Below are 57671 nucleotides of genomic sequence, written 5' to 3'. Positions count from 1 at the left end.
GCGCACATGTTGCCGACGATCTTCGCGTACGCATCGAGGAGCGGCCGCCCTTCTCCACAAAAATAGCTCGTGCGCTCATCGATCGAACCTGCGGCGGCGAGGCGCGCCCTTGCTGCCGTCAGGTCAATGCCGGTCAGATCCACATCATCCGCCCACGATTCATCTGCATCCGGAGGCGGCCACACACCGTTCGCCGCCGAGCCCGGCGCGTTCAACTTCGCGCGCCGTGCGTGGCCTGCCACTCGACTGAATGGCTCCGACGCGAGCAGACGGAAGAATTCGTTGACCTTCGGCGCATCGCCGATGCGGGTGCCCTGACGCGTGGCCTGCGCCTTCGCATCGAGGAACACCGCGTATCGTTCGACCGTATCGACGATGGTCGACGACGTGGCAAAGTAGCCGTTTCGTACAAGAGGATTCGCATCGAAGCGCGCCCTCAGGCCTTCTGGCGTCGCGGCGTCCGGATGATCGAGCAAGGTGGTAAACCCCGGATGCTGCAGCATCAGATAGCTCAGATCCGAGCCCATGATCTCACCCTCGAATCCCTGTGATGCGTCGGTATGCGAAATACCTGGCGTGAACACGCCGACGGGGGTCGGTATGGTCACCGACTCATTCAATCCCGCGTTCTGGTTGTTGAGCACGCGCACGTACTGCAGATGCGTCGACTTCGTACTCAGCTCCGGCGGCTGCCGGAACTTCATTACGATCGTGCAACCTTCCGACGCGTCGAAAACGAGGCCTTGCATCTGGCGTGCGATTTCAGCGCTGTCGATTTTCGGCTCGTCGGTGGCGAGCGCCTCGTTGAGCTTGTTGAGCGCCTTTCGCACCGCCATCCCGAGCGCCGCGCCGGCCAGCGGCTTGCCGCCGTTCGCCGTGAGCGTGATCTGCCAGAACTTGCCGGCCCGGATCGGATTGATCTGATGGTCCGCATAGAGGAATTTTGCTTCCGCGCTCAGCGTCATGCTCCCCGTTTCGTTCGTGACGCTCACCGGGCCGAGCGACTTGTTCCGGTGACCGAGCAGCGCCCCCATTGCGTTGACAGTCGCGCCCCCCGACGCGGTACCGCGCAGCACCGCATGCCACCGCTGCCACTTCCCGCGCTCCTCGAGCGGGCCGTTCTTCTGCACGTCGTAGTTCTTCATCGGCAGATAAACGTTGTCCAGCAGTTCGCGCGCCTGCGCATAGCTGCGATCCGTCTGGATCACCGCGCCCCGGCTGTTCTCGTCGGCGTTGTGCGACAGACGTTCCTTGGCGATGCCGATATGCGTCCCCACTGCGCCGAGCGCGAGGCTCATGCTCGCATAGCTCGCGGACACGAATTTGTCCGGACGGGAAAGCGCATCCGCCTCGGGATAGCGGCCGTGCCAGATCGTCTCGTTGATCCATGAAAAGGCTTCGCTGCGCAGCGCTTCGAGTTGCTCACTCGCGGCGTGCGGCATGAAGCGGTCGCTGCGGGCGAGCACCGTCGCGGCGTACTCGATAAAGCTCAGATAATGCTGCTTCAACGCATCCGCCGCCTCACCGGCGCGTTCGAGGTGTTCAACAGTCGGACGTCGGATCGCATCGTGGAATTGCGCCGGGATCGATGCTTCATCTCCGTAGATGGCCTCGTCCTGCGCCGACAGGGCCGGTAGCGGGTCTGCACCGCTCTCGCGTTGCAGGCGCTCGCGCGTCATCTCGTAGAGCACAAGTGCGGCCGGCGGTACGCCGTCGCACAGTACGTCGAGCTGCCGGTGCACGGCAAGCGTCGCCTTCAGGTCCTTGTGGTGCGACAGGTCGAGAATCTGATGCGGCGCACTGGCTGTTTCAACGAAGAACTGCATCAGCTCGCCGCGCGCGAGCAAATCCAGCGCAACCTTGGCTCCGATATTCTGACTGCCGTCCGTCGACCGGCCCAGGCGCGCGTCGGCGCCGAGCGTGGCGTCGCGAAACGCCACCCGACGGGCCGCGTACGCGACGGAATCCGGCACATCCTTGCGCGTTGCCGGTGGTAGCGGCTGGCGATCGGCGAGCCGCTGTCGCACGACATCGCCAACCGCCGGATACGCGGCTTCGATGATCTCGCCGAATCGCGGCGTGCCGCCATGGCTGCTCAGCGTCTCGTCGAGCGCCATTGCAAGAAGCGCCAACTTCACGCCGTTGAAGCCCTTCTCGAGTTTCTTGTCGGCCAGGAAATACGGCCGCCCGGGTTCGCACACGTAATTGCGGCCGAGAAGTTGCGACGCCGCCGCCGCGATGCGCTGCTGGCCATGCACGAGCTTGCGCGTATTCGGGCCGGCCGACGTGACGATCGAATGGTTGGCGTCCCGGTTCGCAACCAACGTCAGCAAACTCTTCAGGCTGGAATGTTCGAAGTAGGTGTCGCCGCCCGAGTATGACGCCTGGCCATTGACGCGCGCGGCCCAGCCCGATATCTCGCTGCCCACGCCGCCGTGGACGGTCGCGCCGGCCGACGTAAAGAACAGAACGTCGCGATCGTCATCGGAAAGCACGGTACGGCCGCCCGACGCGTTGCCGCTGACGTTGCCGATACCCGTTGAATAGCCCAGGCTCGCGCCCGAGCTCGTCACCACGTTTGGGCCCGATACGCCCTGGCTGACACCGTGCGCCACGCGTTCGAGCCGCGCGGCTTCCCGATCGGCGTAATCCGCCATCAGATCCGGCGCTGCCGCGCTGAAGTGCGCGCGCTTCAATTCCGTCATCAACGCGGAAACGAGATCATACTCGCGTGCCGACGCCGCACCCGCGCCGCCGGCGTTGCGCTTCACGTAGTTGCGGTCGAGGTAACGCGTCAACGCCCTCGACGTGCGCGCCGCCCTGGCAAAACCGTCGCGGACCGCAAGATGCCGCTGGTCCGGCGGCACATTCGTGGCGTTGGCGGCAGTGCCGATTTCCGCGAGTTCCTGTGCAAGACGGGCTCGCAATGTCGTGACGCGCGGATGCGCGTTCGCGACGTCGGCCGGGATGTCGGGCAGCGCCACCAGCAACGCATCCACGGTCTGCCGCAGATGGGCTGCATCGAGCGCGCCGGAATCGGGATGAATGACCACGCCGGCCGGGCGAGCGACGGCCGGCGGCGTTTCCGTCGCCAACACGTCGAGTTCGATGGCCTGACGGGCTTCGTGTTCCACCATCCCGCCTTCATGCAGCTGCGCGGCATCCCGCGTCCTAGCGGCCGTATCACGTGCAACTGCCTCGCGATAGATCGCACGCGCACCGCGTCCTCGCGTGTTCGGATTCCTGAGCGCCATGTCCAGCCCTTCATCGCTCAGACCGCTTGCCGCGGCCGTCTGTCTGGTCGCCGTGACCTTGTCGACGAGATCGCGCAGCTTGCCCGGCATCGACGTGCTCGCTTTCGCGCGTTGTTCGGCTTCCCGCAATCGCGGCGGCGTTTCACGTGGTGCCTCGGCCTCGGCACCCTTGAGCCGCATCATTATGCTTGTTAACTTCATCATGGGACTCCAGCGACGACGCGATGAGCCGGCTCGACACGTCGCCGACCGGTGTCATGAATGACTTCTCGATGACCGCTGTACGACTTCTCCATGACAATCGTAGATTTGCGCTGCCGCGCTAAGGCCAGGCAAAGCGAAGCAACGGCCCGGATTGCGAAGCAGGCGCCGGTGGGCCGGACGGCAGCGTTGATCCCGGGAAGCCCGTCGCCTGCCATGGCGGCGCTAATGTACCGGGAGAATTCAACGGGTCGTCGATGGCGTGTCGCATCGCGCGATGACCAGCGCTGGCGCATCAGCCGATGGGGCAACGCGCGAGGCATGCGCCGGATGCGCCGCCTTCTTGCCTCGTCCCTCTTGCCGCGGGGCTACTTTTTGGCCAGGCTTTTCACATATTCAGCCGTCACGACCTGCGATTTTCCGGAACCGGCATCGTAGGTCATGAAAGGTAGATCGACACCGTTGTTGACTGCCGCGTCTTGTCGTTGCAATTCAAGTGCGGCCCCCGGTTCGTACAGGCTGACGAATATGGCCTGAACATCTCGTGGGCGAGGCTCGAGCAGATTTTCGTTGTGTGGAAGAACCATCCACGCGGAATATTTCGACTTTCCGGTACCGCTGCGGCCGGACTCTATATACGCCATCTGCCGCCCCGCGGGGCATCGCCTCCAACTTCGGCAATGCATGAGCGATTGACGCGTGTTGCTCCGGCTGGAGCCTGCTTGCCAACGTGCCGTTGCCGTCTGCATGCGTATGCGCGCGTCGGACGACACACTGTCGGCATCGCGGACCTCGCTGACGAACCTTCTTGACGACGAGCATTGGCATAAAGAGAGTCATCGGTCAATGAGAACGTCAATGGCGTTGCCACGATCTTCATGCGCAGATCGCTCGCCGTCCCCCGGCCGGATCTCGTGTGGGACCGCATCCGCACCTGAGTCAATCGTCAATTGACCTGTAGCGTGGATTTGCTTCAATCCATGATCGACGTCGTGCCGTCGCCGCGGGGATAAGCTGCGGCGGCGTGTCGATCTCCACCGACGGCGTCGTTCACTGCCGAAGAATTGTTCACGACAGGCTACGTTCCCGGTGCAACGGCGGCACACCGGACACGAAGCGACGCTTATAAAACCGAAATCGACCTGATCCTTGCCCTTGAGTGTCGGTTGATCACATTGGGTTCCCTTCCCATACCCTCGGCCGCCGCCTGCTCCACGGCCGCGATTGCTCCAGTTGCCCCGCAAGCCGCAGCAACCTGTCTTCACGTGCGAAACCCGCCGCGAACTGCAGCCCGATCGGCAACCCCGTCGCGGGATCGCTCGCAAGCGGCACCGACATCGCCGTCCCGCCCGCGACATTGAACGGCGGCGTGAACGGCGAATGCCGGAATACCCGATCCGTCCACTCGAGTCCGCTCATCGATTCCGAACCCTGCGCATAGGTGCCGATGGCCGGTGCACGATGCGGCAACGTCGGCGTCAACAGCACGTCGAACCGCTCCAACCACGCGCCGACAGCGCGTGACGGTAGCGCGGCCGCGTAATCCGTCGCCCACGCGTGCCGGCCGTACCGGACGCACGCGAGCGTCGCCGGTTCGAGCGTCGTTGCGGCCCAGATCGTCGCGCTCGCCTGCACTAGCGCCTCCCACGACACCCCGATATCCGGCGTCGCGAGGCTAACGTGATAACCGAGCCCTTCGAGGTGACGCGCGGTGTCGTTGACGGCTTCCGCGATCGCCGGATCGGTGCGGTCGCCGTTCCACGGGTCGATCATCAAGCCGATCATCACCCGCCCGGGAACGCGGCCAACCTCGAAAAGGAAGCTGTTCGCCGGGGCGGATGTGATGTACGGTTCGCCAGCTGCGTCGCGGTTCTGCACGGCATCCAGCAACGCAGCGCTGTCCCGCACGCTGCGGCTGACGCCCAGCTAAAAGCAGAATCCGGAGAACACTTCGTCCAGCGCCGGTCCGTTCGAACTGAGCCCGCGCGTCGGCTTGAGTTCAAATAGTCCGTTGTACGCGGCCGGTACCCGGATCGACCCCGCCGCATCGCTCGCATGCGCGACGGGGACGACACCTGCCGCGACGGCCGCCGCTCGAGCCGCCCGCGCTCAGTTCGGGCTGCCACGGGTTGCGCGTCGCGCCATGTAGCATCGATTCGGTGGTCGTGCTGAACGCCATCTCCGGCGTCGTGGTCCGGCCGGTCGTGACCAGGCCTGCTTCGCGAAAGCGCGTCATCGGCGCCGAATCGCCGGCCGCCACGCATCCTTGTGCAAGGCGGCTGCCCAGTTCGGCGCGCTTGCCCGCCACCGAGATGGCGATGCCCTTGATCAGGAAATCCACGCCGGCCAACGGCCCGCCGCTGTCCAGCGACACGCGTCCGCTTGCGTCGAGCGGCCAATGCTCGACGATTGCGTTGGGTTCCGGATTGACGGCACCGGCCGCCGCGCGGGCCAGTTCTGCGGGAGTCACGTCCCGGGTAGCGACGAGCTTGGGCCAAGCCGACGCCGTCAAGGGTGGCGTATTCGCCGAGATTCGTGGGGTTCACCGGTGGGTTCGGTACCGGTGAAGATAGGGGATCGGCGCGCCGCCGATTAGCCCGTCTGCGTGGCAAGCATTACCCCATCGATGGAACAATGGCCGTGTTAGCCTTTCGCTCAATGCCGGAATTTTCCACTACCAAATGGGACAGCTTTGTGGGCTGGGGTCACCATCATCACGACCGGTCCGGACAAGAATGCATCCATGGCAAGGGATCTGAACGACACGCTCATCTGCGTCCGCGTCGCCCAGGCGGGCAGCTTCACCGTCGCGGCCGCCGCGCTGCAGATTCCGAAGACGACCGTCAGCCGGCGCATGCAGGAACTGGAAGCGCATCTGGGCGCGCTGTTGCTGCACCGGGCCACGCGCAAGCTGCGGCTCACGGAGGCAGGTACGGCCTACTTCGAGCAATGTCGCGCGATTGCCGACCAGCTCGAGGTGGCCGAAAGCACGGTGCACCAGTTGCCCGACGGCCCGCGCGGCTGGCTGCGCGTGACCGTGCCGTATTCGTTCGGCGTCACCTGGATCGCCCCGCTGATCACGGGCTTCTGTTCGCGCTACCCCGATGTTCGGCTCGAGATCGTCGCGACGCATGTCTCGCTCGACCTGTTCGCCGAAGACGTCGATATCGCGCTGCGCTTCAGCATCCTCCCGGATTCGAGTCTGGTCGCGCGGCGCCTCGGCAGCGTCGCGACGTCGATCTATGCGAGCCCCGCGTATCTGGATACCCACGGCGCGCCGTCGGGGCCGGACGACCTGCGTCGCCATCCGGCTCTGGCGCTGCATCAGGCCACGAGCACCGGCTGCTACATCTGGACGCTGCGCAAGCCTGGCCGCAAGCCGGAACACTACCCGCTCGACTCGGTGATCGTCGCAAGCGATCCCGCGTTGATCCTCGATGCGGCGCGCGCCGGACAAGGCCTGATGCTGGCGATGGACATGAGCATGGAGCCGGACGTCCAGACGGGCCAGCTGCGCCGCGTATTGCCCGACTGGATGGGACCGCGGCAGGACCTGAATGCGCTGTTCCCGAAAGAGCGCCCGCCGTCGCTCAAAGTGCAGGCGTTCGTGCGTTATCTCCAGGCACAGTTGCGCTTCACCGACCGTCGTGCGTGAGATCCCTACGTGACGCGCGCCATTCGCTCCAGGTTTGCGGCTGCCCGCCCGGGTTTTGTACCGCGTATTGATGGAACAAATAAAGGAACGACAATCGGTCTTGTCGAAAGACGGCGTTCTGTCCACCGATCTTTTTCAATTCATAGCGCCCAAGCCCGCCTTGCCGATCGATGATGCCGTCCGCCGATACACGTCGAGCGTTGCGCAACATGTCATAGACCGCCATGAACGTGGTCGTGCGCCCTCTCCCCCCCTTGCAATGCACGTGCATTGCCGCACCTGGCGGCAACTGGCGGACGATATCGACGAACCGGTCGACGGCATCGTTGTCCGGCCGCAGGTGGTCGGTGACCGTCAGGCGGGCATATCTTGCCCCGGTGCGTTCGACGAGCGCCTGCTCGCTGACGATCTCCGGACGATGTAGCGTAACCGACCTCATGGGCCGGGTGCCCGTCTTGAAATCTTCCGCGCTATCGATCTTCAAATGCTCGCTTCGACGAAGATCGTCAATCCAGGCGGCTTCGCGCTGCAACGCTTCGTCGTGTGCAAGACCCACGTTGGCCCAGTCTTTTGGGCCGCGTAGCGTCAGCGTGTAACTGTCCGCCACCACGTGCGGCTCCTGACGGAGATCGACGATATAGAGCTGCTCGAGATTCTGAACGTTCGCCGCGCGCGCGATACGCCCGATTTGCCCGGTCGTCGCGATCGTATCGCTCCCCGACAGCCGCAATTCGCCGAGTCCTTCGAGGTTCAAGTGATCGGGAAGGGCGTTCAGATCGTTCGTTGTCCGGAAGTATCTGAAATATTCCGCACTACCGTCCTGATGGTTAGGCGGTGGCGTGTAGTCGTAGGTCAGGATCGGCTCCATCTCTCGGTAAGGCTGTGCGAAGCTAGGCTTCCTCGGCGGGGATGTGACAAGTGGAGGCCTGGCGGGATCTCCGTCATCGGGCGAGTTCAGTCGCGTTGAAAAAAATGACGACAGATCCGAATGCGGACCGGAATTCTCGACAAACGACGGCCTTCGTTTCACCTCGTGAATATCGACGGCATCGGATTTCAATCCTTCCTCAACCGAGGTTCCGGAGCCGTGCAAATTCCCGATTTTAGTCATGATATTCCACGAATGAATGATCGATTTACTTAAAATAACAGGTTTGCAGAAACCCACATTAAATTTGGATTCCAGATTGATGCCGATTTTCTCGGCGAACAATGAAATCTGCCCTTGAAGACGAGCCGCCTCTTCCTGGTTCTCGGAATTTTTTAATTAAATAAGTTCGTTCAGGCTGGAGTTATTAATTAAATCCCCTCAATACACTGCTTTTGTTCATAATTCTTTCGCTGCAATCGACCAATGTCTTTGTCTTGCTTTTTGACAACCCAGACGCTATTTTATCGACAGCATAGAATTTCAATTCTAGCGCCTCATTATTTTAGTTGAGATGATCTGCTTCCGACTTTGCCGTGACAGGCTCTTCGCGGAGTCCTGAAATTTCCAGATCTTTCATTTTTATCACATCTTCATTTTCCTCCCTAAAAACTTCCTTGCTACTACGATCGTTCTTTATTGACTCATTGTGTCGCTCGATTGCCTCTGATTTGCGATTGACTTCCAAACGAAAGGATTCCGAATAATTGCTTACTTGCGAAGCCTGATCACCCGGCAGCATCCACGATTTCCTTATACCCCCCCGTTACTATCTTCGCGCCCCGATAATTGAGGCTTTGGCCAGCCAGGCCCGGCACGATTCCCGCCCCCAGTCGCAGTCATGATCCGGGGGGTGTTGTCACCGGGCCTGGTGGGTGGCTGGTGATCGCTGATAGGGGTTTGGCCGGGATTTCCCGACGCCGTCCGTAACGTGGATGCCGAGACTTGCCACCGTTGTTGCAGGCCAATCCGTTCACTCTGCTCATACTTCGATGCAAGACACTCAAAAACATGGTGCCGTCGATGTCTTCGTCGGCGTCGATGTCGATGTCGGTAAAGGCCAGCATCACGCCGTTGCGCTCGATCGGAACGGCAAGCGTCTGTACAACAAGGCGCTACCCAACGACGAGGTCAAGCTGCGAGCCCTCATCGCCGAACTCAAGACTCACGGTCGACTCCTGTTCGTCGTCGATCAGCCGTCCACCATCGGTGCACTTCCTGTAGCCGTCGCCCGCGCTGAAGGCATACTCGTCGCCTATCTGCCGGGACTGGCTATGCGCCGCATCGCCGACCTACATGCAGGCGAAGCCAAGACCGATGCCCGCGACGCCGCGATCATTGCCGAAGCCGCTCGCTCGCTTCGCCTGGCCGACGAGCAACTCGCGGAGCTCACCATGCTCTGCGGCTTCGATGACGACCTCGCCGCTCAGGTCACACAAACCAGCAACCGCATTCGCGGCCTGCCTACTCAGATCCATCCGGCGCTCGAGCGCGTTCTCGGACCGCGCCTTGACCATCCTGCCGTGCTCGATCTACTTGAGCGCTACCCGTCGCCCGCCGCGCTTGCCACCACCAGCGAGAAGACGCTCGCCAACCGCTTGGTCAAGCTCGCACCGCGCATGGGCAAGAGCCTGGCGACGGAGATCGTTCAGGCACTTAGCGAACAAGCCGTGATCGTCCCCGGCACGCAGGCCGCCACCATCGTCATGCCTCGCTTGGCCCAGCAGCTCGCTGCTTTGCGTAAGCAACGCGCCGAGGTTGCCGCCGAAGTTGAGCGGCTTGTGCTTGCTCACCCTCTTTGGCCGGTCCTGACCAGCATGCCGGGAGTCGGCGTCAGGACCGCCGCCAGACTCCTGACCGAAGTCGCCCACAAGGCCTTCGCCTCGGCTGCCCACCTGGCGGCCTACGCTGGCCTCGCGCCGGTCACCCGGCGCTCAGGCTCGTCGATCCGTGGCGAGCACCCATCTAGACGGGGCAACAAAGTGCTCAAGCGCACCTTGTTCCTCTCTGCCTTCGCTGCCTTACGAGACCCGGTCTCACGAGCCTATTACTCGCGCAAGATCCAGCAAGGCAAGCGCCACAACCAAGCCCTCATCGCACTGGCACGGCGACGCTGCGACGTCCTGTTCGCCATGCTGCGTGACGGCACCATTTACCAACCCAAGTCAGCCCCTAACGCTTGACGAAGGACATAGGCCCCCCATATCCGACTCAAAATCCTCGATCTTGATCCCGGATGCCTCAAGTTGCGATTTAAAATCCTTGTTCTCGTCACTCAATGACTTGATTGCGCTCTTCATGGCCTTCCCTCGCGCCCGGGATTTCGCCTTCTGGACCTTTGTTCGCTTGTCGCGCAATTCCATTGCGCTTCACAATTTGACCAACGGTTCGCCAAGATTTTCATTCAACTTCGCAAAGTCATGAACTTTTTCGTGTGGTAGCCTCCCATTCGGTTTCCGACGAATCATGAGCTTCGGCGAAAGCAAACGGGCTGGAACGAAATGTCGATCGATCAGATCCCTTGTTAAACTCCTCATCCGAACAATACTTCCGCAGCGTGATCGCGCGAAAGCGCACCGGTAGGCGTATTTTCATGGGGCGGGTTATGGGTAGTTTTCTCGAGCAGCGCATCCGCCGACGAACTGATTTCTGACGGCGTCGTGGCCTGAGTTGTCCGCAGGATATTGACCATGGATTCCTCGCACAAAAAATGTGGAATCTCAAAATATGACGCATTACCAAAACGCCGGGACGCCAGGAGCGAACCGAGTAGGCATTTTACGAACGATCGATTGTCGGAGCGTGTGGCGCTGAAATAGCGACTCGTGCAGACCTGACAGGTCATCTCTGGTACGCCCCCCGATCAACCCGTCCGTTGACTACGCGAGGCGATCCGACATGGTCGTATATGCCTTCGAGCCATGCGCCGAGGTCGATGCCGGTGCCGATTGCCGGAGACCCTGATGCCACATGCAGATCCGGCGTCGTGACATCGATGAAGGGCGGGTCCGCCAACGCTCCGGCCGCCTCGCTTCCGCTTGCCTGCTGAAACGCCGCGCGCATCGTCGATGTCGTGTCGTTCCAGATCCAGCGCGCTGTCGACGCACCGCCCTTCGTGAGGTACAGATTGTTCTGGAATGCCGCAGGGACGCTGTCACCCGACACCGGGCTGTTCACCAGCACACCCCGGTCATTGGCGTACAGCAGGTTGTCGGCGAACAGGTTGTTGCGCGCATTGATCCGGACTAGGCACGCGCAGGCCTGCGCGACCCTTTCATGTGCAGGATGTCGTCCTAGACTACATCGCTGAATGCATGCCTGCGGGTTCAACGCAAAATAAGGTTTCTTTGGAAATATCGGATGATCTGGTGGCGCTCGGTGACCGCCTCGGGATCGAGCAAAGCGCGCTGGACAGGTTTCGACAAGATTATTTCTGGTCCAATCCACCCAACCAGCGAAAAGCGACCCTTGACGGCAGGGAAGCCCAACTGGATGCCGCCGCAAAACAAAAGCTCGATTCGCGGCATTACGGTACCGTGCGCGCGGCAATCGACGACGTCATCAAGCAGGTACGCCATACCGCGCATCGCACGGAAAACCCGGAAGGTGCGGTGCCGACGAAAAGGCCGCGTCTCTGAGTGCTCCCTGGGTTTGCGCGCAACCAGTGCTTCACGCGAGGGCGCCTAGGCACACGCCGGCGCTTGCCTCGCGTGGCATCAGCGCAACCTCGGTGTCGCGCCGCTCACCCTTCAGGTCCGTGCCTCGATCGAACGCCTGAACCGCTCGTTTCCCGATGCAGGTATCGACCGCATCTATCCCGCCGAAATCGTTGCATCAGCGATAGCCCACCTGTTCTGTCGTGCGTGGCGCTCGTACAGAGCCCGCGCCGGATTCTTCCGCCTTGCGATCTCCAGCAAGACTGAGCGATACGGAGCCTGACGCTGTCTCGCGCATGTTACGGTCCAGCTCACGGGTACCCGTCCCCGTAACCCGCAGGAGGTCGCCCCTCACCCCCGCGGCGCATCGTGTCGTGGCCAGTTCGGATCGAGCCGATCCGCCTCGCGCGGCGTCAGCTTCAGCGCCGCGACCTCACGCTCGCCGCGCGCGCCTTTCTGGGTCGCGACCTGAATGCCGAACCGTAGCCCGGCGGCGACTTGCCGGTCACACGCCTGTATCGTCAGAAGCTCCGTTGGCATCCACGAATCGACACGCTTGAGCAGCGCATCACGACGATCCCGCAACCTGTCGATTTCGGGCGCATGCGCTTTGCCGCGACGACTTGCGCTCAATGACGCGATCCTGTCATCGAGCAGGCCGGCTTCGCTCGCCGCGTGTTCACGAAGGCGCCGCCTCAGGACGAAGCGCAAGTTCGGCACGCGGTTCTCCGCGATATGGGACAGGTACTTTTCTATTATTTTACTACCCGCTGCGAGCGCCCGTTCGTAGTGCTCCGTCGCCGTGGGCATCGGGTCCCCTGGCGCCGCCCCGAAAGCCAGCATCCACGCGGGATCGGCGCGCAATGCCCGCTTGTATTGATCGAAGTTCGCGAACTCAATGTCTGCGGTGGACGAACGAACCTGCAGCTTGCCGCGTTCGCGTACAAACGTCGCCTTTGCTTGGTGGAACGAATCGTGCAGCGGTAACTGGAGCCCGATGATATTGGGGGTGAGCATCGACACGGTCGCCAGGTCGGTCGGATCGGATGCGCCCTCCTGCAGACTTTGCAACTGCTCGCCGATGCTGCTGTTCACGCCCACGCGAACGCCGACCCGATGGCCGCTGCCGACCCGATGCCCTTCGATTCGGGTCTGGCCGCTTTCATCGACCGAATCCAGCTCCGCGCGGCGCACCCATCGATAGGCGCCCCCAACCACCCCGTTCGCCCGCGCCGAATACTGGCCGGCGCCGATCTTGACTCCAGCCCGCAAATCAACCGTGGCATCGACCTGCCGCAATGTACCGTGCTGGTCATTCCACGAAACCGTGAAAGCGTCGTTATCGAAAAAGAGACTGCCGAGCTCGTTCCACAGCGTCCGCTCGCTTTTACCGCGGCCGGCGTTTTCAAACAGATATCGGTTGACCACCTTGAGTTGCGTCCTGCCGGCACGGTCGTCGTACGCGTCGCCGTCGGCATTCAAGCGTCGGGCAATGCTCAAATCGACCGTGCGTTGGCGCGCATCGTCCCATTCGTGCCCGATATCGACGTTTGCCGCCACGCGCGCGATCTGGATGTTGTGTCCCACCTGAAGACCGCCACCTGCCTCGTAATGGTGTCGGCGTTGCGTACCGAAGCTGATCTTGTACGCGGCCGTACTCCGGCTGAACTCGAGTATCGACTGATGTCCGCGCGACGCCTTTAGGTTGAGCCGTGGCACCAGCCACGGGAACGACGCGGCGACCGCGCTGATGCCGCGCGTACTTGCGCCGACTACGCCGCCGTCGGTGATGACCGCCTTGCCGCTGCCTTCAAGTGCGTCAATCATGCGATCGCCCGCCTCGCGAAAATCCTCCGTCCGCGTGCCGCGCGGCGTGATCGGCTTCCCCAGCGCAATCCGGTCGATCGCGTCGACCTGGCGGCTCACATCGGCCGGCACGTCATCGCCGATGCGCGTGCGCCAGAGCGCGATCTTTTCTGCATCCAGCACGTCCGATCCGCCGATCAGGTATTGGCGCACACGATTGAGCATGCGGGCGCGCTCGCGAGGACTGCTGTCGGCCACCGCGAGCTGGTCGCGCAACGCCGTGAGCCGCCGACGCACGCGGGCTTCACGAAGGGTCGGGCGGGCATCGTTCGGCGCACCGCGGTGAGCGCCATGTGGCCCGCCCAATCGGGCGAGACGCTCGATCGTCGCATCGTCGAGGGTGTGCACGACACGCTCAGCGATGAGGCCGATCGTGTCGTCGTTGAACTTCATCCCGTTCTCGACGGACTGGCGATCATCCCCGGACGCGGCATCCCTGGTGCGAGACAGTTCCGCAAGGACGGCGCGTTCGGCCGCGCCGACGATCACGTGAATCGCATGGCTGTCCTTCCTCAACTTTCTGCTGCCCGATGTGCGGTCGCCGCGGGCAACGCTGCGCTCGTCCAGTGCGACGAAGACGTCGCGCAGCGAGTCGTTGAGCACCCTTTTGTCCTTTTCCCAGGCGCCGAGGCTTGCGCCTTGCACGCCGTCGCGCATCGCGGCGACAGCGCTTTTCCGATACCCGAACGGCCGGATCGCGGCGGCCAGCTTCGAGCGCCGCGACGCAACGGGTATGGCATCGTCCTGTTCGTCGGCAACCGGATCGACGTGATCCGAGGTGGCGTACGGAATCGTATGGTTCAGGAAGCGCGCCATCCGGCTCTTCATCGCGGCGAACGGCGTCCCGGGGCCGTCCACGAAGTAACCCTGGCGCCCGGCGAGCAATGCGCCTTTGTCCGCCGCGCTCAATCCGTCGGCGCGCCCGTTCCGCCACAGCTGCGACGCTGCACGCACGACCCATGCGGCATGCGCCCCAGGCGTAGCCGCCGTATCGTCCGCCAATGACTGCGCCATACGGTCGACCGCGGCCGGATCTGCCTCGCACCGCGTCGCGTCCACCAGATGATCGGCGGCTTGCAGCCATACTCTCGGCGCGTACCGCGCCGCGTGGTCACCGGCCGGCCAGGTCCGGCCGGCCAGTGCCCGCGCGCACGCGTAACCCTGCGTCGTCGCGGCGAGCTTCTGGGCTGTTCGCCATGCAAGCGCCGTAAGACGATTGTCGATGAACCCCGACTCCCGCGTCTGCTGCGATTGAATCGTCAGGCCCTGCCGCATGCGGAGCAACGCACGTCTGGCAAGCCCCGGATGGGCGGACGTCGCCTCGGCAAGCGCGACGACCAACAATTCGCTTTGCGGGGCCGACACGCCCGATGAGGCAGCCTGCCTGACATCCGCGACCAGGCGGTCGATGCCTGCGCCGTCGCTGCCCGAGAAGCAACGGTGCGCCGTCCCGGCAACCGCGTCGACATCGTCGGGATGGACCTCGGCTGGCGCCGCAGCGGCAGCGTTTGCCCGAAAACCGCCAAGAGCCCTCTGCATCGACCGCACCGGTTTGCGCATTGCGCTTTTCGGAGACGCGTCGGCAAGCGACACATCATTCGTCGCCTCGGAAAATGCTGGTGGCAGGACGGCGACCTTCCTGGACGGTGCTTTCGTATGGTGCGGGAGGACCGGCGGGCCTTTCGTGCCGAAGGTGAGGATCGACAGCGCGGTCAGGTCCAGCGGAAGATTCATTCGCTTCGGTCGAGCAAAAGAATTGGCGACCGATCGTGCGCTCGACGTCATGCCGGATCTCAGCGCTGCGAGGACACCGGTATCCCGACCCGCGTCGGTATTCTCTGCTGTCGACGGCGCAACGGCTGGCGTATCGGCCGTTTCCGCCGCCGAGTACATGGGCGGCGGCGTGGATAACGCGTCGGGTAAACGAGTTGACATCGCTCCGCATCGATCTGATGATGGAATCCAGTCACTATCGCGGCTGGACGTGAAACTTCCATGACCTTCACGCTGACTGCCGGGCAAATCACGATGATATGGATTCCTTCTTTATTGACGTGTCAGCTCGATATCGCAACGATGCGTTGCGATGACGACGCAGACGGATGGCACCCGATCGGGTCGATCTCGCGTGGCCCGCTTCATCCGTGGTTACCGGATCGATGCGTCCGGGCATTCGGCTGATGCGAAGCTCTGTCCTGCAATCGGAACTCGTCAGCATCCGCCGATCCGGCGCTTGCCCCGCTTGATTCGTCGACCCAACCAGTTCTTCTCCTGCATCGCCGTGTACCACCATTGCGTTGCAGAAAATCCTGACGGGTCTTGTCGGCTCGAACGTGTCGACTGCGGCTGACGAACGCAAAGTGCATGGTCCGATTGCCGGGGCTTCGTCACCCCTGATCCCGACACGCGCCCCATGAGATCGATCGCATGGCATGGAGGCGTTGCATGCGGCAGCCATCGGCGTGATCGCGGAAGCAGGTCGCACGCGTCCGCCCGTGTGGTGAACCGTTGTATTTCCGGGTCAGGCGCCCTGGCAATACTCAATAAAATTCAGTCGAATATTACATTTAGTAATATTCAGACGAAACCCTTGCGCCCCGAGGCCGGGACGGGCGCGATGCCAATTTTTTGTGCTCAAAGCGATCAAATGCCCACAGTTTGCGAAGCCACAGAACAACGTAATTTTTCAAAATTTCTCTCAAATATCTCGAATTTTCTCGATCTCCGCCGCCATAAATCCGTCTCTTCCTAACCTTGAAGACACACGCCGCCCCTTTTTAACAAATTGTTACGGACCTAGCGAACGCCTCCCCCTACCTTTCGTTGGCCGGGACACTCGCCATTGCGTCCTCCTGAGGGTCCCGGTTAAAGATAGCGCTACCTTTGCGAGGTGCCCCTTGAAGCTGGCAATATTTACCCATGATTCGGCGTTGTTTCACACGATCCAAAGTTGCCTGGCGGACGATGGCGTCACCTGCGCACGTTATAGCAAAGACGTCGATCTGGCGCGTGCACTGCATCGCGAAGAGTTCAGCGCGATCGTGTTCGACGCAACGGCGGGCATGGATGCGTCCCATCCGGTCCTGGCCCGGCGTGCGTGTTACGGAGACCGGCGCGCGCCCTTGATCGCAATCGGCGAGTTCCTCGCACAGGACCGGGCGATTGCAGCACTGAGCGCAGGCGCCGACGACATCGTGCTGAAGCCGGTCGAGCCGCGCGAGCTGCGCCTCAGGCTCCTGCTCGCGGTGCACCGTTTTGCGGGCCAGCCGTCGGTGAGCAACGCTTCGCAGCCGGCAGCCGACGAAATCGGAATGGGCATTTACCGGCTAAGCCGCCGAAATGGCAGCGTGGAAATAAACGGCAAGGTGATCCGGCTGACCACGCGCGAATTTGCGATCGCCTGGGTCCTGTTCTCGCAACAGGGGAACTATGTGACGCGACGCGCAATTGCCGCGACGGTCTGGGGCAGTTCCGAAGAGATTGTCGGGCGCACCCTCGAACAGCACATCTACAAACTGCGTAAAAAGCTGCTGCTCGACGGCGCGTTCGGCATAGTATTGCGAACGATGTATGCGCACGGCTACCGGATCGAGCGGGCCGTTGAACGTGTGATGGAGCAAATCGTCGAACCGGTCGAATCGCGCCTGCTTCGGACGAAACTGCACACGAGCGACAACGAGGCGACGTTCACGAATTAGTGCTGGCAGTGATTCAGAGGTGGCGCGGCATTACGACCCGCGCCACGAGCGACACCGCTTCCGCCTGCACTCCCGGCATGACGAAACCCGTGGCGCCGCTGACGAAGCGTTCAAGACAATAGCTAGCGCTCGTCAGGATCGGTTTACCTGTTTCCTCGGCCAGTTCGCTCGACACCTTCATCTCCTCGGTACTGAATCCGTTGTCACGCTAATCGATCGACTTAAGGTTCGTTTTCTCACGCAAGGCTGCGGCGAGCGGTTCGACGAGGCTCCTCTTGCGAGCCGCACCCAGACCATTGTCTTTCAAGTCCACCGATTCCAGCGTCCGGTTGGTACGCAACAGATCGAAAGTCGCGTTTGCAGTCAGCGCGCTCCGCCCCAACGCTTTCTTCGCCAGTTCGGTCGAGTCAAGGGTGGTGTTATCGCGGAGCGCATTCAACATCGTCACGGCGTTCGTGGCGAAAGCTGAAATTTTCACCGAGATCGATCGATTTCAATTTCAAGGAACTGCCTTCCCCCAGCATCTTCGCCAGTGCATCCGCCCCTTCAGGGTGCCACCTCAGCCAGTTGCCCCTGAATTCCAGTGACGTGATATTTTCTATTTTCACGTAATGCCCCATAATCTTCGTGGAATTTTCGCCGTCGCGCTCCCCGAAATTATCGTTCATGTTTATTGATTCAAGATTCTTTGCCTTCTTTACAAAATCAATAGCTGCAGCCGTCACGTCTGCATCCGATCCCAGGTTGTTTGCGGCCACATTTATCATCTGGAGCGCATCGACCGACGCGAGCGCATTCAATATCGGTATGGTTCTTTCAGGATTCTTGCCAAGAGAATTCTGATGGAGTTTCACCGATCTCAGGCCACGCCTCTTTTGCAGCAGAGCCACCAGATCCGCGGTCTCGGTCGGTGTCATTCTCGACGAACCTCGTACTTTGACGACGGCATCCGCATTTTTCATTCCCCCGTATGCGCGGACGTCAAGGTCCCTCTAGTGCGGATAGATCTGCCCAAGATTCTGTAACCCCCTTCAATCATGAACCCGGACAGCGGTCGTAAAACCAATCGTCAATGCGCGAGTCGTCGTGGAGACCTCACGCAACACGCGACGGTCCTTCATCAGAGTCAGCCCGGCCACCAGTCCGAACAACTCGGTCGGCAAGGATTCCAGCCTGCTCCGTCGTGCCGCAGGCAGGTCCGAAGTCGGGCTCGTTGCTTCAACCCATTCAGGCCGGACGTGCTCGACATTCGCGGCAGATGGTTGCTCTCTCGACAGCTTCAGCCCCGTGACGACTCCCGTGTAAACAATATTCCGGCTCGAAGCCGAGCCGGTCGCGCATGACGCGTGCTCGAAGCGCAAGCTTGATCGTCAGAAATGCAGGATTCGCGGCGTCAGCAGGAACACGCGTTCCATGTGCTTGTGCGACCGGTTTGTATCGCGGAACAATGCGCCGACCAGCGGAATCTTCGACAGCCACGGCACGCGCGCGACGCCGTTCGAATCGTTGTCGGTGCTGTAGCCGGCGATCAGCAAGCTTTCCCCGTCACCGACGAACGCCTGCGTATTGATCTCGCTGCTTGTGATCACCGGCAACGTATCCACCTTGTCGCCCGTGATCTGGCCGTCCTCGATGTGCACGTCGAGCTTGATTCGCGTCACGCCGTCATCCTTAACGACCATCGGCAACACCCGTAACGACACACCGGTCGACACCGCGTACAGGTCACCCGCCGTATAACCCTGGACGCGCACGAAAAAGCGGGTCTTGTTGTCCATCACCGCCTCGACGTTGTCGAGCGTGGCGACCTTCGGACTCGCGTCGATGCGCGCTTCCGACGTCGATTCCAGCGCGGTGATCCGCGCGAGCAGATAGCGTCCCGCATTGCCGAGCACCGCCGTGATCGCGCCGCCGACCGGTGTGGTGGCAACGGCAGTGGTGCCGTCGGACAGCGTCGTGACGCCGAAATTCGGGTTGATATTGCCGTTGTAGCCGTTCTGTTGCAGTGTTCCGCTGCCCGTCTGAATGTCGACATGACTGTTGTGTGCTCGCCAGTCGACGCCGATCTGTCTCAACAGGTCGTCGTTGATTTCGATGATGTGCGCCTCGATTTCGATCAGGTTGGGCCGTGCATCGAGTTTCTCGATCAGCGGCGCATACAGCCCGATCCGCTGCGGCGTGTCGCGGATCAGCACCGAGTTGGTCGTCGGGTCGGCTTCCACCACGGGCAGGCTGTCGTCACCGCGTCCCGCATCGGCCATCGCACCGTCCGAACGGCTGGATTGCGTATCGATGACCGCCCCGTTCTTTCCGCCGCCTGACGCAGGCCCGTTTCCGAGCAATCCGCTCACCAAGCTGCGTGAAGCATCGCTGCGCTCCATGCCCGGCGGCAGCGGCGGTCGCAGCGGCGACCCGCCGTCGGTGCCGCCGCTCACATCGGATAACCCCGACAGGCGTTGCAGACCGCCGATCGCAGCTTTCGAACCGGCGCCGGCCGTGCCGGATTGCTTCGGATGATAAAGATTCGACACGACCGTCGCCACGCCAGGCACGACGATGGGTTTGCCGTCGATCTGAACCTTGTGATCTGCGGCCCACGCGCTGCGGAGCTTGAACGCCTGCACGACCGTTCCGTTCGCCCGCTGCAAGGTCTCGTCGAGATGCTTCGCCACGCTGCTGACCATCTGCACATACTGCGGCGGCCCGCTGACGATCAGCGTTCGCGCGCCGTTGTCGTAGGTAATCGGAAATCGTTTGTCGTCGAGACCCATGCTTCGCAAGGTCGAGTTGAGGTCGCCGATCGACGCGTTGTCGAGGCGGACGATCTGCCGCGTCACGTCATTCGCGTTGCTGATCGACATCACGCTGCCGTCGTAGAACCACACGAATCCGAACGTCGCGGCCAGCGTGTCCAAGATGCGTTGCGGCGGCATGTCGAAGCGCCCGGTGACCGTTCCCTGAACGTTGTCGGCAATCGACGCCGTCACGCCCTGGCTGGCAAGCAGGTCACGCAGCACGTCCTTCAGGTCCTTGCCTTCGGCCGTCACGTGCGCGACGCCGTTGCGCCAGCGCACCGCATCCGCATGCGCGGCGCCCGAGGCCGTCAGCCCGATCACCCCCGCGGCCCACGCCGCGCGAAACATCATCGTTGGTCTCATCGCAGTCACACACTCGTCACGAAAGGAAGAATCGGTTTGTTATCGCCCGAGCGTGTGAGACGGCGCTTCGTCAAACTGCATTCGGTAACCGTTGATGAGCGTCGAACGGCTCTGCACGCCCCAGCGCGTAGCCGTGGCGAGCACCCCGCCGTTGGATGCCACGCCGTCCACGAGTTCGGAACGGATGCGCTCCATGCGCTGGCGGCGGATCAGCTCGCTCGGCGACATGTTCAGGAACTTCCTGAACGCACTCTGCAACGCGCGCTCCGTCACGCCGACCGCCACCGCGATGTCACGTACGGAAAGATCGGCATGTTCGAGATTCTCGAGCAGGAAGCTGTACGCGCGACGGTACCGGGCAGGCAGCCGCGCACCGATGTCGTCGAGCTGCGACGTTTCGCGGATCTTGCGTTCGAGGAACGGAACGCGCACCGACAACGCCTCACGCAGGCACTCCATCGATGTCAACGCATAACGGCTGTAGAGTTGCTGCGCGTCCTGCATGCGGCCCTGCGCCTGGCGGGTCTTCGCTGCGCAATACAGGTACTCGATCTGCCGATGCCCGGCGAGGCCCGCCTGGCCGGTGCAGTACAGAGGCTCGAGGATCAGGTCTGCCGCTTGCGTGGCATTGCACGCGAGCATCGCAAGCGCGATCTCGAGCCGCAGCGTTCTCTGGTAGTCGTGGAGGTTCTGATCACGCGCCCAGTTCACGTGTTTCAATAACCGCTCGCCTGTATTTCGATCCGATCCGGTCGCTTCGCGCAGTTGAAGCAGATAGTCGATACGGGCCCGTAACACCGGCATCTTCACACACGCGACGTCCGCAACGCTCTCTTCGGCCTGGAGATAATCGTGCAGCGACATGCGCGCCAGGCGGCCATGTTTCGAGCCGGATTGCCAGTAGACGTGATCCTGCAACGCGGAGGACGAGCGCAGCGAACACTGCATCGCGATGTCGAGCTTCAGCGTCACGATGAGCTCCCGCCAGTACGGCATGGTCGGCTCTTGCGTGTGTTCGACAAGCGCGCGCAATTCGTCCAGCTCGGCCAGCGCCTCGGTTACGCGGCCCAGTTCGTAGAGCACGCTGACGATGCCGACGCGCACTTCGACGAGGCGGTTCGTCGTGATGCATTCCTCGTCCGCGGCACGACCAAAGCATGCGAGCGCGGTACTGAACCGATAATGGACAAATGCCTGCCATGCGGTGTTGCGGCACGATTCCGCCCGCATCGCCTGACGTGGCGCGCTGCTCATGCGCTGGGCCGTTCGATAGACTTCCTCGGCCTCCACGTCGCCGCCGGTCAGCAATTGCATGTCGGCATGCAGTTGAAGGCCGCTGGATCCGGCAGCCGGTGCGTCGACGTCATCCGCCCATCGACTCGCGAGCTGCCGCGCAACGCCGATATCACCGGCGAAAATCAGGGTTCCGAATCGCTCACGATCCGAATTGAAACCGGGTGTTCCAAGATATGCGGCAAGCGGAAAATAAAGTGTCGAGAACATGTCTGATCCCCAGTGCACGCAGGCGTTTCAGCGCTGCAATGGAGACCAGCGTAACCCAATTAAGTATCAAGAAACTCAACTAATCTTATTTCCTAATATTTATTGAGAAATGTTGAGTGTGCAATTCCCGTCGAGAGAATGGTTCGATCATTTCGCGTGATTCTGGAAGACATGACGCCACTGCGCTTCGAGCGAACGCAGCGCCAGTTGGCCTTGCACCTGATCGACGAACAGCCCGATGAACATCGCGAGCATAGCGATCGCGACGGCCGCCTTCACCGGCTGGCTCAACGTCGAGATATCGAGCTTAGACGCGGATTTCGATATGAAACCGAACGCGATATCGATCAGCACGAGGATGAACAGCATTGGCGCGGCGAGCTTCGCGATCGACTGCATCAACGTATCGGTCTGCCGGAGGACGAACGACTCCACGACGTCGCCGAAGATCGGCATGCTCTGCGACACCGGCCACCAGTTGTACGATTCGTAGAGCGTCCCGAGCAGGAACGTCATCCCGCCGAGCGCCCAGAAAGCCATGATCGCAACCTGTTGCAACAGCGTGCCGACCGGCGTGCTTTGCATCTGGCTGACCGGATTGGTGATCTGAATGTTGTTGTGCCCGGTCAGATCGTCGATATACACACCGACGCTTTCGGCAACCCAGAAAACCGTCGACGCCGCATACCCCAGCACGAGGCCGATCGCGGCCTCGCGCAACATCACTTCGATCAGGAACACGCCATGCAATGATTCGCTGAACGCGATCGGCTGGCCCACCGCCACATAGGCGCTGAACACGATCGCCAGCGCATTGCGCACCAGCCCCTGGATCACGCCGTCCGCGGTTGGCGGGAACACGAACATCAACACGGACAGCCTGAGCGCGCAGACCCCCGTGACGGTCAGATAGCCGATGAAGAGGTCATGCAGGGTAACCAGCGGTTCGAGCGTCTGGATCATCGGATGTCATCCTTGCAGCGCGCGACGCCGGATGAACCGGGAGGTCGCCATTTCTTCGTTCTCTTCGTCCTGGGCATCCTCGCGCGCAGAGTCCCGCGCCCGGCGGATCGCCGCGATCCGTTCATCGCATCGCTCGATCTTCTGCATGGCGGTCGCGATCTGTCGCTCAAGCTTCGAGATCGCGCTTTCGGCGCGCTCGAGTTCGCCGTCGAGCTTGTCCAGTTCGGCCGTCATCGCGCGTTTGCGGTCGCTCACCACGCCGATATATCGCACGCACTGATTGAACGACTCGATCGAGAAACCGTCGCCGTCGCTCGTCATGCGATCGATACGCGCTTGCTGGCCGGCGATGATCTGCGCTTCGCCATCGATCTGCTCGCACTTCGCCGCGCGGCGCGCCAGCAGTGCGTTTCGCTCGTCGAGCCGCGTGGCGAGCTCGCCGCGCCATCCGTCGATCTCGCGGGTACGGCGGGCATTCGCATGCGCGAGCGCGGCAATCCGACGCTGGTCGACAGCCGTCATCAGGCGCCGACCAACGCATAGAGCTGCGCTTCCGTATCGGCCGGTTCGACAATCTCGTCGGTATGCTGCGACAGGAATGCCTTGATCTCGTCGTGCCGCTCGATCGCCTCGTCGGCCAGTTCATTCGCACCCGGTTTGTATTCGCCCATCTGCAACAGCATTTCGATTTCGCGGTACTTCGCCATCAGGGTACGCACCCGCGCGGCTGCGTCCACATACGATGCGGGCATCACCTGCGACATCACGCGAGACAGGCTGCCGAGGACGTCGACGGCCGGATACTGGTTGCGGGCCGCGATCTCGCGCGACAGGATCATGTGCCCGTCGAGAATCCCGCGCACTTCTTCCGCGATCGGATCGCTGCTGCTCTCGTCCTCGGCGAGTACCGTGTAGAGCGCCGTGATCGAACCGGTCGCGCCCATGCCGGCGCGCTCCAGCAGGCGCGGCAGCTCGGCGAAGATCGAGGGCGGGAACCCGCGCCGGGCAGGCGGCTCACCCGCGGCCAGGCCGATCTCGCGCCCGGCCCGCGCGAAACGCGTCAGCGAATCCATCATCAGCAGCACGCGCAGGCCACGGTCGCGAAAGTACTCGGCGATCGCGGTAGCCACATAGGCGGCCTTCGCGCGCTCCATCGACGAGCGGTCGGAGGTCGCGCACACGACCACCGAGCGCGCCATGCCGGCGGGCCCGAGAATCAGTTCGACGAACTCCCGCACTTCCCGGCCACGCTCGCCGATCAGCGCGATCACGTTGACATCGCAGTCGGCGCCCCGCGCGAACATGCCGAGCAGCGTGCTTTTACCGACGCCCGCCGGCGCGAAGATCCCCATCCGCTGCCCTTCCGCGAGCGTCATCATCGCGTCCACCACACGCACTCCGGTGGCGACGGGCGTATCGATCAGCCGCCGGCTCATCGGTTCCGGCGGGGACGCGAACACCGGCTGCCACTCGTCGGATTCGATCGGTGGGCCGCCATCGACGGGATCGCCGAGGCTGTCAATGACGCGCCCGAGCAGCATGTCGCCGACCTTGACCGAGAGCGAGCGCCCGAGCCCGATGACCTGAGTCGAGCGCGAAATGTCCGTCAATCTCGAGAATGGCGACACCAGCGCGAAATCGCGCGTGAAACCGATCACCTCCGCATGCTGCAGCAGGACGCCGCCCGGCGTGCGCAGCTCGCACAGCTCGCCGAGCGATACGTCGAGGCCACCGACCTTGACGAGCGTGCCGATCACTTCGATCACCTTGCCGGTGCGCGACACGCCCGGCTGCAGGAGAATCTCGCGCTCGATCTCGTCCGTCAGCCGCTTGAATCCCAGCGTCTGGTCAAACCAGTCTCCCTTCATCGCGACACCTCGGCGGGTTGCGCGCCATCGGGCTCGACATCATCCGCGGCCGTCCACGTGCGCGCATCGCCCGCATCGACCTGATCCTGGTAGATCGGACGCTTCAACGCGCGGGAAACCGCCCGACGCATCGCCTGCAATTGCGTTTTCAGGCTTGCGTCGACCGAGCCGAAATCGGTTTCGCAAATGCATGCACCCGGCGCAAGCTGCTTGTCGGTGACGATCGACACGGGAATCGGCCGGCCGAGAGCGTGCCATTTCGCCGCCAGCTGATCAAATGCGGCACGCGCCGATTCGTAATCCTGCGGATTGACCGAGACGCGCAGGTACGTGGAGTTTTCGATGATCCGGTCGACGGTCGACAACGCGCGCAAGAACAGCGCCTCGCGATCCACACTCTGAACGATGCTTTCGACCGCCGACGCAACGATGTCCGCCAGTCGCTCGCGCATGCGAACCTGCAAACGATTCTGCGCATCGGTTGCATCGGCGAGACGCTCCACCCACTCCGCCAGCGCGCGGTTCGAGCCTTCGCGATAACCACGCTTCGCGGCGGCCTCATAGGTGTCGTGGGCCTCTTCCAGCAACGACCCGGCCTGTTCCTCGGCCGCCGCGACGATCTCCGCGGCCTCGGCCCGCGCCTGCGCGAGCACGCGTGCCCGATCCTCCTCGAGTTGCTCGTAGGCGTCGGCGATCGACAAGAGATGACCGAACGTCTCGCGCCGGACCACGTCCCCGTGCAAGCCCAACTGCACGTCCTCGCCAGCTGCGAGCCGGCTGTTGTTCAGCCAAATAACCATGCCCACTCCTGGAGCAATTCCGGCAGGCGGCGAAACAATCGCCCGGTGCCCGCCTCGTCGTGTTGCGTCGGCAATGCGTTGAACCATGCCGGGACCGCCAGATGCCGGGGCAACGCCAGTCGGGCCAACGGAAACGGCAACGCGCCAGCCACGTTCAGGTCGCGAAGCATCAGCAACATGCCCTCGACGGCCAGCTTGTCCGCGTCGACGGCAGCCAGCGGCGGCATCGACGCCGCCGCGAGCCGCGCAATATCGTTCGCGCTGTCCGGATTCGAGCCGCTCATCAATCTGTCCAGGTCGAGTCCGGTCCATTCGGCGAGCCGTCGCTGCGCGCGCCGGTCGATCAACCGCCGGACGTCGCCGCGGCGCAGCAGTAACGCACGCATTCGGCAGATCTGCATGGCCAGCCCCGCCGGCACGACATCCAGCAGCGCCGCATTCGGTTGCGCCGCGGAGACCGGCCCGGCACGCATGAATCCGCCTTGCGACAGCGCGGCGATCGCGGGCGGCGCCACGCCCAGCGCGCTGACCAGTGCGCGGGAGCAGCGGGCGGCGATGTCCGGCGACGCGCATGCCAGCATGTCGCGCCAGTTCACCAGCGATTGCTCCGGCACGTCGAGCGACGCCGCCATCCACGACGGATGCACCCAGTCTGCGGCCTGATCCACGTTGCTCCGGTAACAATCGAGCGCGGCCGCGACGCGCACGGCCGGCGCACCCGAGTCGAACTTCGCCGGGGTCGCGAGTGCGGCCACCACCTATGATTCCTTGCGGGCCGTCCGCATGCGCGCGGCGAACGTGTCCAGCCAGCCCGACAGCACCGGCGCACGGCGTTTCACTCCGAAATGGTAGACCGCGAATCCGGCGCCCGCGACCAGCACGACAAGACCGGCGAAGAGCATCGCGATCGACCACGGGCTCGACGCGGGCGCGGCGAGCCGCGACAGTTCGAGCGGGTTGGCCGCGACGGTCGTGACGCTCACGTGGTCGTACGTCAGCCCTTCGACGCTATGCATGACGAGCGTCTTGATCTGCGGGATCAGCGTGTTGATGTCCGTGTCCGGGCGATACTTGATGAACACCGCGGCCGACGACGGCTTGATGTCCTGCGCGAGCGGATCGTTGTTCGGCAGCACGATCTGGACGCGCGCGACCATCACGCCGTCGATCTTCGACAGCGTCGACGACAACTCCTGCGAGATGCCGTAAACGAATCTGACTCGCTCTTCCGTCGGTGTCGAGACGAGCCCGTCCTTCTTGAACAGATTCCCCAGATCGTCGAACTTGCTGCGCGGCAATCCGTGCGCGCGCAGCACCTGCATCGCGCGCACCAGCTGGCGGTCCTCGACGTCGAGCGTCCAGTTCTTGCCGCCATCCGAACTGTCCTTGCTCGCTTCGATCCCCTGCTCGAGCAGCGCAACCAGCATTTCGTTGGCATCCTGCTCGGTGAGATTGCCGTATACCTCTTTCTTGCATCCCGCCAGCACGACCGCGCAAAGCGTCACGATCATCAAGCTGGACACCAGGCGGCCCGACTTCACGGGAGCATGCGCCGCGTGGCTTGCATGGCCGATCGCGGCGTTTCGCCCGGTTCGATTGCAGAAGGGGAATTTCATTGGTTCTTCATCAGGGTCTGAACCGACGACTTCGACGATTCCACCAGGCTCATCTTGACCTGCATGTTCATTTGCATATTCGCGAGTTCGAACATCATCTGCACCGAACGGTCGGTCATCTCTGTCAACGACATCCCCGGCATCTCCTCCGGCAGCCGCTGCACATCCTCGATCGTCTTCATGAACTGCGCATCCTGCGCCGCGATCGCATTCGCGACCGGCGAAGGCTGGCCGGCGGTGTCATGCGAGGGCGGCGTCATCGACGCACGCTCCATCAACATCCTGAACTTGTCGCCCAACTCGGGCGTTCCGGCGACCGGCATCGGCGCCACCGTTTCGGCGGCAGCGTTCAGCGCCACCTCTGGCACGGTTTCGATGGACATGTCGATCCTCCGTGATTCAGGCGCGCAGATAGGTACTGCCGCCCTGGAAAACTTCGGCCGCGCTGGCGTGATCGCGCCGCGTGTCGCTTTCCGGCTCGCCGGTGTCGACTGCCACGGGGGATTCCTGCAGCGACGCGGGAACGGCGAACGGTTGGCCCGGACGATGGTCGCGTACCGCCCGATCCACCTCGTCCTTCACTTCGAGCGCCCGCACAAGCGCGCGCGTTTCCTTGTTGTCGGGATCATCCGCGAGCGCTTCGCCGGCAACCTGCCGCCACGCCGGATCGTTCATGGACGACAGCGTGAACGCCAGCAAGGCCTTCGCATAGCCAAATTTCGGCCGCAGTTCGATCACACGCAGCAGAATCTGGCTCGCCTCGTGCCACTGCCCTTTCACCATGCGCAGGATGCCGTCGAGGGTATCGATCTCGACGACCCGCGGGCGCAGGACCCGCAGCGCATCGATCACCTGCTCGATGTCGAACAGGTCGACGTGCGTATTCGGAAAGTTGTCCAGCAGCGCAAAGGAAGCCGTCTCGATCAGCCCGCCGATGATGTCCGGGCTACAGTTCAGATACTCGGGCGTGTCTGCAGTCATGGCTTGTGCTCCTGCGATGGATTTGTGACTGACGCGGCAGCGTCGTCGGACCGATGTCGGCACCGTCGACCATAACAACTCTGCCTCACCGGCCCGATACGGGCGCGAAGCAAGTACGCGCGATGCGAAGCATGCCGCCGTCGCGACGGCCTTGCCGGGTGTGCTTCGGCTCGCGCCCCGTCACTTCGCATCGCGGGCCCGCGTTTTCCTAGGCAACGCTAGTGTCGAGCCGGAAGCACCACGACGTGCCGCGCGATCCGGCCGAACCCGTCACCGCAGACAGCCATGAGCGACGAAAAAACCGAGCAACCTACCGACAAGAAACTCGAGGACGCACGCGACGACGGCGAGGTATCGCGCAGCGCCGATTTCGCCGGCGCGCTGTCGATGGCGGGCGCGCTGGTCGCCCTGGTCGCGTCGATGCCGCTCATGCGTGACGGGCTGCACGAGATCGTGTCGATTCCGCTTTCGTTCGTCCCGCAGGAGCATACGCTGCAGACCGTCGACGACAACCTGCTCCGGGTCGGCGCCGAGGCGCTGAAGATGATACTGCCGTGTGTGCTCGCCGCCGCGCTCGCGTCGATAGCTGGCAGCATCATGCAGGTCGGCTTTCGCATCGCCACCAAGCCGGTCACGCCGAACATGGAAGCGGTCAGTCCGGCAAGCGGCCTGAAGCGGATCTTCTCGGCGAAGAGCCTGATCGATTGCGTAAAAATGATCGTCAATGCGATCCTCATCGGCGCGGTGATGTGGCAATCGATCAAGTGGCTGTTCCCGCTCGTCGTGGGGTCCATCTACCAGCCGATCGCTGGCCTGTCGATGATGTTCTGGGACATGCTCGCGAAGCTAGGGGCAATTTCGATCGGCATCTTCTTGCTGATCGGCGCGATCGACATCAAGCTGCAGCGCTTCCTGTTCATCAAGAAAATGAAGATGAGCAAGGACGAAGTCAAGCGCGAGCGCAAAGAGCAGGACGGCAGCCCGGAAATCAAGCGGGAACGCCGCCGCATCGCCCGCGAGCTGGCCACGGCGCCGCCGCAGTCGAGGATCGGCCTCGCGAACGTACTCGTCGTCAATCCCACCCACTTCGCGGTCGCGGTGCGTTATGCGCCCGACGAGCATCCGCTGCCTTTCGTGATCGCGAAGGGCATGGACGCGAATGCCGCATCGTTACGGCGCGCCGCCCGCGACGCCGGCGTGCCGATCATCGGCAACCCACCCGTCGCGCGGGCGCTCTACAAGGTCACGCTGGACCATCCGGTGCCGGAAGAGCTGTTCGAGGCGGTTGCCGCGATCCTGCGCTGGGTCGACGCGATCGGCACGAGCCGCGAGCCCGATTCGTACACCCCATGACTTCTTCGCCGAGCACTCCGATGACCAAGTTTCTCAAGATTCCGGCGGGTGGCGAAATCGGCGTCGCGATGCTGGTGATCGCGATCATCTCGCTGATGATCCTGCCGCTGCCGCCCGAGTTGATCGATATCCTGCTCGCGTTCAATATTGCCATCAGCGTCACGCTGCTGATGGTGACGATGTACGTGCCGGACATCGTTTCGTTGTCCGCGTTCCCGTCGCTGCTGCTGTTCACCACGCTCTACCGGCTGTCGCTGAACATCGCGTCCACCAAGTCGATCCTGCTGCATGCGGACGCCGGCCACATCATCGAGAGCTTCGGCAAGCTCGTGGTGGGCGGCAATCTCGTGGTCGGGCTGGTCGTGTTCATCATCATCACGACCGTGCAATTCATCGTGATCGCGAAAGGCTCGGAACGGGTCGCCGAGGTGGGCGCCCGTTTCACGCTCGACGCGATGCCGGGCAAGCAGATGAGCATCGATGCGGATCTACGTGCGAACCTGCTCACGCCCGAGGAAGCCAAACACCGGCGCGCGACGCTGGCGATCGAAAGCCAGTTGCACGGCGGGATGGACGGCGCGATGAAGTTCGTGAAAGGCGACGCGATCGCCGGCCTCCTGATCACGACGATCAACATCGTCGCGGGGATCGCGGTCGGCGTCGCCTATCACGGGATGAGCGCGGCGGAAGCGGCTAACCGATTCTCGGTCCTGTCGGTCGGCGATGCAATGGTCTCGCAGATTCCGTCGCTGCTGCTATCGGTGGCGGCCGGCGTGATGATCACGCGCGTCGCCGACGAACGGCATCACAAGCCGCGCTCGCTGGGCGAGGAGATCGGGCGCCAACTCGGGTCGAGTTCGCGCGCGCTGTATTTCGCGGCGTTGCTGCTGGCCGGCTTCGCGCTGGTGCCGGGCTTTCCAGTCCTGCTGTTCCTGCTGCTGTCCGCGACGCTCGCCTTCGCCGCGCACCGGCTCGACCGGCGGCAACCGCAGCGCGCGCCGGCGACCGATGGCCTGCAGGCCATGCAGCGCTCGGGTGCGAAAGCCGATGCGCCGTCGATCATGTCGCGCGCGCCGCAGTTCGCGTGCCCGATCGGCGTACGCGTCGCGCCCGACCTGATGCCGCGTCTGGCGTTGCCCGCGCTCGACAAGTCATTCGGCGAAGAGCGGGCGCGCCTGGAGGAGGAGCTAGGGCTGCCGTTCCCGGGCATCATGATGTGGACGCATGCGGCGCTGCCTGCCATGCACGCGGAAATCCTGATTCACGACGTGCCGCACCTGTTGATCGAACTGCCGCCCGGCATGGTTATGCTGCCGGAATCGGCGCACATCGCGTCGGGTATGGCGCTGTCGCCGGACGAGATCCGGCAGCGCGACGCCCTCGTCGCGACATGCGAGCCGCGCAAGCCGATCGCCCCCGACGGAGCGGCCACCCACTGGATCGAAGCGCGCGACGTACCCGACCGGATCCCGGCATGGGGCGCCGAGCAGGTGATCGCCCACGCGTCGATCGCGTTGATGCGCCGTCACGCAACGCAGTTTCTCGGCATCCAGGAAGTCCAGTGGATTCTCGATCAGCTCGGCAAGGACCATGCGGGGCTCGTCACTGAGGTACAGAAGGTGCTGCCGCCGCCACGGATCGCCGACGTGCTGCGGCGCCTGCTGGAAGAACAGATCTCCATCCGCAACGTGCGAACCATAATGGAAAGCCTGATCTCCTGGGGGCCGAAAGAGAAGGACATGCTGATGCTGACCGAGTATGTCCGGGGCGACCTGTCGCGCTTCCTCGCGCATCGGGCGACACGCGGCGCGCGCACGCTGCCCGCGGTGCTGCTCGACCTGCCCGTCGAGCAGCACATCCGGCAGTCGATCAAGCAGACGCCGACGGGCAACTTCCTCGCGCTTGCGCCCGACGAGATCAGCCTGTTGATCGACAAGATCCAGTCCGTCGTCGGCCAGCGGCCGACCGACGGCGTCGTACTCGTCACGTCGATGGACATTCGCCGCTACGTGCGAAGAATGATCGAAAGCAAGCTCGGCTGGCTGGCGGTGTACTCCTACCAGGAACTGGGTGAGCACGTGGATCTGCGCCCGATCGGCCGAATCTCCGACTGACGCCGCGTTGCCGTGAGCCGCATCGATTCCGTCGAGGTCCGTCCATCGTCGAACCAGGACGACCCGCCGCCGCTGCCCGGTCGCGGCGCGCGCGGGTTCAACTATGCGGCGCTGCTGGCCAGGCGCCGCACGATCGTCAGGCCCGTGTCCGACGCGCCGACGGCAGCGCGCTCGCGTGACGATCGAGACGCCCAGCCCGATACGGCCGTACCGCCGTCCGGCAGCTTTTCGTCCCTGCCGACCGAGTACGAGACAGCCGACGCCGAGTCGCATCTGACACCCGCCGAGCTGCTCGAATGCCGAGCGGTCGGCAGCCGCATCGCAAGTGCGGCCGCCCCGATCGCGTCGGTCACGCTACAGGCGCAACGCGATCACCTCGGATTGCTCGATGTGCTGTCGCGCGAGATTGCGGCGTTCTGCACCGACGGCGCTGTCGCGTCCGGCGGGCAATGGGAAGCGCACCTCGTGCTGAGCGACCGAATTCTCGCGGCCACCGAGCTGCAATTGTCCCTTTCGCATTTCGATCTTCAGCTTCGGTTCGATGCCAGGGATCTCGAGGCCCGGCAGCTACTCTTGGCCCACAGTACGGCGCTCGAGCACGCACTCGATACCATGCTGCGCGCGTGGGGGCAACCGAAGCGCGTCCGCATCACGGTGTGGTAGCCGGGCGCGAACGGGTCCTTCGAGCGCGACGTCCATCGGCGCGCCTCTCGCAGGCAACACGACCTTGCCCGACACGGGATGAAATTGATTCGGCATTCGATTATTGAGGGTAGCGGTACACCGCTTGCGGTTACCCGGCTCGACCCCGCGCATGCGCAAGCGTCGCGCCGGTTGTTCGACGCGCGCCTGCCTATATTTCTGCGAGACACGCTCGACATCGACGATTTCCGCGGCGAATTTGGGTCCGGCTTGCCGGATCACGCCGACCCTGCAAGCGCGGAATTGCGCTTCGACACGCCCACCGGGCCGGCAAGCGCACACCTGCTGGTCGATCTCGAACACTATCCGGCGCTGTCGATCTGCGCGTGGTCGGTGGAACAGGCCGCCGATGGACGCACCGGCGCCGACCTGACGCTGCGCAATGCGGTTGCCAACGTGCTGTGCGGCCCCCTGCTGGCGTGTCTTGCCACGCTGGGCCTGACGCGAGTGCAGGTCGTGGCGGTACGACGCGGCGCGTGGCCGGACGCAAACCCGGGCGACGTGAGCGTCGCGCTGTCGCTCGCGCGGCACGGCCGGCGGCACGACGTCGTCGCCCGGTTGCCGGGCCGCTGCATCGAATGGCTGGACGCGTGCCTGTCGAAAACCGCACGCCCCGCGCGTTTCGATACGGCACTGCGCCTGCCCGGCAGCCTCGTGCTCGGCACCAAACTGCTGTCCGTCGACGCGTTGCAGGGACTGCGAAGCGGCGACATCCTGCTGCGCGCACTCGATGCGTCGCGCGATGCCGCGTGGCTGCAAACGATGCACGACGCGCCGGACGACGCGAACCATCACGTCGTGCTTGCGTCGTGGGGCAACGCCGGACTCGTGCACTGCCGTGTTGCCGTGGCGTTGCACGCTCGAACGATCACCCTGCTGAAGGAACCCGTGATGACCGAAAGTACCGAGCCGGGCGCGCTGGAGCCCGGGCACGACACCAGCGAACATGCCATTGAAGTGGGCGAACTCGAACTGCCGGTGCAGTTCGTCGCCGATACCGTCGCACTGACGATCGGCGAGCTGTCGTCGCTCGCGCCCGGCTACGTCATCGAACTGCCCACCACGATCACAGCGCTCACGCTCAAGCTGGTCGCCCACGGCCAGGTGATCGGCCACGGCGAGCTGGTCGGCATCGGCGAGCACGTCGGCATCCGCATCCTCCGCATGGCGCACGAACATGGTTCAGTACAGTGATCTTTCCGGCCTGCTGCTCGTCATCCTCGCGATCGGCCTCGTGCCGTTCGTCGCGATGGTAGTGACCTCGTATGCGAAAGTGGTCGTGGTGCTCGGCCTGCTGCGCAATGCGTTGGGGGTGCAGCAGGTGCCGCCCAACATGGTGCTGAACGGCATCGCGATTCTGGTGTCGGTCTACGTGATGGCGCCGATCGGCATGACGGCGGCCAAGACGCTGAGCGGCCAGCCGATCGCGGTGCAATCGTCCCAGGCCGTGTTGCAGGCCGCCGAAGCGGCGCGCGAGCCCTTTCGCCAGTTCCTGATCAAGCATACGCAGGAACGCGAGAAACGCTTCTTCCTGCGCTCCGCGTCGATCGTATGGCCGAAGGAAGCGGCGCAAGCGCTGCACGAGACTGACCTGATCGTACTCGCGCCCGCGTTCACGCTGACCGAGCTGACGGATGCGTTCAAGATCGGCTTCCTGCTGTATGTGACGTTCATCGTGATCGACCTGATCATCGCCAACGTGCTGTTGTCGATGGGGCTCAACCAGGTGTCGCCCACGAACGTCGCGATCCCGTTCAAGCTGCTGCTGTTCGTCGTAATGGACGGATGGTCCACGCTGATTCACGGGCTCGTGCTGACCTACAAGTAACCGGAGCCACCATGGACGTCGATTCGCTCGTCCGTGCCGCCACCCAGGGCATGGTGCTGTGCCTTACCGTCTCGTTGCCGTTCGTGATCGCGGCCGCCGTGGTCGGGCTCGCCGTGTCGTTCGTCCAGGCGGTCACGTCACTACAGGACCAGACGCTGCCATTCGCGGTCAAACTGATCGCCGTCACGATCGTGCTGGTCATCGCCGCGCCGCTGTCGTGCGCGGCGGTCCTGCATTTCGCGAACGAAATGATGCGGATCGCGTTTCCGCTCTGACCCGGGAGGCCGGCATGACACGCATCACGCACCGCTTCACGCCGATTGCGCAGCAAGCGGCGACACGCAAACGGCCGACCGGCGCGCAACGCACGACTGCCGCGAAATTCGCGGTGCTCTATCGCGGCACGCGTTTCGCACCGGGCAGCACACCGCCTCAACCGGGCGCCGCGCAGGCACGGCGCACGAAGGGCATGATGGCGCGACTCGGGCGCCGGCGCCGCTTCGCGCGCGGCAGGCGCGCCGCGACGGCCGCAGGCGACGCGGAGGGCGCGGACGCCCTGCAGGAATTCGAGGTCGTCGGTGACGAATGCGAACACCGTTACGGCGGCGGTCGCGGGCGTGAAGATTCGCGTGACGGGCAGCACGACGCACCGGACGCGACACCCGCCATCACGTTTAAGGCCGGGCAACGCCTGCCCGTCATCGCCCCGGCTGCGCATCGCGATGCGCACTCGCTGCCGCCGGTCGACCCGGCGGCCGATCCAGCGATGCTGCGCGATCAGTGCACACGCGAGTTGCTGGACCTGCTGACCGATTCGAACGCGCAGCCCGACGCCCGGCGCGCCGCCCACATCCACGCCTGGTCGGAACGCTGGCTGGGTTTGCAGCAAACCGGTGTGACGCTACTCGAATCCAGTCTCGAGATGTTGCGCGCGCATGCCGTCCCCCGGCCGAGCGAGACGAACGGCACGCCGCGCCTACCGGACGCTGCACGCCACGTCAACCTGCTGGCCGGTTTGCTGCTGCGTCAGTTCGACCGCCCGCGAACGCCGCGCCAGTGCGCATGTGCACTGGATACGCTGCGCCTGCTCCAGCCATAGTCATGGCGCGTGTCGCGCACCTCGTGGTACTTGCCGCGCCGACGCTTCGCTCAAAGCGCGACGTGTTCGGGTTCCGCGTCGACGCTGCGCATTCGCCATCTATATTGACTCCGTAACCGGCAATCCGTGAACGGTAGCGACGACGACACGGATTCCACGTGCAACCCTAAGATCGCCAGCCTCGTGATGAAACAGCTTCGAATACTGACGGGATTCCACGCCGGCGCGACCCTGCAGCTTGCGCCGGGGCGACATGCGGTCCACGGCGGGGCCGATGCCGACATTCGCCTGATGGACTGGAAGTCCGCCGACGTGACGCTCGACGTCGATGCGTCGGGTGTCGTTCGGGCGATCACGTATGCGGACATGCCGGCCGGTTCGCCGGAAGAAAGCGGCAACACAATCGCGGTACCGGCCGGCGAAACGGTGATCCTGGTGGATTTCGCGCCGATGCAGTTCGGCGACACGATCCTGTGCATCGGGCCGGATGACGTGATGTGGCCGTCGGATCTCGACCTGCTGTCGACGTTGCTGATCCGGCCTGCCGACGTCGAACGCAAAAAGCACCGGCGCTACTATGGCGCGCTCGGCACCTGCGTCGCGCTCGGGATCATGGTAGGCGCGGCCGTCCTGCTGACCCCCGCCCCAGCCAGCGAGGCCGCGTTGCGCCATGGCCCCGCCTATCGGACGACCCGCATCCAGGAGGCGCTCGCGGCAGCACACATGACCGAGCTTCAGGTGCGTACGGTCGGCAATTCGAGCGTCGTGACGGGAATGGTCTCCAACCTGTCCGATGATCAGCTCGTGAAATCGACGCTCGCGAAGATCGCGCCGACGGATATCGTGCGCAGCTACGACGTCGCGCAGAATGCCGTGCACAGCATCGAGGATTCGCTCGGCATCGCGGGCGTGCACGTGAAGTATCTCGGCAACGGCGACTTCGCGATCACCGGCGCCGTCGACAGCAAGGACGCGGTCGACAAGGCCGTCACGCGCGTGCGTGCCGACCTCGATTCGAACATCCGCCGGCTCGTTGTCCAGGTCGCGGAGAATCCGGGCCGCGCCGCACCGGTCACGGGCCAGTTCTCGGAGGTCGTGTCGTCCGACTCCGTGCAGTACGCGCAGACGCCGGATGGCGTCAAGCACATCTACGCAGTGGAGGCGCCTGCCGATGCCGCGCCGGCATCCGGCGCGACAGACGTGACGGCGTCGTCTGTCGACGATGCCACGGTCGCGCGCAGCGCCACGCCGCCGAACAGAATGCCGGCGTCTCCGTCCACATCGGCCGGATCCACGCCGCCCCTACCGACCTCGTGATTTTCCGTGAACTCGCAACAGGACCCGTGACATGTACGATCCGATCGCACCCTATGCCAAGCAGTTCGACAACCTCTCTTCGCTCATCAAGGATCCCGATGCAACGCCAACGATCGAGAAAATCCGGCACGCGCTCTTCGACGTGGCAGAGAACGTCAACAACGCAGCGCCGGGTTCCGACGCCGACAACCGAAATCGCGCGACGCTCTATCACGGCCTGCTTGCAGCGGCGCGCGTGATACAGCAGATCCAGCGCATGTAGTCGTTTTCATTTCTGCTCGACGGCGGCAAGCGTCCGCATGAGGGCAGGTTATCCGTAGCATCACTCATCAAGGAGAAACATCATGGCAGGACCACTGGCAATGGGCGGATCGACAGGAGCAGCAACAGCCGCCATCGAGCAAGCGACTGCGGCAAACACGGCCATGACGGCGGCAAACGTTCAATCGCAAGCCGTCATGGGGGCCAATGCCGCCGTGTCGTCTGCCGCGACGACGACCACCAATTCGATAAAATCCGCGTGCGAAGGCATGGAAAAGGCCTCGTCGAAGTGACGACCCGATCCTGATGTCGCACGGCATCACCTCCGCCGGCACGGTCCGACGCATCGGGCGCCGCCGTGCCGGCCTGTGTATTGGCTGGTTGTTGCCTTCACGCTCATGAGCGATCCCCGCTACCTCGATCTCGTCGCCCAATTCTGCGAGGTCGTCGGTCTTCACGACATCGAATACATCCAGGAGACGGGGCTGGTCGAAGTCGAGGGTTTCGAGGTGCGCATCCTGCACGTCGAGCGTGACCAGGATGCGATCTACGCGAACTTCCACTTCGGCGCCGTCACGGCAGGCCGCACGCTGGTCGTTTTCCGGCTGATGCTGGAAGCGAACCTGCTGATCTATGCTCAGGATCAGGCGCAACTCGGCGTCGACGCCGACACTGGCTCGATCATCCTAATCATCCGGCTGCCCTTCGATCCGTACTTCGGTGGCGCAGACCTCGCGGACCTGATGCGTCACTATGCCGAGCACGGCCGATACTGGCGGCAGAACATCATCGAGTCGAGCGATGAAATGTTCGAAAGCATCGCATCGGGTGAATTTCTGTGGCTGCGAGCGTGATCGGTTGGCCACGCCGTTCGTCACGCGCCCCAAAAGAGACGGGCCGACGCACGGGTTCGACTACGGCCTGATATTCGCCCGCTGAAGCGGATTGATCGCACTCCATTCGATCAACGCGACAAAGCCGTCCGGCACCGCAACGACATACCAGCGCCGATAGACGTGCGCGATCGTGCCCGGCTCGCAGGCATGCTGCTCGTGCCAGCCGATCGCACGCCGCACATAGAGTACGCCACCGCCCAGATGCGCGATGCATTCGTGCAATCCGTATGCCCTGACATTTGCCAGGACCTCGTTCAACGGCTGCGTGAAATCGAGCGTGCGGTCGGCATTGGTCGGTTTCGGCCAGTAGCTGCCATCCGCTTGTGGCGTGCGCGCGGCCCACAAGGCATCGAAGCGATACGCGATCTGCCGCGCCAGCCGACGCCCGGCCATCTGCACCTTGAGCTGCAGGCTCTCGTGACACTCGTCGGCCGCGAGCGCAAAATGCTCCTGTGCGACGATGTCGCCGGAATCGAACCCGCTTGAGATGGCATGACAGGTCACGGCCCATTCGCGGTGGCCATCCTGGATCGCGCGCGTCAGCGGATAAGGGCCGCGCGCGTCCGGCAGCGGCGCCGGATGAAAATTGATGGCGTACCGCACATAGGGCGTCCAGTCCGGGATCTTCCAGCCGTATCCGGCGACGACCAGCACGTCGCAGTCGAGATCGCGCAGCGCACGCAGCGCCGCTTCGTCGATCCGCGACATCTGCAACGGCAGGCGATGAGCCGTCGCATACGAAACGATCTCGGTGTTCGAGTTGACCTGATCGTCGGTGACGAAGCTGAACAGGGATACAGGCGTCCATCCCGCACTGACGAGCGTGTCGAGCACGCCATGAAACATGTCGAAGCCGGCAAGGGCAAAGCGCATGGGTTATCTCTCTCCGTCAATCTGCGGCATCGTGACGACCACGCGCAGTCCCCACGCGGCCCGCGTCGCGAATACGCGTCACATCACATATCGCGCGCATGCCGGATCGCGCCAGTAGGTCGCCTGGACGAAGCGCTGCTTGTCGAACCGCACCTGGTACTGGCACGTCATATACGCAGCGTCTCCACCCCCGGTCCGGATTCGGAAGACGTAGTTCCACGCTCGCACGCCGTACGACCCCTCGCTGAAGTGCGGCTCGCGAAGCAGCAGATACACCTGGTTTTCGGTGAGTCCCGGTACGACCCGCTTGAAGGTTCTTACGTCGGCATACGCACCGCCGATGACCCAGGCCGTACCCGGATCGGGGAATTCGGGCGCCTTGTTCGCCGGCGACTGCGACGCCGTGTTGCAGCCTGCGAGCAGCATGGCGCCCAGCAGCGCGTTCGGCAGGCTACGCATTCCATTGATTTTCATGTCGGATAGGTTAGCTGAAAGTTTCAGTTGAATAGCCGCAACGGCATTCGCGATCACGTACCGCGCCGCATGCATCCCGCGCGACAGTACAGTCGGCAACGCAGGCCGCGACGACGCCCGCAGGCGCTCGCCGGTGCGCGTGTGCGTCGCGCATCCAGCCATTCGCGCGCCTGCGCGACGAACCGAACCACGCTCACAACACCGGCATCGTTGCCCGATGCCGCGGCCGGCGCGTTCGCGTCGCCGCTGCCTGCGATGGCGGCCTCGGAGGACGACCGGTCCGGCGTCGACATCCCGCTGCGTTTGGCCGGGTTCGCACCGGTGGCCCGCACGCCGCGAAACGCGGCGACATGCTTCGACAACACACGCCCCGTTGTCGAGGTGAATGCTTCGACGTGACGGGCCGACACACCGGTATAACGGGCCACCGTCCGCTTCGCGTCGACCAGGGTGGTTCCCGCCGAACGCGGGCGCAACGGAATGCTCCGGTTTGAATCGACAGACACGCGTGCGTCGGAAGACACAGGCGACGAAAGGTTCCCTGCTTGGTTCGCCCGCTGATCGGCATGCGCGGTGAACGCCGACAGGACGACCGGCGAGCGTTCCGGCACGGGCATCGGCTCGCCTGCCGTCGCCTGGGGAGCCGGCACGACGCGCGGTAAGCTCCCGTCCCCGACGGCAGCCCGTCCTTCCACCACGGCATTCGGGGTTTCAGGGCCGGGAAGCGGAACAGGAATCGGAATCGGAGCAAACGATGGCGCTTGCCCCGGATCCATCAGGCCCGGCTGCATCACGCATGAAGCCACGGCCTGCTCGGGTGTCGTGGGCGCGACGCCTTCTTCCGCGGTTTCCCCGTTGCTATCCGGCATCGCGCCGCCACCGCCGAACGGGGCAACGCCAGCCTCGGGCCGCCTGCTCACCATCCCCGCAAGCAGGCCGGGCATGACCCGAGTCGGCCATTGCGCCGCGCCACCGCGCGCCCCTGCCATGCCGGCCATGGTCCGGCGCGGCAGCCTCTGCCCCGGTACCTGACCATCCGTGGCCTCGGCCGCGTCTCCCTGTCCGCGCCGGCCGCCCGCCGCATCCTTCAGTTCCGCGCCGCGCCCGTCGATCAGGGTGTGCAGCATCGACATGACGGCGTCGACACTTCGCCCCGTATCGGCCCGCGCGGTGTCGTCTTCATCAACCCGCTCGGCATGTCGGGCGACCGTATCTGACCGGGAAAGCGGAGAGGGCTGAGGCATTGCAAGGTACCTGATGACTACGGCAAGCGCGCGGTCTCGCGTGCGCGGATCGGCATTGACTCGCCTGCACATGACAAACGACCGCGCATTTGGCCGCACGCACTGCCGGCGGCAGACATCGCATCGACCAACCGGCACCGCATCGCGGATGCGCCGGCACCCGGCTAGGCCAGCTCGCGGTTCATCGCCTCGAGGTAGCGACCGCCGAGGAAGCGGCACTCATGCTTGAGCATCCCGTAGAGAATGAAGTCGGACCGGTCGGATGCGCCCTCGCGAATCACGCCTTCGCGCTTGAAACCCAGATGTTCGTCCAGTCTCTGCGCGGCGAGGTTGTCGGCGCGAACGTAGCCGCTGATCCGGTTGCAGCGGAGAAGAATGAACGGAAAGCGGAACGCCGCACAAATGAATCCGGGCGTGATGACATGCGGGGATCCCGACATAGCCAGGTGCATCACGATGCTTGGCCCATTATAGGCCTGGTACAGCACGCCGGCTACCAGCTTCCCATCCCGCTCCAGGCCGATCGCGTCGTCATAATTCGGATAACTTTCCTCTCCGGTCAGCGAGGCGACAAACCGCATCACGTCGTCAGTTCGATCTAGAACGAGTTGTTTCATGCCTGTCGTCCATTTTCTGAAGCCGGGTGTGCCGTGCCTGTCGCGATGTAGGGAACACCCGGCGCCTGCCTCCGTCGCCAGCCTGAACGTCCGTGCGCGTATCACACCACGACCGTGTGGCCGTTCGTGTTGACGGAACCGTATTGCGAGATCTGTTCGATTTCGCCGGTGGTCTTAAGGTCGTCCTTCTCCCCCTTGCTGCCGCGCAAATTGCCTGCAGACGAGGTCAGTTCGCCTGGGCCGAACGTCTGGCGCCCCGACGTCTGATTTTTGCCGTTCGTCCCGCCTGTCGAGAGAACGGTGGCCGCCTCGCTCTTGCCGCTGTCGAATGTGTACTCGGGCTTGCCGTTCACCATTTCTTTCTTGCCGATGCTCTTGCCACTCTTGTCGTACACGTTGCCTTTGCTGTCCTCCAGAACCTGGACCGTGCCTTTATCCGAGCTCAGCTTGACCGGATGAAGCCCCTGGCCATCGGCACCGCCATTGCTCTGGATGTTCAGCGCACCGTTGGGAGAGCGGTCGGGCTTCGCGGCAGACGCGTTATCGGCATTGCCCTGCGCCGCATCCTTGTCGATATTGATCGTGATGGTTTTCGCAGACTGGCCGTTGCCCCCGTAAACATTGGGGTTATACGCGGAGTTGGCCGCCTGGTCCTTCGGCAGCGAGATCGTGATGGTCTGACCATCCCCTTGCGGGTCGTCGCCTCCGTTGGCTGAACGTTTGACGATCGCCGCAAACTGGCCGGGCTCGGTCGTGAGCCCGTTGTTGGCACCGCCGGGCGCGTCGCTCGCACCGGAGCGGTTGGCGTTCGTCGGGGAGAAGTTCGTCGAATCCGGCTGGCTGCTCGTGATGATGTTGATCGTCGTGGACATTTCGGGCACTCCCTTCGTTGAATGAGGTACAGGTTCTGCTTGCATCCTGTTCGGCAATATACGAGAGCGCCGCCGCCGCGCCGCCGCCAATGCGCATCAACGTGCACAAATACGAAGCCGCCCCCCTCACCCGGCGACATGCGGCGCGTGCACGTGCCGCAACAACGCACTCGACACACGTGGGACGTATCGCGGCTTCGTGTTCGACGACAACATTTCAGATAGCGCGCGCGGATTGCCACGTCCGTCCGATACAAAGCCGGGCAGCGTATCGGAAACCGGATGCAAATGCCGTCGAGGCACCCGCATCGGAACATCCAACCAGGCTGTCGCAATCAGCCGCGAAAGCACAAAGCAGATCGCAGCCGCGATCGTGCGGCGCCGGTCGCGGTCAGTCCACCAAGCGAGTCGATACTGGAGATCCTATGCGGACCCCTCATGCTACGCGCCACGGTGTGGGCGATCACGGCGCCATCAACGACCCTCCCCGCTACTGACCTGCGGCGGAATTTTGTAGCCAGTCAGGCTGTGAGTCTCGCGTCGATATTATCGGAATCCAGCCAGGCTCGACGGACCGTGGCCGGAGGTTGGTAGCGATGAGCGCTGTGGGGCCGGCGCTCGTTATAGAACTGCCGCCAGCGCTCGATGAGCACCTTGGCCTCGGCGCGGCTGCGGAACCATTCGCGATTTGGCAATTCGTCTCGCAGTTTGCCGTTGAAGCTTTTGACGAATCCGTTTTGCCATGGACTGCCAGGCGCAATGAAGGCCGGACCGATTGCAACGTCTCGCAGCCAACGCATGACCTTGGCAGCGGTAAATTCGGCGCCGTTGTCCGACCGAACAAACGCGGGCTTGCCGTACAGCCGCATGAGTCGCGATAGCGTCAAGATCACGTCCTGCGACCGCAGACTGGCGCCAACCTCGATCGCCAGACACTCGCGGGTGTATTCATCGATCACGCATAGCATCTTCAAGGCCCGGCCATCCACCAGTTGATCGTGCACGAAGTCATAGCTCCAAACCGAATTGGGCTGTGTGGCGCCTGGCAGGCGTATGTCGTCGCCGCAACGACGTCGGCGAGGGCGTCGGCGCGGAATGTTGAGCTGAACGGCTCGCCACATTCGCCGCACGCGCGATTCGCTCAACGCCAGCCAGGCCGACATCCGACGATAGCCGAAGCGCGGCACCTCTTGCGCGGCCGCCATCAGCCTCTCGCCCAAACTCCGATCCTTCTCCGGTTGCTTGAGTGGATAGGTCGCCAATCGGCGGCTCAGTCCCAGGTAACGACATGCCTTGCGTTGCGAGAGCCCCCGCCGAGTCAGGACTTCCAGCGCTTCGCGCCGGCCCGTCGGGGTGATCATTTTTCGGCTGAACTCCTTCAGGCCGTCGATTACCAGCATCTGCTCGGCGATCAGGCGCTTGAGCCGATCGTTCTCCGATTCCAGCTCCTTGAGCCGACGAGCGTCAGCCACGTCCATCCCGCCGAACTTGTTGCGCCAACGATAGAACGTCTGTTCCGAAATGTTGTGGCGCTTGCATAGATCCTTCACCGGCTCATCCCGGCTCTCGGCCTCGCGCAAGATGCGGATGATCTGCTCGTCGGTAAATCGCTTCTTCATCGAGTCCTCCTTGTCCCTAGGATAAAAGAGAGCTCACTTGCCGGATGGCTACAAGAAACGTCTCAGGTCAGCACCTTCTGCTTTGAAAAACGCATCGCGTTATTGCGCCAGCCCCCGCCGAACCTCCGCGGCGCTCGTCGAACCAACGCGCGAGAATTTTCCGCTGGAGTCATATGCGGGTGGTATTCTTGGCGTCCTCAGCCCCCCGTGATGGCAAGATTTGCTCCATGGTAGCCGAGATCCGGCGCCAGAGTAGCGACGCGCGTTGTTGGCGAGCTTCGTGTGCTGCTTGCTCGAGCGCCTCTCGCACGCTCTCTTTAGGCAGGCCGGCGCGGTGCTGCATTACCGCATACACACGCATCGCCTCCGGCATCAGCCACTTTCGTCCACTATTCGGTAGATTTGTGATCATCTGTTCAAACTGTCGAATCAATACTGCACCACAGACTTGATTCAATGCTAGCGCTGAGAAACGTTCCAGCGCCACCAAATCGACAATCGTTGTGTGGCCGCGAGCTAGATTGTCAAGCGCAAGCTGGGTCAGCTTGCGAGCCTCGTCATGGGTTTCGTCGATCGCGCGAGTCCACCGCAAAAAGGCTTGCCCGATACTTGCCCAGCCGTGCAACCCGTTGCACTGTGCGACTTCCAGCAGCAACCGGGCGTGTTGTGCAACCCGCTGAGTGTTGCCTTCCAGCAGGAACAAGACGGAGGCCATCATTTCGGCGGCGCAACGCGCTACTGGATCGGACTGCTGTCGTGCACCCTGCAACGCGCGCAGCAACGTCGGATGCGAGATCGAATGTGCGCCAGTAAGCCACATCGACATAGCTAGCGCATTGTCCGAAACTACTGCGACGTAATCAGGGTGGTATGTTTCATTCTCCTTGCCATTGGAATATCCGCTGACCGACCCTGTCTTTTCGTCGGGTGGAGAGAACAAATTGATCGCGTCGTCGTGCCGACCATCAAAGGTTAGTAGTGCGCCACGCAACAATGCAAAACCGCGATGTCGCGATGAACTGGCGCACTCATGCGCGATACGCGTTCGTACCTGCATCAGTAGTTCAGGTGAGTCGCCGTTAAAACCGGCTTCGAGTGAGCGCATCAAAAGCAGCACCAGTGCATGCAAACGATTATCGTCATCGGCACAGGCAGTGGCGAGTTCATAGACACGCCACCATGCCGCAATCGTATCTGCTGGAGTCGTCGACATGGCATGCTGCATGGACTCTGCGAGGGATAGATGCAGGAGCATGTGGTCTCGGACCTTGAGGATCGGGCGCGAAAAATCGTGCTTCAGCACTCGATGGGTCCATGCTAGCCATTCGTTGGAAAGTCGCGCGGCAACCCAGATCGGCCCCGAATGCCGCAGCAATTGCACTGCGACCTGGATGTAACGGGTATGGACTGAAAAGCTGAGTGCGCGTCGTATGTCCCCAATGCTTGGGGCGCGGTTATGGTGCAGGTACGCTGCGGGTCCGGTGGAATGCTTGCGGTCTGGGCAACGGGCGTTGCTGATTTGCTCGACTACCCATTGCGCATGTCGCTTGGATAGGTCCTCGTGGTCGCGATGATTCGTCAACGTCTCCAGCGCGAATCGTCGCACCATTTTGGGAACTTCAAAGAGACGGCCAGGATTGTTTGACGAACATTCGTCTATCAGGCCGGCATCGATCAAGTTCGACATGACAACCTGGAGCGTGTCTTCTTTGTCTGCGGCGCGGGACTCCTCTGCTTGCAGGCAGATGGCCCGCGCGTCAGAAAAATCGAATGATCCGGCTATCAGACTGACGCAAAAAAGTACGCGCTGCGCGCTGGCATCGAGTTTGTCATATGCGATGGCGACTACGGACGACACTAGCGTAGCTGGTCGAGGTGAGACCTCGCCACTTCCTGTTCGATGCTGCATCAGTCGCCGCCAATGCGCTTTCCAGTCTTCGATTGCTTTGCCGAGTGCCGTTCGACCGCGCATGGTGTACGCGATCTGACGTGCCGCAATCGCGAGTGCGAGCGGATTGCCGCATAGCGCACGACAGACCGACTCCAAGTCGACTCGTGGATGCATGGACTGAGCGATATTGGGCAGAGCGATGCGCGTGCTATCCGAAGCAGCCACCCCCGTGTCGTTAGCAAACCATACTCCGCATCTTTCGAGTTGTGCAATTAACATTCGGGAGGCATCTGACGGTGATGCGTTCTGTACTTCAAGTGATGTATCGAGTGTCGATCGGCCCCAGAAACGCAGCGGCGCTAGTGGCGTCACGTACTCTCCTGCAATAAACAACGGGGCCTCCGCGCAAACAATCATGCATAGCGTGGTCGCGCTCAGCAATGCCTCAACGACCATGGCGATTTCGTGGGCGAGATGGTCGCAATTGTCGATGATCAACAGAGTTTCGCGACCAGCAAGCTGCTCGACAAGTCCGTCCAGTCCCGGGGGCGCTTTCAGTGAGAAGACCGGGATTTGCGCCGCAATGGCATCCGGGATGAGTTCGGGCAGCATCAGTTCGGTGAGCTCGACGTAGAAGACGCCATCACGGAACATTGTCGCGGTGCGTAGTGCCACCTCGCGAGCAAGGCATGTTTTTCCGTTTCCGCCTGCACTCGTCAATGTGATCAGGCGATGTTTCGGCACCAACATCAATAACTCGGAGATCTCCGCATCGCGCCCGATCAGTAGCTGGCGACCAGCGTTGTGGAACCCATTGACAACTTGCTTATCCTGGATTCCTGCTGACGGCGCACCATACAACGCATCAATCTTCGGATCGTCCGCACCACTCCCGTTGACGTGCCTAACTCCCTCCTCTCGAATGTCACACCGCTCTGCCCCGAAGCGGTAACCCCGGCGTGGAACGGTTTCGATCACATCGCGATCGTCGCCAAGCACATTGCGTAATTGCGAAACCAATGCTTGAACACTATTGGCTGAGACAGGTACTTCAGGCCATACATGTTGTTGAAGCTGTTCGATCGAGACTATCCTTCCACCCGCATCGATCAGTGTGATCAACAACTCGGTAGCTCGCTCGTTGAGCGAGAGCGCTTTTCCGTTCGCCCACAGTTGGCGGGACTGGCGTCCGATAGCAAAACGGCGGAACAACGTGAAGTGCTCATCAGAAGGGAGGTGTGTTTTGGCAGTTGTCACGAGTCACTCTCGACACATGCGGCACTCAAAACGAGTATGGACGGTTGACCTATATCAATCCCGAACTAGACCCTGGGTGTAGGTTACGCGACGCCGACCGGAATTTCGATCTGGGTTGAAAAACCCGACGCGATACCGTATTTGACGGCGGTCACGATGTTTGTCGCACGCTCTGCGCGGCATGCCACTAGACTCGAAGTGTCTTGCAAGCGCTAGGAAGTCAATAGGTGGATCTTTAAGGTCCATGCAGATGAAGCGTTTGGTGTGGTCGCCGACACGATGATTCCGGAATTTCATAAGTCTTTTCAGGATGTTGTAGTCCTGGTTGCTCACCAAGATCAGCGATATTGGAAAGCACTAATGTGCAAGTCTGGGGCGAGTAGAGGGCGGAGCCATCACCGATAACCGTGACGAATTGATCCCGCCCGAGATCCAGTGATTTGCCAACCGACCGCTCCCATACCCCATTCGAGGACGGCACCACGAGTACCGTAGTACTGCAGAGTGCTATCGAAGTTGAGCACGCTGCGAATCATCTGCACTGTAGCTGGCGATCATTGGACAGGAGGCATCGTTGTGCCGAGTGCCCGAGACGTTTCGTGCGCGGCTACGGGAGGCGCCCCTTATCGCGGTGCCCGGGGCTGTGCACGCTCTGCTCCACGAGCTCGATACGTTCGTATGCGAACCCGCTGCGCTACGCGCCCGCAGAGCGTCAATTCAATGTGCTTGTCGCGTCACTCATCACCTTGGGCTGGCAGTAATGCCTGACGTGATTCATGGGCGTTATCGACGTGGTTAGTTCGGTTGCATGCGTTCGACCCAAATCATGAGAATCGCTTGCCAACTGATTGAGCTTGTGTTTGGGCGAAATGACAGGACCACTGGGATAGAGCATCGATATGCTAAACTGATCACCAAGCACGAATACTGTGTCGAAGGGGCGGACGACCTTTAGGATATCGGCGACTGTTATAAGTAGATTGCCGAGCCACAAAGCACGCGACGTCGGGTCCGCAATGGCTACAGTTTCCACGCTGGCGCCGGACCCAAACACTTCATCCCCCACTACCAAGGAAATACATCCGGAACTGACCGACGTCAGTGCATTCGCCTGCTGGGGTAGCGCGGTTGGCATTGAAGTTCGCCCAATCGCCGATCGCCGATCGACGGGTAGAGATGTGGTGCGCTCCGCGACATTCGTCAGCACGGATAGAAAAACAGTCTCGGACCGGGCGGCTCCGCTGTCGTTGAATGCTCTTCGAACGGGCACGACGATTTCAGTCGGGTGAGATACATTCAGTGCCCATCTAACTGCCGGACGTGTGACACCCAATAAATTCCCGTGCAATAGTGGTTCCGCGAATGCATGGCGTGAATCATGTGGGGTCGCATTGATAATCAGGGGTGTTCTTGCCGCCTTTAAATTCCGGGGGGCGCCCATCGCGTGGCTGAGGTCAGCCACTGTATAGGAACTCGTAAAATTGGAGATGCCGGAATCATGAACATAGCCATCCGCTATCGCATCGACCGTAATATTTTGCATACCGAAAGTGAATGAAGGGTTGGGAGCATTGGTGACTACATCGATGAATAACAGCTGCGTCGTGCCGAAGTTGCCAAGGACATTGCGGGCACCTTCACCTCTCAGCACGTCGACGAGAATCGCTGCACCGCCCCGGTGTTCGACATCGATGAGCGCTACGAGACTCGTATCGATGCCTGCTCTGCCGTTGGCTACCGAGCTTCGTCGTTGATTCACGCCCATATCTTTCTCCGGTTGACGGTGAGGATAGAACGCGAAACGACGAACGTACTTGAACGTTCTTGCTATTACATTTTTTTACAAAATGCCGCGCCAGCGACTCGGCGCGACGCCGTATGTTTTCTTGAAGTGGCGGTTAAAGTGGCTTTGGTCCGCAAAGCCGAAAGCTGCCGCCGCCTCTGTTGCAGGCATGCCGGCGCGAAGTGCGTCGCGCGCACGGACTAGCCGAATCTGGTTGCGCCATGCATGCGGCGCCATGCCGACCTCGCGTGTGAAGATTCGCGCTGCGTGGAATTTCGATAATCCGACGACTTTGGCTAGCTCTGCCAAGTCGAGCGACGCGGTTAGTTCGTCGAGCATGCGCACTTTCATGCGCTCAACACGCATGCGATCAATGGTCATTGGCCGCGCAGAAGGTGGCAGCCGGGCGTAGCGCTTCAACAATGTGGAAACGGCATCTAGCAGGGTGTACTCTACGGCAAGTACGTCGGTGCCGGTCTCGAGCATGCGGTGTGCTCGCAGGGTCCGGCCGACCAGATCGGCATCTTTGATGACGTCCGCGTCAAACCATGGCATGGCATGATGGGACAACCCGGCTTCTTCGGCCATGTCCTGTACATAGTCGATTGGCAAATAGAAAGTGCGGCATTGCCAACCGGCATCGGCTGCACTTGATCCGGTATGGATTTCGCCGGGATTGATGATGGGAAGGGATCCAGCATCGGCGACGAACCGTGTGCCGTGGTAGTCGTAACGTTCAGCTCCCCGCTCTATAACCGATACCGTATACGCGTCGTGCCAGTGAGGCGAGTAGACATGGTCGGTGAATCGGGCCGTTACCATTTCACCACCCGGGATCAGGGTAGATTGCCAGAATCGGGCGTCGTTTCGAGGCGTTGTTTCAACAATCTCTCGAAGAACATTTCGCTCAATATCGTCTGGGGCGTTCGTATGCATAATTTACGTGGCACTGTCTTCCATGATAAACGAACCGCCCCGGGAATCGTGAAGGCTGGTTAGTTAAAGTTGATATCGACACCGCAGTGCTAACTACCATTGGAGATCGAGCACGGCCTTGACCGGATCTGAGGATCAGTCAGCATGCTTTCGAGAGCAGAATGTAGCCCCACCTTCATCCTATTGCCGCAGACGGCCACGCTGCACCAACGCCTACGGTGCGACTTGGTGATATCACGGAAGAGAAGCGTGCATTTATGCGTCTCACATTGGCGAACCTACCGCAGATCACTACCTGAAAAAAGGGCTGCGAGAGCCGTGGCCACTGGGTCGAGCAGACTGGCGGCACTGCGTGGTCACGACGACGTTCGATCAGTATGAAACCAGCCTGATGGTCATCCCACACGAGCCCCTTTACTGGCCTGCCCGCTTCTAGTAGTTGATTCACTGGGTCACGGGGCTCGCCGGCTTTTACGACACCCACCATCTGCGCAACCGTTTCACGCAGTGCCCCGGCCAGCTCAGCCAGTCCCGCTGACATCTCATCAAAGTCCCCAGGCAGCCCGACGGCAGCCTTGAGCCACGAAACGACGCTTGCATCATCGGTCAGGCAATCATGGCGCTTTTCCCCTACGAGGGGTATGCATTGCGAATTCGCCCATGTTTGCAACCAAAAAACGCGCATTTACAGGTTACATCAAAACAAAATAACCTTCAAATATAATTTTTACAGGTTACAAAAAAGGAGCCTGTCATGAACTCGTTCCGTTGAAGAAGTCCATCTTGCAGGGTACGAGACATTTGCAGATGTTGCATCAGGACTGCCGATGTTCGTCGACGACCTGTACAACGCTAGATTCATGCATTCGTCGGTCGGCTACCTGCCACCCAATCGGTTTGAGGAGTTGCTCGCTCAGCAGGGGGCTTAATTTGCAGGTCCAAACCGGTCCAGTCTCAGGGGCTCACTCCAAACTACAGGCTCAGGTGGGTCAGTTCTGGGGGAACGTCAATCCGATTCATCTATGTTCCATTTATTCGACGGACCTCACTACACTCCCCGCCCGCCGCCGCAGACCCTCGACGATCAGGCCAAGCCCGAATTCGAACGCCACGCCGGGATCGATCGGCGCCATCGTCGTTTTGCTCATCCTCGGCCGGCCATCGGCTTCATCCGACAGTGCCACTTTGTGCGAGCCGCCTCTGTGCTCGACCTGTTGCTCAAGGACGCAGCCGATCGTGAACTGACCGGCGGCCAGCATCGCCATCCCGGCCTCCTGTTCCGTCAGGCCGGCACGCACCAGGTACGCGATTTTCGGCTTTAGCTGTTCTACTGCGTCCGGGCCTGGCGTCGAGCCCGCATGCAACCGCGCGCCGTCCCGATGCGCGAGCAATGCGCGGCGGAAACTACGCGCGTTGTCCGCAAACCAGGCCTCCCACTGCGCGGTGTCGGCAGGCACGTCGAGCGTGTGATGCCGTGCCAGTGCGGCGGCGGCCATATCCGCCAGTAGCACTGACTTGTCGCGGTAATGCCAGTAAAGCGTCGCCGACTCAACACCGAGCCGCTCTGCGAGCCGCCGCGTTGTCAGCGCGGCGAGACCCTGTTCGTCGAGCAGTTCGAGCGCCGCATCCACGATTTTGTCACGTCGTATCTTCGCCATGCTTGATTTTCTCTATCGTTGATAGATAAACTTATCGGCGATAGATTCTACGCGGAGGTGTGTCCAATGCCTATCCCTGTCGCCACGACGCCGGTCCTAATCGCCGGCGGTGGGCTGGTCGGCCTGTCTGTCGCGCTGTTCCTGCAGCGCCTCGATGTTCCGTTCATCCTCGTCGAGAGAAACGCGGGCGTGTCGCAGCTGCCGCGCGCACGCGGCATCCACCTCCGGACGATGGAACTGTTCCGTCAGGCCGGCGTGGAGGACGCGGTCAAGGATGCGGCGGCTGGCGCGTGGGTGCAGGGCGCGTTCGGCGGCGCACGGCGTGGGCGCACGCTGGTCGACGCGGAACCGGTCATCGACATCGCGGCCATGCGATCGAAGATGGCCGCGATCGCGGCGTCGCCATCCAGCTTCACCGCATGTCCGCAAACGCTGATTGAGCCCGTGCTGCGCCGGCACGTCGAATCGAGCGGCGGCGACGTCCGCTTCGGCCACGAACTCGTGTCGTTCGCCGAAACGGGCGACGCCGTCATCGCAAACGTGCGTGGTCCAGGCGGGAAGGAAACTGTGATCGAAGCCGCGTGGCTCGTCGGTGCCGACGGCGGCGGTAGTTTCGTGCGCAGGCAACTCGGGATCGGCACGACCGATACGCCAGCACTGCAGCACTTTGTCAACATCTTTTTCCATGCCGATCTTGGCCGGACCGTCCAGGGCCGTACGTTCAGCCAGTGCGAGATCGCGAACACGACCGTGCGGGGCCTATTCCTCGCGATGGACAACGCAGACAGGTGGTCCTTCCATCTCGAGTACGACCCGGCGCAAGGCCCACCGGCCGACCACGCGTTGCCCGGTCTCGTGCGCGCCGCGATCGGACTGGAGCACGTCGAGATCGACATCCAGAGCTGCGGCACATGGAACACGGGGGTGCGCGTGGCGACGCGCTACCGGTCGGGCCGCGCGTTCCTGTGCGGCGACGCCGCGCACTTGATGCCGCCGTGGGGCGGATTCAACGCGACCACCGGCATCGCCGATGCACACAATCTTGCATGGAAGCTCGCCGAGACGCTGCGCGGTGAGGCGGATGCGTCGCTGCTCGACAGCTACGAAATCGAGCGACGGCCGCTGGCCGTGCGCAACGGGCATCAGGCGCTGTTGCGCACCGACTTCGACGCGCGCTTCGGCATCGAGACCGACACCAACCGGGATATTTTCGCCGGGTTGCTCGACACCGGCGACGTGCTGCTGCGTCATCGATATCCCGATGCCGGCGCACCGTCTCGCGACGCGCCGCCCGATTCCGTTGCTCAATTGCTTGCGCAAACCGGCACGCGCTTCCCGCATGCATGGATCCGGCGCGACGGCCGGCAGGTGTCGACTCTCGACCTGTTTGGCAGCGGCTACGTGGTGCTCGCGGGCCCGAACGCGACGGTTGCGTCGTCGAGCCGTGCTAGCCTGAACCGCACCACGCCTGCCGTCCTTGTGGCCGGCAGGGATTTCAACTTCGTCGAAGCAGAGACCGGCTGGCACGCGTTGACCGCACTGCCCGACGAAGGTCACGTGCTGGTCCGCCCCGACGGGTTCGTGCTGTGCCGCTCGGACGAACCGCTGCGCGATTGACGATCACTCGGCTACACGCTTCAATTCAGCCACTTCATCACGAGCGTGGCGAACACAACCATCATGACACTGTCGATGCGCATCGATATCTGTGCGAACGGCATCAACTCCATCCAGGTCGACGACGGCCGGATCGCGACGTCGCCGGTGCTGCCGAGTTTGTTATGGCACGCGGTGATGATCGCCGATTCCAGCGGATACATCTTCTGCGCGGCGTTGACGAAAACGACGGACCCCACCATCGCGATCACGATCGACGCGCAGATCACGGAGGTCCGGGCTAGAATGGGCTGCGGCGGAAGCCGCGAGTCGGCATCGAAGTGCCATGATGGAGTATCAATCAAAACTTCATCAACACCAACAGGAGGGGGAAGTCCGGGTCAATTGTCGCCGTCGGGATCGATCTTTCAAAGACCGTGTTTGCCGTCCGCGGCGTTGGTGAATCCGCCAAAGCGGTGCTATCAAACCACGTGTATCTCGCGACCAGAGCACATTGATCGCCCAGTTGCCGCCATGCGTAATCGGCATGGAAGCGTGCTCGGGAGCGCATTATTGGGCGCGCGTGTTCTGGGAGGTCAATCCCGATACCAGCTGGTCAAGGGGCCGATGACATCGGCGAGGTGTAGGACCCGATGCTGGCGTTCAACAAGGCGCTCATCGAACGCGCTATAGGCGCCGAGATGAATCTGCATCTGGGCTATCCGTCGGGCCAGCCCAAGCGGCCAGGCCAAATCAATGAACCCAACTGTACGATCGGCAAAACCGTCATCACCGATCGCGGCTCGGTCCGGGTCGATGTGCTTCGTGACCGCGACGGCAGCTTTGAACCGATCCTGATTCCCAAACACGAGCGCGGCTTCGCCGGCTTCGATGAACGCCTCATCGCGATGTACGCGTGCGGCATGAGCGTGCGTGAGATTCAGGCCTTTCTGGCCGAGATCTACGGCACCGAGTTCTCGCCCGACTTCATCAGCTCGATCACCGAAGAGGTCATGGCCGACGCGTTGACTTGGCGGAGACGCCCGCTTGACTCGATGTATCCGGTCGTGTTCTTCGACGCGCTGCGGGTCAAGCCGTGATGACGACGTGGTCAGCAACAAAGCCGTGTATCTGGCGCTGGGCATCCAGGCCGACGGTCAGCGCGACGTGCTGCGTCTCTGGATCGAGCAGACAGAGGGCGCCAAGTTCTGGCTGAAGGTGTTCAACGAACTCAAGACGCGCGGCTGCCAGGGCATCTTGATCGCGATGGTCGACGGCCTGAAGGGGCTGACCGAGGCCATCGACGCCGCCTATCCCGGAACGGCGGTCCAGACTTGCATCGTGCATCTGATTCGCAACAGCCTCGAATATGCCGGCTGGAAGGACCGCAGACCCGTCGTGCAGGTCACTCCTCGGTTGCCGTAAATTATGGCTCGAAGATGTCTACGAAAGGCTGGCCGGTCCACCGCGCATTATCCGGAGCCGTCCATCTAGTCGAGCAGATCGGAGAACGCCTGCAATGGACCATGCCGACGCGCCGACGGTAGACGCCTGATCGGTGTTTCGACCATCGCCATGAGCGCCTCACGGTACAGCGGCGGCTGGCGGCCGATCGCGGTCACGAGTCTCGTTAGCGGCTCGCTCCGATAGCAGTTGGGCAGTTTTTCGATATCGCCAACGAGGCTTCGAAAGGCTTCAAGATTACTGAAATGCTCCGGCAAGCGGATCTGTCTCGCCGATTCTCCGAGTCGGTCGGCGAAGGCTTGCATGGGCACATGCTGATGCGCCATCGGCAGTCGCGTTATGTAATCGAGCAATCCGCGTCTGAGTATCGTCTGAAGGCCTTCTGACAACTCACCGGTCTCTTTTATGAGCGCCAACAGCGGCACGCGCTGCTGATCGTGAGGTAGTTGCTCCCCAACCGCTTTGAGAACTGTCGCGAAGGTTCCCAGATGATCGTCGTGATCCATGAGATGTATCAGACCCGCGAAGTTGGTCAATCGTTGCGAGTCCTCGCTCTGTCTCACAGGCGGCAGGTCTTTCGCCATCGCTTGCAGGCGTTCCAACAGCAGACGATACGTTTCATGATCGATGTGCAACGGATCGTCGCCAGATAAGTGGAAACTGGCCGTGAACCCATGCAGGAGACGATCGGCCTCTTCGGTCGACTGAGGGAGATACTCATGCAACTCCTCCAAACGCAGTTGAGCATGCTCCGCATTGCGCACTGGCGAGCGATTTCGCAGCAACGACCGCATGAATTCGGGAATCGCATGTTCACGCGCAGTAGGAACCGGAGACGCGGCGGTGCTCGCTGCCGTCCCGGATTGTTCATCAGGTTCATTGTGCATCGGGCTCGATGCCCCGGATCGAATGGGTGTAGACATTGACCGCCTCCATTGGCGTTGCTCCGTGCCGGCCAATTCGTCTGCACGGAATCGTTCGATGCGCGCCGTCACCGGCTCGACGACTCGTTGGGCTTCTCCGCTGCCGGCGAATCTGCCTCTTCCTGAACCGCGAGGCCGAATTTGAACGTCTGTTCCCATCCCATGGGTTCGATCGATCTCATGCCGAAGGTCGGAAAAATGGTGAGGGACGACGATTCGATCTCTTGCCCGTCACCCGCCGGTGCAAAGAATCCGTGCTGCCCACCCAGCATCGGATGATTCGAACGCAGGTCGAATAATCCGAGCCCACCGGATCCCGTTCGATATAGCCCTTTGTCTTCATCGCATCGACGAGCGGTGTCGACCGGGCCTTTCCCGCTGCATTGATCAGGATATCGGCGGCCGGAACCGAGCAGGCTTCACCGTGGGCATTTCGAACGCCGAGGCTGAATTTACCGTTCTCGAACACAGTGCCGTCCGGAACCAGTCGTCCGGCCACATCGAGCCAGTCGCGCACTTCATCCTTTTTCTGGTCGAGCGCCACGTGCTGGAACCGCTTCTCCGTGGGCACCGGCTGTGCCACTTGAATGAAGCGGCCGCGAAAGCCTTGCAATGCCGCGAATATCGCCAGACGATGGGTCATCGGATTGCTGCCATTCACGACGATTGTCGGAACCTTCCCGCCGTTCTGCGTCGTCACCAGTCTCGCGATATGCGTCTTCAGGTTCAGGTCGTCATTGAGACTCCCCTTCAATGGCTCGGTGATCCTCAACCGCAGATCGTTGGCCTCATCTGCGGGAACAATGCCCCTGTCCCGCAGGAGTGCATTGCCCGCGCCTGATTCATCCAGCGACGGCGTGATCGAGGTCAGCGCGTTACGAACCCGTTCGGCTTCCTCCCCGCTACCGAAAACCAATTCATTGTGGGTATGAACGAAGAGGTCCGTCGCAATCTGCAACGGCTCTCCAGACGACGCAACGGCAGCGGTGACCGATGTGATCGATTCGCCGTCTTCCGATCGTGTCAGGCCGGTGATCCAGCCGTTGACCGACCGAAAGTCGAATTTTTCCCGGGCACGCGTGACTGCATCCGACTTTATGTCGAGGGACTTCGGCGCGGGGCTAATCCAAACGATTCTCACCAGCTCCGGTCGTACGCGCTTGAGCATATCCAGCGCGCCGCCCTGGGCGATCGGGCCACCTCCGACAAACGCGATCGCAGGAAGATCGTTCTTCGGAATCTTCGACAGATCGTCCATACCTGTTTCTCGTGCGCGTGCCATCAGCGCCTGTTGCAACGCAACGACCCGCTCGATGGCCGCTTCCGTTTCCGGGGAGCCCAGCAGGAATTCCTTGACGAATCCAGGCTGGCCGGCAAGGTGATCCATGCCCATCTTCGTCAGGTTCACCTGCTGGCCGCTCGCCATGAAAACCGGTTTGCGTGCATCAAGCCTAGACGCGACCATGTCAACCGTCGCCTCCTTCTCCACAATCTTTAGCACGCCGTGATCCTGCAGCACCTTGAGCGCCATCGCGTTCCGATCAATCACTTCGCGCTTCGACATTCTCTCGTGGTCCGGAAGCTCGTTGTATCGAGCGTTCTTGTCCTGGATGCTGCCCGGTTCGTTTCTGATCGACAAATAGCGATCGCGCTTTTCCATTACCGCGCGATTAGCTTCATGCCTCACGACTTCTTTGACGGCGACCGGCAGTCTTTCAAGCTGCTCGTCGATAAATTCCGGCTTGAGAAGCGACTCCCGGATTGCCTCGAACAGCGTAAAATAATCGTCCTTTCCGGTCGATCCGATTTGCCCTTTCCCGAGCTTGAGCGGGTTCATTTCGAACGTGATCTGCTTGACACCCGAAGTCGCCAGCGCCATCGCGTGGCGGGCGTAATACCATCCGGCGCCGACGACCATCACGGTCGTTGCATCGCCTTGCAGCTTTTTTCGGGAGGCGTAGCTCGCCGGAAAACCGTCCGGCAATCCACTTTCGATCTTGAATTCCCGCTTGGACAGCGTGCGGGCTTCCGCCACATTCGTGTCGAGCGTGGGGATTCCGGTTCGACGGGTAACGCCTAGTGTCATCGCGATATTTCCGTACGACGACTCTGTTCAACGACATCACGCCAACAACGGAGCCGATTCCTTGTAAGCATGAAGATGCCTCAACGAACGCATCAGCATGACGAACGATAATTGTCCGACTCTCAGTGCGCCCCACCGATGCAATCGCGAACCTCAGTAGCGCATAGCGAACATTGGCAAAACCTCTGAAGCGATTCGAAGCAATCGCTCCGTGCGCGATACCGGTCGACGCAATATCTACCGGTGCATCGAGGACAGGTTGTCGGCAAGCAACGTTGTCTGACGGTTCGCAAACCGGGCTTGCCTTTCGCAGTTGACCCTGACCCAAGAAATAGTCCGGTTCAAAAGTAGAGAAATTCGGCATGATGTGTCCGAGCGGACACAAAGGCCATGCCATGAAGACGAGCAAGTTTACGGAAGAGCAAATCGCGTTTGCACTGAAGCAAGCCGAGCTGGGTACAAAGGTCGAAGAGATCTGCCGCAAGCTCGGAATTAGCGAGGCAACTTTCTACAACTGGAAGAAGAAATTCGGAGGGTTGGGACCCTCCGAGTTGCGCCGGTTGCGCCAGCTCGAAGAGGAAAATGCGAAGCTGAAGCGACTCGTGGCGGACCTGAGCCTGGACAAGGCCATGCTGCAGGACGTACTCGCAAAAAAGCTCTG

Annotated in this window: 54 protein-coding genes and 3 pseudogenes (1 of these 57 running past the window's edge); 20 read left to right on the top strand and 37 right to left on the bottom strand. The window is 62.1% G+C overall.

Features of this window, described 5'->3' with window-relative positions:
• Window positions 1-2696 carry the 5' portion of a type III effector protein gene (locus BDI24065_RS34210; protein ID WP_175034910.1) on the bottom strand. The gene continues 322 nt to the left of window position 1, outside the view, so only the first 2696 of its 3018 coding nucleotides appear in the window; its start codon is at window positions 2694-2696; its stop codon lies beyond the left edge, outside the window.
• A gap of 150 nt (window positions 2697-2846) precedes the next feature.
• Between BDI24065_RS34210 and BDI24065_RS34205 the strand changes: the two genes are divergently transcribed.
• Complete coding sequence (locus BDI24065_RS34205) at window positions 2847-3449, top strand: hypothetical protein (RefSeq protein WP_175034909.1); 603 nt, start codon at window positions 2847-2849, stop codon at window positions 3447-3449.
• A gap of 374 nt (window positions 3450-3823) precedes the next feature.
• Here the strand turns inward: BDI24065_RS34205 and BDI24065_RS34200 are convergent, their stop codons facing one another.
• The 3 genes and pseudogenes from BDI24065_RS34200 to BDI24065_RS41590 form a co-directional block, all read right to left on the bottom strand.
• The gene (locus BDI24065_RS34200) at window positions 3824-4099 is read right to left on the bottom strand and encodes a hypothetical protein (RefSeq protein ID WP_175034908.1); all 276 of its coding nucleotides are present in this window, start codon (window positions 4097-4099) and stop codon (window positions 3824-3826) included.
• Window positions 4100-4625: 526 nt separating this feature from the next.
• Window positions 4626-5228, bottom strand: a complete 603-nt coding sequence (locus BDI24065_RS41595) for an amidase family protein (protein ID WP_368040801.1) — start codon at window positions 5226-5228, stop codon at window positions 4626-4628.
• Window positions 5229-5381: 153 nt separating this feature from the next.
• A pseudogene (locus BDI24065_RS41590) lies at window positions 5382-5763 on the bottom strand (amidase family protein).
• A 435-nt stretch (window positions 5764-6198) separates the two neighbouring features.
• Here BDI24065_RS41590 and BDI24065_RS34190 point away from each other — a divergent pair.
• Complete coding sequence (locus tag BDI24065_RS34190; RefSeq protein ID WP_175034907.1) at window positions 6199-7110, top strand: LysR family transcriptional regulator; 912 nt, start codon at window positions 6199-6201, stop codon at window positions 7108-7110.
• On the opposite strand, the gene BDI24065_RS34185 is transcribed toward BDI24065_RS34190, so the two are convergent.
• Window positions 7091-8323: a phosphatase domain-containing protein gene (locus BDI24065_RS34185; RefSeq protein WP_175034906.1), complete on the bottom strand. Its 1233-nt coding sequence runs from the start codon at window positions 8321-8323 to the stop codon at window positions 7091-7093. The two genes, BDI24065_RS34190 and BDI24065_RS34185, sit on opposite strands and share 20 nt — an antisense overlap.
• Window positions 8324-8543: 220 nt before the next feature.
• Window positions 8544-8780, bottom strand: a complete 237-nt coding sequence (locus tag BDI24065_RS34180; RefSeq protein ID WP_175034905.1) for a hypothetical protein — start codon at window positions 8778-8780, stop codon at window positions 8544-8546.
• A 250-nt stretch (window positions 8781-9030) separates the two neighbouring features.
• On the opposite strand from BDI24065_RS34180, the gene BDI24065_RS34175 reads away from it, so the two are divergent.
• The gene (locus BDI24065_RS34175) at window positions 9031-10221 is read left to right on the top strand and encodes an IS110 family transposase (protein ID WP_175034904.1); all 1191 of its coding nucleotides are present in this window, start codon (window positions 9031-9033) and stop codon (window positions 10219-10221) included.
• A 350-nt stretch (window positions 10222-10571) separates the two neighbouring features.
• Here BDI24065_RS34175 and BDI24065_RS34170 read toward each other — a convergent pair whose 3' ends face one another.
• A complete protein-coding gene (locus tag BDI24065_RS34170; RefSeq protein WP_175034903.1) occupies window positions 10572-10730 on the bottom strand; it encodes a hypothetical protein in 159 nt (52 codons plus the stop codon).
• A 149-nt stretch (window positions 10731-10879) separates the two neighbouring features.
• The gene (locus BDI24065_RS34165; protein ID WP_175034902.1) at window positions 10880-11368 is read right to left on the bottom strand and encodes a hypothetical protein; all 489 of its coding nucleotides are present in this window, start codon (window positions 11366-11368) and stop codon (window positions 10880-10882) included.
• Window positions 11369-11406: 38 nt separating this feature from the next.
• On the opposite strand from BDI24065_RS34165, the gene BDI24065_RS34160 reads away from it, so the two are divergent.
• Window positions 11407-11676: a hypothetical protein gene (locus BDI24065_RS34160; RefSeq protein ID WP_175034901.1), complete on the top strand. Its 270-nt coding sequence runs from the start codon at window positions 11407-11409 to the stop codon at window positions 11674-11676.
• 369 nt (window positions 11677-12045) lie between these two features.
• Here BDI24065_RS34160 and BDI24065_RS34155 read toward each other — a convergent pair whose 3' ends face one another.
• Window positions 12046-15294, bottom strand: a complete 3249-nt coding sequence (locus BDI24065_RS34155) for a hypothetical protein (protein WP_175034900.1) — start codon at window positions 15292-15294, stop codon at window positions 12046-12048.
• A 1163-nt stretch (window positions 15295-16457) separates the two neighbouring features.
• On the opposite strand from BDI24065_RS34155, the gene BDI24065_RS34150 reads away from it, so the two are divergent.
• Window positions 16458-17258 carry a response regulator transcription factor gene (locus BDI24065_RS34150; RefSeq protein ID WP_254609917.1) on the top strand — a complete coding sequence of 267 codons (801 nt, stop codon included), beginning with the start codon at window positions 16458-16460 and terminating at the stop codon, window positions 17256-17258.
• A gap of 13 nt (window positions 17259-17271) precedes the next feature.
• Here the strand turns inward: BDI24065_RS34150 and BDI24065_RS34145 are convergent, their stop codons facing one another.
• The 13 genes from BDI24065_RS34145 to BDI24065_RS34085 all read right to left on the bottom strand — a co-directional run bounded on the left by BDI24065_RS34145 (window position 17272) and on the right by BDI24065_RS34085 (window position 28225).
• The gene (locus BDI24065_RS34145) at window positions 17272-17433 is read right to left on the bottom strand and encodes a hypothetical protein (protein ID WP_175034899.1); all 162 of its coding nucleotides are present in this window, start codon (window positions 17431-17433) and stop codon (window positions 17272-17274) included.
• A 33-nt stretch (window positions 17434-17466) separates the two neighbouring features.
• A complete protein-coding gene (locus BDI24065_RS34140) occupies window positions 17467-17700 on the bottom strand; it encodes a hypothetical protein (RefSeq protein ID WP_175034898.1) in 234 nt (77 codons plus the stop codon).
• Window positions 17678-18220 (bottom strand): hypothetical protein, encoded by a 543-nt coding sequence (locus tag BDI24065_RS34135; RefSeq protein ID WP_175034897.1) that lies wholly within the window; start codon window positions 18218-18220, stop codon window positions 17678-17680. Before BDI24065_RS34135 ends, BDI24065_RS34140 begins: the two co-directional genes overlap by 23 nt.
• Before the next feature lie 408 nt (window positions 18221-18628).
• On the bottom strand, window positions 18629-20416 hold the full coding sequence (gene sctC, locus BDI24065_RS34130; RefSeq protein ID WP_175034896.1) for a type III secretion system outer membrane ring subunit SctC: 1788 nt from the start codon (window positions 20414-20416) through the stop codon (window positions 18629-18631).
• 39 nt (window positions 20417-20455) lie between these two features.
• Window positions 20456-21919 carry a helix-turn-helix transcriptional regulator gene (locus BDI24065_RS34125; RefSeq protein ID WP_175034895.1) on the bottom strand — a complete coding sequence of 488 codons (1464 nt, stop codon included), beginning with the start codon at window positions 21917-21919 and terminating at the stop codon, window positions 20456-20458.
• A gap of 147 nt (window positions 21920-22066) precedes the next feature.
• Window positions 22067-22882 (bottom strand): type III secretion system export apparatus subunit SctT, encoded by an 816-nt coding sequence (sctT, locus tag BDI24065_RS34120; RefSeq protein WP_175034894.1) that lies wholly within the window; start codon window positions 22880-22882, stop codon window positions 22067-22069.
• Between the two features lie 6 nt (window positions 22883-22888).
• Window positions 22889-23404, bottom strand: a complete 516-nt coding sequence (locus tag BDI24065_RS41585; protein ID WP_175034893.1) for a hypothetical protein — start codon at window positions 23402-23404, stop codon at window positions 22889-22891.
• Complete coding sequence (gene sctN / locus BDI24065_RS34110) at window positions 23404-24750, bottom strand: type III secretion system ATPase SctN (RefSeq protein WP_175034892.1); 1347 nt, start codon at window positions 24748-24750, stop codon at window positions 23404-23406. Before sctN ends, BDI24065_RS41585 begins: the two co-directional genes overlap by 1 nt.
• Window positions 24747-25637: a type III secretion system stator protein SctL gene (gene sctL / locus BDI24065_RS34105; protein WP_254609915.1), complete on the bottom strand. Its 891-nt coding sequence runs from the start codon at window positions 25635-25637 to the stop codon at window positions 24747-24749. The genes sctN and sctL overlap by 4 nt, the downstream gene beginning before the upstream one ends.
• A complete protein-coding gene (locus BDI24065_RS34100) occupies window positions 25535-26308 on the bottom strand; it encodes a type III secretion protein HrpB4 (RefSeq protein WP_175034891.1) in 774 nt (257 codons plus the stop codon). Before BDI24065_RS34100 ends, sctL begins: the two co-directional genes overlap by 103 nt.
• The gene (gene sctJ / locus BDI24065_RS34095; protein ID WP_175034890.1) at window positions 26309-27061 is read right to left on the bottom strand and encodes a type III secretion system inner membrane ring lipoprotein SctJ; all 753 of its coding nucleotides are present in this window, start codon (window positions 27059-27061) and stop codon (window positions 26309-26311) included.
• 101 nt (window positions 27062-27162) lie between these two features.
• Window positions 27163-27549, bottom strand: a complete 387-nt coding sequence (locus tag BDI24065_RS34090; RefSeq protein WP_175034889.1) for a type III secretion protein HrpB2 — start codon at window positions 27547-27549, stop codon at window positions 27163-27165.
• 16 nt (window positions 27550-27565) lie between these two features.
• Window positions 27566-28225, bottom strand: coding sequence for an HrpB1 family type III secretion system apparatus protein (locus BDI24065_RS34085; RefSeq protein ID WP_175034888.1), 660 nt, complete (start codon window positions 28223-28225; stop codon window positions 27566-27568).
• A 207-nt stretch (window positions 28226-28432) separates the two neighbouring features.
• Here BDI24065_RS34085 and sctU point away from each other — a divergent pair, with 207 nt between their 5' ends.
• From sctU to BDI24065_RS34030, 11 genes are all read left to right on the top strand, one after another.
• Window positions 28433-29500, top strand: coding sequence for a type III secretion system export apparatus subunit SctU (gene sctU, locus BDI24065_RS34080; RefSeq protein ID WP_175034887.1), 1068 nt, complete (start codon window positions 28433-28435; stop codon window positions 29498-29500).
• 20 nt (window positions 29501-29520) lie between these two features.
• Window positions 29521-31614: a type III secretion system export apparatus subunit SctV gene (sctV, locus tag BDI24065_RS34075; RefSeq protein ID WP_175034886.1), complete on the top strand. Its 2094-nt coding sequence runs from the start codon at window positions 29521-29523 to the stop codon at window positions 31612-31614.
• A 12-nt stretch (window positions 31615-31626) separates the two neighbouring features.
• Window positions 31627-32277 carry a type III secretion system protein SctP gene (gene sctP / locus BDI24065_RS34070; protein WP_175034885.1) on the top strand — a complete coding sequence of 217 codons (651 nt, stop codon included), beginning with the start codon at window positions 31627-31629 and terminating at the stop codon, window positions 32275-32277.
• 78 nt (window positions 32278-32355) lie between these two features.
• Window positions 32356-33510, top strand: a complete 1155-nt coding sequence (gene sctQ / locus BDI24065_RS34065) for a type III secretion system cytoplasmic ring protein SctQ (protein WP_175034884.1) — start codon at window positions 32356-32358, stop codon at window positions 33508-33510.
• Window positions 33494-34144 (top strand): type III secretion system export apparatus subunit SctR, encoded by a 651-nt coding sequence (gene sctR, locus BDI24065_RS34060; RefSeq protein WP_175034883.1) that lies wholly within the window; start codon window positions 33494-33496, stop codon window positions 34142-34144. Before sctQ ends, sctR begins: the two co-directional genes overlap by 17 nt.
• 11 nt (window positions 34145-34155) lie before the next feature.
• Window positions 34156-34419: a type III secretion system export apparatus subunit SctS gene (gene sctS / locus BDI24065_RS34055; protein ID WP_175034882.1), complete on the top strand. Its 264-nt coding sequence runs from the start codon at window positions 34156-34158 to the stop codon at window positions 34417-34419.
• Window positions 34420-34532: 113 nt separating this feature from the next.
• Window positions 34533-35243: a hypothetical protein gene (locus BDI24065_RS34050; protein WP_175034881.1), complete on the top strand. Its 711-nt coding sequence runs from the start codon at window positions 34533-34535 to the stop codon at window positions 35241-35243.
• A gap of 186 nt (window positions 35244-35429) precedes the next feature.
• Entirely contained in the window at window positions 35430-36560 is a 1131-nt protein-coding gene (locus BDI24065_RS34045) for a secretion protein (RefSeq protein ID WP_175034880.1), read from the top strand.
• 31 nt (window positions 36561-36591) lie between these two features.
• Window positions 36592-36822 (top strand): type III secretion protein, encoded by a 231-nt coding sequence (locus BDI24065_RS34040; protein WP_175034879.1) that lies wholly within the window; start codon window positions 36592-36594, stop codon window positions 36820-36822.
• An 82-nt stretch (window positions 36823-36904) separates the two neighbouring features.
• Window positions 36905-37114 carry a hypothetical protein gene (locus BDI24065_RS34035; RefSeq protein ID WP_175034878.1) on the top strand — a complete coding sequence of 70 codons (210 nt, stop codon included), beginning with the start codon at window positions 36905-36907 and terminating at the stop codon, window positions 37112-37114.
• A 105-nt stretch (window positions 37115-37219) separates the two neighbouring features.
• Window positions 37220-37675 (top strand): CesT family type III secretion system chaperone, encoded by a 456-nt coding sequence (locus tag BDI24065_RS34030; protein ID WP_175034877.1) that lies wholly within the window; start codon window positions 37220-37222, stop codon window positions 37673-37675.
• Between the two features lie 60 nt (window positions 37676-37735).
• Here the strand turns inward: BDI24065_RS34030 and BDI24065_RS34025 are convergent, their stop codons facing one another.
• From BDI24065_RS34025 to BDI24065_RS33975, 12 genes are all read right to left on the bottom strand, one after another.
• Complete coding sequence (locus BDI24065_RS34025) at window positions 37736-38551, bottom strand: methionyl-tRNA formyltransferase (protein WP_254609914.1); 816 nt, start codon at window positions 38549-38551, stop codon at window positions 37736-37738.
• Window positions 38552-38668: 117 nt separating this feature from the next.
• Window positions 38669-39121, bottom strand: coding sequence for an outer membrane protein assembly factor BamE (locus BDI24065_RS34020; RefSeq protein ID WP_175034875.1), 453 nt, complete (start codon window positions 39119-39121; stop codon window positions 38669-38671).
• Window positions 39118-40197, bottom strand: a complete 1080-nt coding sequence (locus BDI24065_RS34015; RefSeq protein ID WP_175034874.1) for a hypothetical protein — start codon at window positions 40195-40197, stop codon at window positions 39118-39120. Before BDI24065_RS34015 ends, BDI24065_RS34020 begins: the two co-directional genes overlap by 4 nt.
• A gap of 275 nt (window positions 40198-40472) precedes the next feature.
• On the bottom strand, window positions 40473-40925 hold the full coding sequence (locus tag BDI24065_RS34010; RefSeq protein WP_175034873.1) for a GNAT family N-acetyltransferase: 453 nt from the start codon (window positions 40923-40925) through the stop codon (window positions 40473-40475).
• A gap of 101 nt (window positions 40926-41026) precedes the next feature.
• Window positions 41027-41797 carry a hypothetical protein gene (locus BDI24065_RS34005; protein WP_175034872.1) on the bottom strand — a complete coding sequence of 257 codons (771 nt, stop codon included), beginning with the start codon at window positions 41795-41797 and terminating at the stop codon, window positions 41027-41029.
• Window positions 41798-42318: 521 nt separating this feature from the next.
• The gene (locus BDI24065_RS34000) at window positions 42319-43416 is read right to left on the bottom strand and encodes an IS3 family transposase (RefSeq protein WP_175034871.1); all 1098 of its coding nucleotides are present in this window, start codon (window positions 43414-43416) and stop codon (window positions 42319-42321) included.
• Window positions 43417-43585: 169 nt separating this feature from the next.
• Window positions 43586-46564 (bottom strand): ATP-binding protein, encoded by a 2979-nt coding sequence (locus BDI24065_RS33995; protein WP_175034870.1) that lies wholly within the window; start codon window positions 46562-46564, stop codon window positions 43586-43588.
• 712 nt (window positions 46565-47276) lie between these two features.
• Window positions 47277-48329: a thiamine pyrophosphate-binding protein gene (locus tag BDI24065_RS33990; RefSeq protein WP_175034869.1), complete on the bottom strand. Its 1053-nt coding sequence runs from the start codon at window positions 48327-48329 to the stop codon at window positions 47277-47279.
• 75 nt (window positions 48330-48404) lie between these two features.
• Window positions 48405-49283 (bottom strand): AraC family transcriptional regulator, encoded by an 879-nt coding sequence (locus BDI24065_RS33985; protein ID WP_175034868.1) that lies wholly within the window; start codon window positions 49281-49283, stop codon window positions 48405-48407.
• 89 nt (window positions 49284-49372) lie between these two features.
• Window positions 49373-49516, bottom strand: coding sequence for a CGNR zinc finger domain-containing protein (locus BDI24065_RS41230; RefSeq protein ID WP_254609918.1), 144 nt, complete (start codon window positions 49514-49516; stop codon window positions 49373-49375).
• Entirely contained in the window at window positions 49459-49968 is a 510-nt protein-coding gene (locus BDI24065_RS33980) for an ABATE domain-containing protein (protein WP_254609913.1), read from the bottom strand. Before BDI24065_RS33980 ends, BDI24065_RS41230 begins: the two co-directional genes overlap by 58 nt.
• Before the next feature lie 346 nt (window positions 49969-50314).
• Window positions 50315-50941: a TetR/AcrR family transcriptional regulator C-terminal domain-containing protein gene (locus BDI24065_RS33975; protein WP_175034867.1), complete on the bottom strand. Its 627-nt coding sequence runs from the start codon at window positions 50939-50941 to the stop codon at window positions 50315-50317.
• A 66-nt stretch (window positions 50942-51007) separates the two neighbouring features.
• Between BDI24065_RS33975 and BDI24065_RS33970 the strand changes: the two genes are divergently transcribed.
• Window positions 51008-52558 carry an FAD-dependent monooxygenase gene (locus BDI24065_RS33970; protein WP_175034866.1) on the top strand — a complete coding sequence of 517 codons (1551 nt, stop codon included), beginning with the start codon at window positions 51008-51010 and terminating at the stop codon, window positions 52556-52558.
• A 20-nt stretch (window positions 52559-52578) separates the two neighbouring features.
• Here BDI24065_RS33970 and BDI24065_RS33965 read toward each other — a convergent pair whose 3' ends face one another.
• The gene (locus tag BDI24065_RS33965) at window positions 52579-52827 is read right to left on the bottom strand and encodes a 2-hydroxycarboxylate transporter family protein (RefSeq protein ID WP_302479482.1); all 249 of its coding nucleotides are present in this window, start codon (window positions 52825-52827) and stop codon (window positions 52579-52581) included.
• Between the two features lie 81 nt (window positions 52828-52908).
• Between BDI24065_RS33965 and BDI24065_RS33960 the strand changes: the two are divergent.
• Together BDI24065_RS33960 and BDI24065_RS33955 are read left to right on the top strand one after the other, a co-directional pair.
• Window positions 52909-53126: pseudogene (locus tag BDI24065_RS33960) on the top strand (hypothetical protein); the annotation flags it as partial.
• 38 nt (window positions 53127-53164) lie between these two features.
• Window positions 53165-53929, top strand: a pseudogene (locus BDI24065_RS33955) (IS256 family transposase); the annotation flags it as partial.
• Between the two features lie 98 nt (window positions 53930-54027).
• On the opposite strand, the gene BDI24065_RS33950 reads toward BDI24065_RS33955, so the two are convergent.
• The gene (locus BDI24065_RS33950; protein ID WP_175034864.1) at window positions 54028-54924 is read right to left on the bottom strand and encodes a hypothetical protein; all 897 of its coding nucleotides are present in this window, start codon (window positions 54922-54924) and stop codon (window positions 54028-54030) included.
• A 178-nt stretch (window positions 54925-55102) separates the two neighbouring features.
• On the bottom strand, window positions 55103-57010 hold the full coding sequence (locus tag BDI24065_RS33945; protein WP_175034863.1) for a hypothetical protein: 1908 nt from the start codon (window positions 57008-57010) through the stop codon (window positions 55103-55105).
• A 395-nt stretch (window positions 57011-57405) separates the two neighbouring features.
• Between BDI24065_RS33945 and BDI24065_RS33940 the strand changes: the two genes are divergently transcribed.
• On the top strand, window positions 57406-57671 hold a 266-nt coding region (locus BDI24065_RS33940), incomplete at its 3' end, for a transposase (protein ID WP_034183302.1).

Source organism: Burkholderia lata (genome assembly GCF_902499025.1).
Classification (GTDB): domain Bacteria; phylum Pseudomonadota; class Gammaproteobacteria; order Burkholderiales; family Burkholderiaceae; genus Burkholderia; species Burkholderia lata_C.
The sequence above is the reverse complement of the archived record's forward strand: the minus strand, read 5'-3'. Positions and strand labels throughout refer to the sequence as shown.

Bases quoted from the DNA above. Each gene is read 5' to 3' on its own strand.
- BDI24065_RS34030 (WP_175034877.1), top strand. From the start codon at position 37,220: ATGAGCGATCCCCGCTACCTCGATCTCGTCGCCCAATTCTGCGAGGTC.
- BDI24065_RS34040 (WP_175034879.1), top strand. From the start codon at position 36,592: ATGTACGATCCGATCGCACCCTATGCCAAGCAGTTCGACAACCTCTCT.
- BDI24065_RS34125 (WP_175034895.1), bottom strand. From the start codon at position 21,919: ATGTTCTCGACACTTTATTTTCCGCTTGCCGCATATCTTGGAACACCC.
- BDI24065_RS33945 (WP_175034863.1), bottom strand. From the start codon at position 57,010: ATGACACTAGGCGTTACCCGTCGAACCGGAATCCCCACGCTCGACACG.
- BDI24065_RS41595 (WP_368040801.1), bottom strand. From the start codon at position 5,228: ATGATCGACCCGTGGAACGGCGACCGCACCGATCCGGCGATCGCGGAA.
- BDI24065_RS34140 (WP_175034898.1), bottom strand. From the start codon at position 17,700: ATGTTGAATGCGCTCCGCGATAACACCACCCTTGACTCGACCGAACTG.
- BDI24065_RS34135 (WP_175034897.1), bottom strand. From the start codon at position 18,220: ATGAAAAATGCGGATGCCGTCGTCAAAGTACGAGGTTCGTCGAGAATG.
- BDI24065_RS33970 (WP_175034866.1), top strand. From the start codon at position 51,008: ATGCCTATCCCTGTCGCCACGACGCCGGTCCTAATCGCCGGCGGTGGG.
- BDI24065_RS34045 (WP_175034880.1), top strand. From the start codon at position 35,430: ATGAAACAGCTTCGAATACTGACGGGATTCCACGCCGGCGCGACCCTG.
- BDI24065_RS34090 (WP_175034889.1), bottom strand. From the start codon at position 27,549: ATGTCCATCGAAACCGTGCCAGAGGTGGCGCTGAACGCTGCCGCCGAA.
- BDI24065_RS34200 (WP_175034908.1), bottom strand. From the start codon at position 4,099: ATGGCGTATATAGAGTCCGGCCGCAGCGGTACCGGAAAGTCGAAATAT.
- BDI24065_RS34205 (WP_175034909.1), top strand. From the start codon at position 2,847: ATGCCGCTGGTCCGGCGGCACATTCGTGGCGTTGGCGGCAGTGCCGAT.
- BDI24065_RS41585 (WP_175034893.1), bottom strand. From the start codon at position 23,404: ATGACGGCTGTCGACCAGCGTCGGATTGCCGCGCTCGCGCATGCGAAT.
- BDI24065_RS34170 (WP_175034903.1), bottom strand. From the start codon at position 10,730: ATGGTCAATATCCTGCGGACAACTCAGGCCACGACGCCGTCAGAAATC.
- BDI24065_RS33990 (WP_175034869.1), bottom strand. From the start codon at position 48,329: ATGGGCGTGAATCAACGACGAAGCTCGGTAGCCAACGGCAGAGCAGGC.
- BDI24065_RS34190 (WP_175034907.1), top strand. From the start codon at position 6,199: ATGGCAAGGGATCTGAACGACACGCTCATCTGCGTCCGCGTCGCCCAG.
- BDI24065_RS34015 (WP_175034874.1), bottom strand. From the start codon at position 40,197: ATGTCGATGCTGCACACCCTGATCGACGGGCGCGGCGCGGAACTGAAG.
- sctN (WP_175034892.1), bottom strand. From the start codon at position 24,750: ATGAAGGGAGACTGGTTTGACCAGACGCTGGGATTCAAGCGGCTGACG.
- sctR (WP_175034883.1), top strand. From the start codon at position 33,494: ATGGTTCAGTACAGTGATCTTTCCGGCCTGCTGCTCGTCATCCTCGCG.
- sctJ (WP_175034890.1), bottom strand. From the start codon at position 27,061: ATGATCGTGACGCTTTGCGCGGTCGTGCTGGCGGGATGCAAGAAAGAG.
- sctV (WP_175034886.1), top strand. From the start codon at position 29,521: ATGACCAAGTTTCTCAAGATTCCGGCGGGTGGCGAAATCGGCGTCGCG.
- sctL (WP_254609915.1), bottom strand. From the start codon at position 25,637: ATGGTTCAACGCATTGCCGACGCAACACGACGAGGCGGGCACCGGGCG.
- BDI24065_RS34035 (WP_175034878.1), top strand. From the start codon at position 36,905: ATGGCAGGACCACTGGCAATGGGCGGATCGACAGGAGCAGCAACAGCC.
- BDI24065_RS33975 (WP_175034867.1), bottom strand. From the start codon at position 50,941: ATGGCGAAGATACGACGTGACAAAATCGTGGATGCGGCGCTCGAACTG.
- BDI24065_RS33985 (WP_175034868.1), bottom strand. From the start codon at position 49,283: ATGCATACGAACGCCCCAGACGATATTGAGCGAAATGTTCTTCGAGAG.
- BDI24065_RS34005 (WP_175034872.1), bottom strand. From the start codon at position 41,797: ATGTCCACGACGATCAACATCATCACGAGCAGCCAGCCGGATTCGACG.
- BDI24065_RS33950 (WP_175034864.1), bottom strand. From the start codon at position 54,924: ATGTCTACACCCATTCGATCCGGGGCATCGAGCCCGATGCACAATGAA.
- BDI24065_RS34010 (WP_175034873.1), bottom strand. From the start codon at position 40,925: ATGAAACAACTCGTTCTAGATCGAACTGACGACGTGATGCGGTTTGTC.
- BDI24065_RS33980 (WP_254609913.1), bottom strand. From the start codon at position 49,968: ATGCGCGTTTTTTGGTTGCAAACATGGGCGAATTCGCAATGCATACCC.
- sctQ (WP_175034884.1), top strand. From the start codon at position 32,356: ATGAAATTGATTCGGCATTCGATTATTGAGGGTAGCGGTACACCGCTT.
- BDI24065_RS34000 (WP_175034871.1), bottom strand. From the start codon at position 43,416: ATGAAGAAGCGATTTACCGACGAGCAGATCATCCGCATCTTGCGCGAG.
- BDI24065_RS34175 (WP_175034904.1), top strand. From the start codon at position 9,031: ATGCAAGACACTCAAAAACATGGTGCCGTCGATGTCTTCGTCGGCGTC.
- BDI24065_RS34155 (WP_175034900.1), bottom strand. From the start codon at position 15,294: ATGAATCTTCCGCTGGACCTGACCGCGCTGTCGATCCTCACCTTCGGC.
- sctT (WP_175034894.1), bottom strand. From the start codon at position 22,882: ATGATCCAGACGCTCGAACCGCTGGTTACCCTGCATGACCTCTTCATC.
- sctC (WP_175034896.1), bottom strand. From the start codon at position 20,416: ATGAGACCAACGATGATGTTTCGCGCGGCGTGGGCCGCGGGGGTGATC.
- sctS (WP_175034882.1), top strand. From the start codon at position 34,156: ATGGACGTCGATTCGCTCGTCCGTGCCGCCACCCAGGGCATGGTGCTG.
- BDI24065_RS34180 (WP_175034905.1), bottom strand. From the start codon at position 8,780: ATGCTGCCGGGTGATCAGGCTTCGCAAGTAAGCAATTATTCGGAATCC.
- sctU (WP_175034887.1), top strand. From the start codon at position 28,433: ATGAGCGACGAAAAAACCGAGCAACCTACCGACAAGAAACTCGAGGAC.